The following is a 56,204-nucleotide window of genomic DNA, read 5'->3' as shown; positions in this document are numbered from 1 at the left end:
GCCTGCATCAGGATGTGCTCCAGCAGGTGCGTGCCGCCCGCCACCCGCTCCGGCTCGTACCGCGAGCCGGTGAGCAGCCACAACGTCACCGTCGTCGCGGTGGCTCCCGGCCGCCGGAGCACCCACACGGGCACCCCGTTCCCCAGCGCGACCCGCTCCGGCTCCCTCATCACTCCTCGCCCTCCCGGCCGGCACCTCCGGCCGTCCTGGCCCCCTCGGCGTCCTCGGCGTCCTCGGCGTCCTCGGTGTCCTCGCGGTCACCCGCGGCCCTGGCCGCTCTGGCCCCCTCGGTGTCGCCGACGTCGCCCGTGGCCCTGGCGCCCTCCAGCGCCTCCTCGTCGATCTCCTCGCCGTGCACCAGCACGAAGCTCCCGATCGGCGTGTCGGCCCACAGCGTGCCGTCGCGCTCGTACAACGTGGCGCGCGGGGCGCGGCGGCCGGTGTCGACCGGCAGCGCGAACAGCAGCAGGCCCGCCTTGAGCGCGGCGCGGGCGTCCAGCCTGCGCTCGGCGAGTCCCCAGGCCCGCCGCGACAGCATGCCGGAGGCGCCGGTCATCATGCGGTTCTGCAGGCTCATCAGCGCGAAGCTGAACGGCTGCCGCAGCGCGCCCGCCGCCGTGGCCCGCCGCCGCGCCTGCGCGGCCAGGCTGAGCGTGCGCAGGTCGCCCGGCAGCCGCGGCACCTCCAGCGGCGTGCGCTCCAGCAGCGCCACCAGCTCGGCGTACTCGGGCCACAACCCGAGCTCGTGCACCGCGAGCGCGCAGGACTTCACCGCCGCCGAGGGCGCGTCACCGAGCAGCACCGCCGCGTCCACCAGGTCGCGGGCCCGGAACGGCTGCTCGAACCGCTCCATCAGCATCGCCACGAAGTTCTTCGCGATCGGCTCCGCGCACGCCGCGGGCAGCCGCACCCGCGTCGGCACCCCCACCCGGTCGCCGAGCAACGCCGGCGTGCCGATCTCCACGCCGTACGACAGCGCGTAGGGATCCTCGGGGAAACGCCGCATGCTGACGATGACGTGCAGCTCGCCCTCGTGCCGCAGGAACGTCGCGCTGTGCACCGCCCAGCCGTCGTCGATCAGCCACCCGGCGATACCCCAGAGCCGCTCCTGCTCCGGCACCCAGTAGTCGAGGTCGTTCATGTACCGCAGCAGTGGCTCCGGGTACCGGTCCGCGACCTCCAGCCCCTTCATCGAGACAGGGTCGCGCCACTCCCGCGCCAGCCGCCCCCGCAGCTCCTGGTAGAACGCCGAGCGCCGCCGTAGCTGCTCCAGTTCGTACGACAACCCCGGCCCGATGTCCCGCCCGTCGCGGTCCCAGGCACTCAGCAGCGTCGCGAGGAACGAGGGCTGCTGGTGCCGCGTGACGTACAGGATCTCCCCCGGCGTCTCCATCTCCTGCGGGGTGACCGCCGCGAGGACGTCCTCCAGCTCACCTGACGTCAGCCCTGCCACACGAGACCCCCGTCGTCGCCATCAAGGAATCCCTGCCGACTCTGACAGATCCGTAACTTCCCGACAAGCCACTCCATCGCCCGCGGGCGTGGCTCGGCTCGGTCCGGTCCTGGCGCCGGCGCGGGATAGGGTCGGCCCTCTGGGAAACGGGACCGGGGAGGTTCGGGCGTGGCCGTTCGCGAGTTCGACGACCTGCCGTACGCGCGGTACCTGGAGGACTTCTCCGGGTCGCTCACGCGGGAGGGGGACTACGACACCGTTCACCTGCGTGACGCGGAGTTCGGCGACATCGACGCCGGCAACGCGCGGTTCCTGGAGAGCGCGCTGAGCTCCGTGACGTTCAACGAGGGCCGGTATCGCCGCACACGGTTCAACGACGTCTGGATGCGGTCGGTGCGCTGGGTGGGCACGGATCTCGGCGAGACGAACTGGCTGCACACCGACGTGGACGGGGGAGCGCTGGCGGGCGTCCGGCTGGACGGCGCGGTGTTGCGGCAGGTCGTGTTCCAGGGGTGCAAGTTCGACTCGGTCAACTTCCGCGCCGCTCAGCTTCGCGAGGTCACGTTCACCGGCTGTGTGCTCCGCGCCGCCGACTTCGGCGAGGCCGCGCTCACGGACGTGACGTTCGACGACTGCGTGCTCCAGGAGACGCGGTTCGGCCGGGCCGAGATGAAGAACGTGGACCTGCGCGGTGCCCGCGAGCTCGGGCTCGCCGACGGCGTCGCCGCGCTGCGCGGCGCCACGATCACGAGACTCCAGCTCCTCGATCTGGCGCCCCTGATGGCCGATCTGCTCGGCGTCACCGTCGCCGACGACTGAGACGCACGGCCGCCAGAAGCTCACCGGTTGTTCATCTGCGGGGCTGACTCCGGTCGTCGGGAAATCTTACGGTCCGCAGGACGACCATGGATCGGCCGACCTGGAGGCAAAAGATGGACCGTCGGACCGTGTTGAGAGCCGCCGTCGTTGGCGTGGGCGGCGCGGCGTTCTCCGGAGCCCTGTGGGGACAGGCGTTCGGCGCCGTCGCCCAGCCGGGCCCCAGCCCGTACGGCGAGCTCGGGGCCGCCGACGCCAACGGCATCCGGCTCCCCGCCGGCTTCACCAGCCGGGTGATCGCCCGCTCCGGGCGGCAGGTCGCCGGGCACACCTGGCACCTGGCCCCCGACGGCGGGGCCTGCTTCCCGGACGGCGCGGGCTGGATCTACGTGTCCAACTCGGAGATCCCGCTGATCGGCGGCGCTTCTGCCGTGCGTTTCGCCGCGGACGGGTCCATCGTGTCGGCGTACCGCATCCTGTCGGGCACCAACCTCAACTGCGCGGGCGGCGCCACGCCGTGGGGCACCTGGCTGTCCTGCGAGGAGATCGAGCTCGGCCGCGTCTTCGAGACCTGGCCCGGCGGCGGACGCTCGGGCGAGGAGCGCACCCGGATGGGCCGCTTCAAGCACGAGGCCGCCGCCTGCGACCCGGTGCGCCAGGTGGTGTACCTCACCGAGGACGAGGGGGACGGCTGCTTCTACCGGTTCGTCCCCGACACCTGGGGTGACCTGCGCACCGGCCGCCTCCAGGTGCTCTGCGCCCCCTCCGGCCAGGTGACGGGCCCGGTGACCTGGCAGAACATCCCCGACCGTGACGGTTTCCCCGTGCCGACCCGCCTCCAGGTGGGGGCCGCGAAGCACTTCGACGGCGGCGAGGGCTGCTGGTACGACCGCGGGGTCTGCTACTTCACCACCAAGGGCGACAACCGGGTGTGGGCGTACGACGCCGCGGCCTCCACGCTCGACCTGGCGTACGACGACTCGCTGGTGACCGGCGGCACGGCCCCGCTGACCGGCGTGGACAACATCACCGGCGCGCCCACCAGCCGTGACCTGTACGTCGCCGAGGACGGCGGCGACATGCAGATCAACGTCATCACGGCCTCCGGGGTCGTGGCGCCGTTCCTGCAGATCACCGGGCAGAGCTCCTCGGAGATCACCGGCCCGGCGTTCTCCCCCGACGGCCGCCGGCTGTACTTCTCCTCCCAGCGCGGCACCTCCGGCTCCTCCACCGGCAGCGGCGGCATCACGTACGAGGTGACGGGCCCGTTCCGCACCCAATGACAACCGCCACAACATTACGAGATTTATGGTGATTTGTCCGTTTTGGCGGTGGGTATCCCTATCTAGTACGGACCCGCAGTCGGAAGGGTGGTGGAAGCCATGGTCAGGCCCACGGGCATGGAACGGCATCCCGACATACAGGAGATGCGGGCGACACGCGAGCGCGCGGGCTCGATGCCCATCGCGCAGGTGACCGAGGGGCTCAGCATCGTGGCCGGCCTCTACCTGGCCATCTCGCCGTGGATCGTCGGTTTCAGCGGGCTGCCCCGCCTGGCGGTCAACAATCTCATCACCGGCCTGGCGCTGGCGGTCCTGGCCATGGGATTCGCCTCAGCCTACGGGCGCACGTACGGCCTGAGCTGGATCGCTCCGGTCATCGGCGTCTGGACGATCATCGCGCCCTTCATCATGAGGTCCGTCACCGCTTCGACGGTGTGGAACAACGTGGTCATCGGCGCGATCATCGTGCTGCTCGGCCTCGCTGCCATGGCCTTCGGCATGTCACGCCGCAGGCCGCACAGGTTCGGCGGCAACGGCCAACGGCACTGAGGGGCCGGCACCCACGCCCGCGACGACCTCAGGGACGCCGCGGGCGTCGCCGTGCGCGCGGCCCCGGCGGCCCCGGCGCGGGCCGCCGGGGATGCCGTCAGCCGGACGGCTCGGCGTCGTCGCGCTGGGTGAACAGAGCGAGCAGGCCCTCGATGCGGTGGTCGGCCTCGGCCGGATGGCGCAGGCGCCTGCTGGGATCCACCGTGTAGTGGTTGCGGCGGCCGACCCGGGTGCGCCGCAGGTAGCCCGCCGCCTCCAGGTCGTTCACGATGAGCTGTGCGGCCCGCTCGGTGATGCCGGCCCGGGCGGCCATGTCACGCAGCCGGGCCTGCGGGTCGCGGGCGACCTCCAGCAGGATGCGGGCGTGATTGGTGAGGAACGTCCAGCTGCCGCCGGTCCGTTCCTCACCCGCCTCCGCGGGGTCCTGGGGATCCTGCATCACTATCTCTCTACGTGAAGGTGCCTGCCGACTACGACAAGCTTTCCTGTCCGCCGGATAGGCGAATCGTAATTCACGTATAATAATACCTTGGTAGGGACGTCGGCAGGAATCTCCAGTGCCACCTGTCACGCGACCGAGTAGATCGTCTATCTTACGGCGGGAGTCACCGCGGTGAACGTACTCTATGAGGATGGTCACCTGCGCATCGCCTGGGCCGAAGGCGGATGGGTGCGGGTGACCGGTGAGGTCGACCTGTCCAACAGCGCCGCCCTGGCCGCCATGCTCTCCCGGCTCTCCGCCGAGCACGGCCGGCTGGACGTCGACGTCGCCGGACTGCGTTTCGTCGACCTGTCGGGGCTTCGTTCCCTCATCCACACCCCGGCTCTCGCGGACGGTTCCCCGGCACGGCTGCACAACGTCCCGTCCCATCTGCGCCGTCTGATGACCCTTCTCGGCTGGGAGCCGGCCGACGCCGGCGGCCCGGGGCGCTCCGTGGTCCCCTAGCGCTCCCGCGTGCGGGCGGCGCGCGAGGCGGCAGAATGCCTGGGTGAGGTACATCCGAGAAGGAGGACACCCATGCTTCCCTGGCGTGCCGACCTCGAAGGGCGTCTCGACGAGCACGTGATCGACAGCGCCCTGCTGCGCGGCAACCCGTTGGACGACCCGCACGAGCGGCCGCTGTGGGTCTACGTGCCGCCGGGGTACGACGACGAGCCGGCCCGGCGCTATCCGGTGATCTACGTGATCCAGGGCTACACGGGTCACATCGCCATGTGGCGCAACCGCACCCCGTACCGGCGTCCCTTCATCGAGACCGCCGACCAGGTGTTCGCCGACAAGGCGGCGCCCCCCGCGATCGTGGTCTACGTGGACGCCTGGACCACCTACGGCGGCAGCCAGTTCGTGGACTCGGCGGGCACCGGGCCGTACCACTCCTACCTGTGCGACGAGGTCGTGCCCTGGGTGGACGAGCGGTACCGCACGCTGGCCGGCCGCGACCACCGCGCCGTCACCGGCAAGTCCAGCGGCGGCTTCGGCGCCATGATCACCCCGATGCTCCGCCCCGACCTCTTCGGCGCCTTCGCCACCCACGCCGGCGACACCCTGTACGAGTACTGCTACCTCCCCGAGTTCGCCAAGGCCACCCGCCTCCTGCGCGAGTACGACGGCGACATCCAGCGCTGGTGGGCCGACTTCCGCTCCCGCGTGGCCTTCACCCAGCCCGCCGACGAGACCCTCCTGATCACCCTGGGCTGCTCCGCCGCCTTCTCACCCGCCCCCGACGGCACCCCCGAGCTGCCCTTCGACCCCCGGACCGGCGCGCTGCGCCCCGAGACCTGGCAACGCTGGCTCGACTGGGACCCGGTCCGCATGGTCCCCGGCCACGCCGAGGCCCTACGCTCCATGCGCGCCATCTGGATCGACGCCGGCAAACGCGACGAGTTCTACCTGGACCTCGGGGCCCAAGCCTTCCACGAGGCCCTTCTCACCCACGGCGTCCCCGAGCACATCGTCCACTTCGAACTCTTCGACGCCGGCCACGGCGCCATCGACTACCGCTACCCACTCTCCCTGGCGTGGCTGGCCGAACGCCTGTCCGGCTGACGCCGCGGACCCGCCGCCCCGGGGCGGCGGGTCACAGAGGCGGTCAGGCAGGGAGTTTGGCGGCCAGCAGGTCGACCTTCTCGATGGTCGGGGGACGGGTGAACAGCTCGTCGGCGCGGAGGAGGAGGGCGGTCTGGACCTTGCCCAGCAGGTAGGAGCGACGGCCGTCGTCGCTGTCGAAGGTGTCGAAGATGCCGTAGGTCGCGGTGTCGATGCGCAGGGTGAACCAGGCGGCGCACTCCGACTCGTCCTCGATCAGGCCGATCTCGTCGCGGAGCATTTCCTCGATCTCGTGTTCCTTGCCGGGCCGGGCGTGGATCCGGACCAGCAGGCCGACGGTCACCATAGGCGATCACCCCTCGGGCCCCTCACGTGCCGCCAGACATACCCGCCGGTCGAAGCGGACGAACCCCAACAAAGGCGAAATTGCTCACCTTTGACTGCAAGGCGATGGGGGGTCAGGCCTCGGGGGCGGACGGGACGACGATCGCGGTGACCACCAGGCCGTGCTCGGCCAGCCAGCGGCCCGAGAAGCCGGTGAGCTTGGTGCCGTCCACCACGGGGCCGGGCACCAGGAGGCGCGCCTCGAACGTGCCGGCGGCGGGGGCGATCTCCACCACGGCCTCCTCGAACCCGAGCCAGCGGCCGGTCAGGGGGAACCACGCCTTGTACACCGACTCCTTGGCGCTGAACAGCAGCTTGTCCCAGCACATCCGGGCGTCCTCGGCGGCCAGCGCACGCAGGAGCTCCTGCTCCTCGGGGAGCGCGACCTCGCCGAGCACGCCGGGGGGCAGGGGGCCGTCCGGCTCGGCGTCGATGCCGATGGACGTCACCTGCCCGGCGCGGCCGAGCACCGCGGCGCGGTAGCCCGTGCAGTGGGTCATGCTGCCCACCACGCCGTCCGGCCACCGCGGCTCGCCGCGTGGGCCGGGCAGCACCGGGGCCGCGGCCACCCCCAGGGCGGCCATGGCGCGCCGCGCGCACAGGCGCGCCGTGGCGAACTCCCTGCGCCGCTTGTCCACGGCCCGGCTGATGACGGCCTCCTCCTCAGGGAACAGCACGGCCGGCGGGTCGTCGAAGGACTCGGCCGCGACGACGCTCTGGGGCAGGATGGCGTCGATCACGCTCCGGTCCCTCCGTCCGCGGCGGGCAGCACACAGCGCAGGGCCTTGGCGCCGTCGAAACCGTACATGCGCCGCTCCCTCGGGTAGCCCAGTGAGACCTCCTCGAAGCGCACCCCGTCGTACCACGTGGTGCGGGGGATGTGCAGGTGGCCGTACACCACGGCGGCGGCGTTGTAGCGCAGGTGCCAGTCGGCGGTCTCGACCGTGCCGCACCACTGGGCGAACTGCGGGTACCGCAGCACCTCGGTGGGGTGGCGGGTGAGCGGCCAGTGGTTGATGAGGACGGTGGGGAGGTCGGGGTCGCGCGCGTCCAGCCTGATCTCGGTCTCCCGCAGCCGGGCCCGGCACCAGGCGTCCCGCGTGGGGTGCGGGTCGGGGTGCAGCACGAACTCGTCGGTGCAGACGATGCCGGTCTCCTGCGCCCACGCCATCGCCTCCTCCTTGGAGAGGTCCGGCGGGCGGAACGTGTAGTCGTACAGGGTGAACAGCGGCGCGATCGTCACCGGCCCGCCCGGGCCGTCGTACACGAGGTAGGGATCCTCGGGGGTGACCACGCCGAGGCTCCGGCACATCTCGACCAGAAGGCGGTAGCGCTCCACGCCGCGCGCCCGCACCGGGTCGTCGCGCACCGTCCACAACTCGTGGTTGCCCGGCGCCCAGACGACCTTCGCGAAACGCTCGGTCAGCAGGCGCAGCGCCCATTCGATGTCGGCGAAGAACTCGCCGACGTCCCCGGCGACCAGCAGCCAGTCGTCCTCGGACTCGGGGCGTAACTGCTGCACGATCTCGCGGTTCTCCGGATAGGCGACATGAAGGTCGCTGATCGCCATCAGCCGTCCGCTGGGCCCGCCGCCGATCGTCACACGGCGATCGTAACCGTGCCCGGACGGCCGTGGGCGGCGCGGCCGGATACCGTTTCCCCATGAGCGCCACCCTTGTCGCCAAGGAACTCGCCGCAGGGCACGGCGACCGGTCCCTGTTCTCCGGCCTCGATCTCGTCGTCGCGCCCGGGGACGTGATCGGGCTGGTCGGTGTGAACGGCGCCGGGAAGTCGACGCTGCTGCGCATGCTGGCCGGGCTGGCCGCGCCCGAGCACGGCACCGTGCGGCTCACGCCCGCCACGGCCGCCGTCGGCTATCTGCCGCAGGAGCCCGACCGCCGCCCCGGGGAGACCGTCGACGCCTTCCTCGCCCGCCGCACCGGTGTCGCCGACGCCCAGCGCGACCTGGACGCCGCCACCGAGGGCTTGGTGGCGGGCACGCCCGGCGCCGACGACGCGTACTCGGCCGCGCTGGAGCGCTGGCTCGCGCTCGGCGGCGCCGACCTCGCCGAGCGTGCCGTGCAGGTGGCCGACGAGCTCGGGCTGGACGTCGGTCTCGACCGCCCGATGACCGCGCTGTCCGGCGGGCAGGCCGCCCGGGCCGGGCTCGCGTCGCTGCTGCTCAGCCGGTACGACGTGTTCCTGCTCGACGAGCCGACCAACGACCTCGACCTCGACGGCCTGGAACGGCTGGAGCGCTTCGTCACCGGCCTGCGTCCCGGCACGGTGGTGGTCAGCCACGACCGCGAGTTCCTCGCGCGGACCGTGAACTCCGTGGTGGAGATCGACCTGCCCCAGCAGCAGATCAACGTGTACGGCGGCGGCTACGAGGCGTACCTCACCGAACGCGAGGTCGCCCGCAGGCACGCCCGCGCCGAGTACGAGGAGTACGCCGACACCCGCGCGGCCCTGGAGTCGCGTGCCCGCACGCAGCGCGCGTGGATGGAGAAGGGCGTCAAGAACGCCCGCCGCAAGGCGCCCGACAACGACAAGATCGGCAAGCGCTTCCGCACCGAGTCCACCGAGAAGCAGGCGGCCAAGGCCCGCCAGACCGAGCGCATGATCGAACGCCTGGACACGGTCGAGGAGCCCCGCAAGGAGTGGGAGCTCCGCATGCAGATCGCCGCCGCCCCCCGCTCCGGTGCCGTCGTCGCCACCCTGCGCGACGCCGTGGTCCAGCGGGGGTCCTTCACGCTCGGCCCCGTCAACCTCCAGATCTCCTGGGCCGACCGCGTGGCCGTCACCGGCGCCAACGGCTCGGGCAAGACCACGTTGATCTCCGCTCTCCTGTCCCGCACGCCCCTGACCAGCGGCCAGGCCACCCTGGGGCCCGGCGTGACGGTCGGCGAGATCGACCAGACCCGGGCACTCTTCATGGGCGACACCCCTCTGATGGACGCCTTCGCCCCCCACGTCCCCGGCCTCGTCCCCGGCGACATCCGCACCCTGCTGGCCAAGTTCGCCCTGAGAGCCGACCACGTCAGGCGCCCCGCCGCCACCCTCTCGCCCGGCGAACGCACCCGCGCCGCCCTGGCCCTCCTCCAGGCCAAGGGCGTGAATCTCCTGGTCCTGGACGAACCCACCAACCACCTGGACCTCGCCGCCATCGAGCAACTCGAATCGGCCCTGAGCACCTACCAGGGCACCCTCCTGCTGGTGACCCACGACCGCAGGATGCTGAAGGCCGTCCACACGACACGCCACCTCCACGTCTCCGAGGGCACCGTCACCGAGTCCACCCCCGCCTGACCCCGTCCCGGCCGCCGCTTTCCGACAAAGGGGTGCTGTTCGTGTGTCATCGCGGGCCGCTGCTTCGTTCGTAGATTCCGAGAGAGCGGATACCACTGGTGGTGGTGGTAAAGAAGCGGAAAGGGGCGGTATGTCAGGCGTCTCGGGAGTTATCGAGATTTCTGAGGTCTTGCATCGCACGTTCTTCCGGGCGTTGTCCCTGCTCACACCCGGACGGCAGGGGGCCCTGTTACGGCGGTACTTCGATTGGTGGCATCGGAGGCCCGATCCGTGGAACCTCGGGACCGACGGGTACGAGCGGCACAAGTACGCGACGACGCTCGGGCGGCTGCCCGCCCGGCCGTACCGGCGGATCCTGGAGGTGGGCTGCGCCGAGGGGGTGTTCACCGAACTGCTGATGGCGGCGCACCCGGGCGCGGAGATCACCGGGATCGACATCTCGGAGCGGGCGCTCGACCGGGCGCGCAGCCGGATCGGGGACGTGCCGCGGGTACGGTTCGAACAGGCCGACATCCTTGAGCACCGTGCCCCGCACGGTTTCGACCTCGTGGTGTGCGCCGAGACGCTGTACTACATCGGACGGGACGACCGCCTGCGCCAGGCCAGCGCGCGGCTGTGCGGGATGCTCGCGCCCGGCGGGCTGCTGGTGCTGGTGCACCCCTGGCCGGAGTCGCGGCGGCTGCACCGGCACGTCGGCGCCGACCTCACGGTGACGCCGCTCACCGAGCACGTCGACACCGGCACCCACCGGCCGTTCAGCGTCGCCCTGTACCAGGCCGGCCCCCTGGACTCGGCGGCCGGCCTGTCAGCGTGACCCGACGGGGTCAGTCCTCCTCGTCGCCCTCGAAGAAGTCGCCGATCTCGTCGACGGCCTCGGCGGCGAGGAAACCCCCGGCCACCCCGGCCGCACCGGCGGCGGCCACGCCCCCGAGACCCACGCCGCCGTGGTGGCCGTGGTGCGGGTCGTGGTGCCCGCCGTGCCCGCCGGGGGCGTACCGCTGCAGGCCGCCCAGCCAGGCGTTGATCTCGGCCGCCCAGTCGCGGCCCGCGGCGTCCTGGTGGGTGGTCTGCCAGCGGGCGACGGCGTCACCGCCGCCCTCGCCGAAGCGGCCGCCGCGCTTGTCGGCCTCCAGGATGACGTCCATGCCGCCGGGGTTCGTGACGAAGGTCAGCTCCACCTCGTTGATCTGGCCCTGGTACGCGGGCGGCGGGAAGAACTCGATCTCCTGGTAGAACGGGAGCTGCTGGCTCACCCCGAAGATGTGCCCGATCTCCAGGTCCGCGCTCCTGAAGGCGAAGCCGAGCCGCGCGAGCGCCTCCAGCACGGCCTCCTGTGCGGGCGTCGGCGCCACCTGGAACGCGTCGAGGTCACCCTTGTCCACGGCCTTCGCGATGGCCAGCTCGGTGCGCACGCCCATGGACATGCCGCGCAGGGGCTGCCCCATCACCTCGGTGACCGGCGTCTCCCACGGCACGGGAAGCTGGAACGGCAGCACACGGTCCTCGCCCTTGCGCAGGGTGAACGGCCCCATGACCTGGCCGTGGAAGAACTCCACCACGCCGACGTGCTCGTCGTCCCCCTGCTCGGCCTCCACACCGGTGACCAGGCCGAGCGCGACGTGCTCGATCTCGGCGTCGACGTCACCGCCCTTGATCCGCACCTCGCCGGTCAGCGTCCCGCCCGGTCGCACGCGCGTGGTGGCCAGCACGGTGTCCACCGAAGGGGCGCCGACGCCGAGGGCGCTCAGCATGCGTTTGAAGACCACGGGTTCCTCTTTCTGTGTCGAGGCGATGAGAACGATCCCAGGAACGAGCGGCACCAGGCGGCGGTTCCCGTTCCGCGGCCGCGCGGCGCGCCTTTCCCTGACACGGAAAATTCTCGTGCAGGCGGTGAACCGGTGGGCGCCGTCCCGCGTACCTCCTTCCGTGTTCGACGTCCGGAAGAGGCGGATCCCGGCCGCGGCCGGGCTGGCCGCCGCCGTGTTGCTGGCCTTTCAGGCGGGTGCCGCCGCCGACCCGCGTCCCACCGTCGCGCAGGCAAGGGCGAGGCTCGCCCAGCTGAACGACAAGGCGGACGCGATGGTCGAGCGGTTCAACACCGTCAACGAGAAGTACAAAGCAGCCCGGAAGAAGTACGAGCGGCTGAACCGGGAGTACACCGCCGAACAGGCCAAGGTGGACGACCTGCGGGAGAGCGTCGTGTCCGCCGCGTCCGGCATGTACCAGTACGGCGGTCTGTCGTCGGTGGCGGGCATCGTGTCCCGCGACGACCCCGCCGGCCTGCTGGCGGGACTCGCCGTGGCCGGGCAGGTGTCCGCGGGCCAGGCACAGACGCTGACCGAGTTCGACGAGGCCACCAAGGGCCTGCGTGTCCGCCGGGCGAGCGCCAGGACCGCCTACGACGACCTCGGGGACCTGCTGGATGATGTCGCCAAGGAGAGGAAGAAGGTCGAGAAGCTGGTGGGGGAGCAGGAGGACCTGCTGCGCCGCCTCAACCAGTTCAACGCCGGCGACCCTGACAGCAAGGGCATCACCTACGACGGCCCCGCGAGCGGCAGCGCACGCAAGGCGCTCCAGTTCGCGTACGCCCAGGTGGGCAAGCCGTACCGCTACGGCGCCACCGGCCCCGGCTCGTACGACTGCTCCGGCCTCGCCCAGGCGGCCTGGTCCGCGGCGGGCGTGAAACTGCCCCGCACCACCTACCAGCAATGGGCCTGGGGCGCCTCCCGACGCGTGTCGATGAACTCCCTGGAACCCGGCGACCTGGTCTTCAGCAGCGGCCTCGGCCACATGGGCATCTACGCCGGCGACGGCAAGATGGTCCACGCCCCCCGCACCGGCGACGTGGTGAAGGTCGTCACCCTGTCCTCCTACGGCACCTCCCGCTTCGTCGGCGCCGTCCGCCCCTGACCGGCGCTCACCCGCCCCTTTCCGGACTTAGACTCCAGACCGGTTGACTTGCCGGAAATCTGGCCGGGAGGGGGAGAATCGTGACGCCGACCACCGCCGGGTACCGTGCCGCTCCGGCTCCGAGGTCAGCCCCTTCGAGCTGGAAAGCGTGCTTGTCAGGCACCTCGCCCGCCGCCGAGGGCGCCGTCGTGCCCGCCCCCGGCCCGGTACGCCCCGCGGTCCCCACGGTGTACCGCGCCCTCGGCCCGGGCCATGCCCCCACAGAGGAGAGCGCCATGTCGATCCTGCGTCACCCCCGCGAGGCCGCCCACGGCGGCTCGGCCACCGGGTACCGCGACGACCTGCTGACGTCCGCGGGCCCCATCACCCCGCCGCCGATCAAGCCGCCGTCCCCCCTCACCCCCGGCCCGATCACCCCGCCGCCGATCAAGCCGCCGTCGCCGCTGACCCCCGGCCCCATCACCCCTCCCAAGCGGGCATGACGGTCACCCCGCAGGAGATCGGGCTGCTCCGCCTGGTGGCCCAGCGCATCGCGGGCCCCGGGGAGGCCACCCCCGCCGACGTGGTGCGCCTGCTCGGCGCCATGCAGGCGCAGGACCCGGCCGGGGCCGTCACGTCGGTGGCGCTGCGCACCGAGGGCGGCACCCGGCGGGCCGTCCAGGACGCCTGCGACGCCGGCGAGATCGTCAAGAGCTGGCCCATGCGCGGCACCCTCCACCTGGTCGCCGCCGAGGACCTCCCGTGGCTGCTCCCTTTGACCACCCCTCGCGTGGTGAGCGGATCCGCCGCCCGCCGCGCCCAGCTCGGCATCGACGACGCCACGGTGGCGAAGGCCCGCGAACTGGCCGAGGAGGCGCTGAGCGGCGGTGCCGTGACGCGGGCCGGCCTGCTGGACGCCTGGGAGAAGGGCGGCGTCGGGACCACCGGCCAGCGCGGCTACCACCTGATCGGCCACTTCGCCCAGACCGGCCTGGTGTGCTTCGGCCCCACCCTGGACGGCGACCAGGCGCTCGTGCTCGTCGACGAGTGGATCAGGAACCCCCGCCGGCTGGACCGCGACGAGGCCCTCGCCGAGCTGGCCACCCGCTACTTCCAGAGCCACGGCCCCGCCACCCTCAAGGACTTCGCACGCTGGGCGTACCTGCTCATGAAGGACGCCAGAACCGGCCTCACCCTGGCCCGCCCCCACCTCACCCACGTCGAGATGGACGGCACCGAGTACTTCATGTCCCCCGCCACCCCCGCCCGCCTGGCCGCGCACCGCGAGCAGGCCGAGTCCGTACACCTCCTGCCAGGTTTCGACGAGTACGTCCTCGGCTACCAGGACCGCTCCGCCGTCCTCGCCCCCGAGTTCGCCGACCACATCGTCCCCGGCGGCAACGGCGTCTTCCGCCCCACGATCGTGGCCTCCGGCCGCATCATCGGCACCTGGCGGCAAACCATCCGCACCAGGTCCCGCACCATCACCCCCACCCCCTTCACGATCTTCCCAACCGGCGTCCCTGAGGCCATCGAGACCGCCTACGCGGCTCTCCCGTGAGGCCCCGGCCCCCTCTCTCAGAGTGAGCCGGGCCGCCGGGAAACCAGCGGACACCTGACGCCCCCTCCTTGCCACAGCCGTCGAGCGGCGCCTGCCATGCCTATGGCAGGGGCCCGTCTTCGAGCGTGGCGAGACGTCCGGCGAGGTCGGTGGCACGCTCGTCGTTCACGGATCGGTAGAGAGTGAGCGCACGGGTCCAGGCTTCCCGGGCTCCGGTTATGTCGCCGGATCGTTCGAGTAGTTCGCCCAGTGGTGCGAGGGCCATGGCCTCGCTGCGTTCGTCGCCGAACTCGCGAAACACCCGGGCCGCCTCACGTAGTTGTGGCAGCGAGTCCCGTTGGTCACCGGATTCCCGAAGGCCGTCGGCCAGCGCCAGCCGTCCCCAGGCGACAGTCCATCGGTCGCCGATCTCCTCGAAGATCGCAATCGCCTGCCGCCCGAAGCCCACCGCGTCGCCGGGCTCGCCGAGTGCCCGGGCCGACCTGCCGAGGCTCAGGAGCGCCATTCCCTCACCGCGCCGGACCCCCGCCTCCCGGAAGACCCGCAACGCGGCCAGGAACAACTCATGGGCTCCCGGATGCTGCCCGCGCGATTCCATGACGAGCCCGAGCCCGCGTAGGGCGAAGCCCTCCAGCCACCCGACGGCCAGCTCCCGTCCGAGGTCCGCGGCCTTCCGATAGCTCTCCGCGGCATCGCCGAGCCGCCCGAGGCGGCGTTCGGCGTCGCCCAGCATCACCCGGTTGCAGGCCTCGCCGAACGCATCGCCGAGAGCGAGCGCGGCGGCAAGGCCGATGCGGTGGCTTTCCTTCCCTTCGGACCAGTTCGAGTTCAGCTCGAAGAAGCCGGTGGTGACCACGGCCAGCTTCCACGCGATGTCGTACTGGCCGTGGTCCATGGCCGTGTTCAGCGCGGCCATGATGTTGCCACGTTCGGCGACGAACCACCGCATGGCCACGGGACCACCGCTCAGGCCCTCAGGCAGCTCGATCTCGGCGGCCGGAACCATGGGGATGGTTGGAGAATACGGTAGGAGAACCTTTCTCCCGGCTTCTGCGGCATGCAGGTACCAGCTCAACATCCGCCGCAGTGCCAATGTCCGTTCATGGAGGGTTTCCTCCGCGGCGGTGCGTTCGGTCGCGTACGCGCGCAGCAAGTCGTGGAGATAAAAGCGGTAGGCCGACACCTCCTGCAGCAGATGCACGTCGACGAGCGCCCGCAACCGCCGCCTGGTCGTCCGGACATCGCTCCCGGTCAAAGCCGCGACAGCCTCTGTTCCCATCTCGGACCCCGCGTGAAGACTCAGCAGCCGGTACGTCCGGCGCAATTCCGGAGACAGTGCGCTGTAGGACCAGGAGAAGACCGCGCGTACGTCGCTCAACTCGTCCTCGTCCGTGGCGAGCGCGTCGAGCCGATTCTGTTCCGCGGCCACTTCCTCGGCGATTTCATGCAGGGAGAGGCGTGGTCGGCTCGCGGCACGTTCGGCGGTGATTCTCAGGGCGAGTGGCAGATATCCGCACAGCCCGGCGATGTCGCGCGCGGCATCGGGCTCGGCTTCGATGCGTTCGCGCCCTATGAGCTCGGACAGCAGCCGCACCGACTCCTCTGGCGACAGTACGTCCAAGATCACACGCACGGCCCCCTCCCGTACCACTACGCCGGGGAGAGTACTCCGGCTGGTGACCACGGCAAAGCATTGGCGAGTCGCGGGCAGTAGACGCCGTACCTGCTGAGACGAGGCGACATTATCGATGATAACGAGGATCCGTCTCGCGTCGAGGATCGAACGGAATAGCGAAGCCCGCCCCTCCAGGTCGGCCGGGATGTTGTCAGGGGATATGTCCAAAGCGCGCAGGAAGTGGTCGAGCGCATATTCCGGAGTTATGGCGATGCCTGGCCCGTAGCCCTGCATGTCCACGTATAACTCCCCGTCGGGGAACTGTGCGCGTACGCGATGCGCCCAGTGGACGGCCAGTGCCGTCTTGCCCACACCGGGAGGGCCCGCGATCGCGCAGACCGCGACGGCGCTCGTCCCGGCATCGGCGGCGTTCCGGACCGCTCGCAGTGTGCCGTCCAGTTCACTCAATTCCCGTAACCGATTGGTGAAGCCGGGCGGGACCAGTGGAAGTTGGTGGGGAGGAGGCAACGATCTCCGCGTCCCGTGCATGTGGACGTCCCCGTGCACGACCCCGGCTTGCACGACGGCGTCGGCCTCGCCGGAGAACTCGTTGGTCCCGCCTGACATCCGGGCTTACCGGTGAGTTTTGATCTTGAAGTGCGCGTCGAAACTTTGTGCGAAGTTCTCGTAGGAGACGGCCGTGTTCACCGCCAGGTCCCGCAAGTAGTTGGCTTGGATGATCCGCTTGGGATCTTCGATCAACTCCGCCCCGACGTACGAACCGTCGTTCTCGTAGTGCATCGCGACGAGACAGGAGGAATCGAACAGCCAGTAGTCGTAGCCGACCGGCAGATCAACCGGCCATTCGCCTTCCTCGACGGCGAGAATCTTGATGTTCTCACCGGCGTCCACGGTGTGCCGGTACCCCCAGGCGAACTCGAAACGCAGGTAGTCCGACAGTGGTGTCTTGACGACATGCACGCGGTGCATGAATTTGCCCGCGCGCTTCGCGGGGGTCACCACTCTGTCGATCCAAGGGTCGACGATCGAACGACCCTCGCCGTCGTTCTCGTCGTCCAGGAAGCGTGCGAACTCCTCCATCTCGGTGGGTACTCTGTATTCCTGGAGGGTTTCCAGCCGATATGCCGTGTACCTGAAGCTCTGGAACAACCTCCCGAGTTCCTCGCCGGGCAGGGGCTTGAAGTCGCGCCTCAAGCTACTGCTCCGCCCTGGGGTGGCTGAGGTACTGCTCGACGGCGCTGATGAGCAACTCGGGCCTGATGCGGATCGCGTTCTCGTCCGCCGGCATGGCGTGGAGTTCGGAGCGGGTGGCGTCGTCGATGATGTGGCCCTGGATGACCAACTCACCGGTGTCGCCGAGGTAAACGGTCGGGCAGTTGTCGCCTGCGCAGCCGTCTCCTGCCAGTCTGATCAGCTTCATGCTCCGCTCCTTAATCGGGATCGCATGATTTGAATCATTGTAATGACGCGCTACGTGCTTTTACAGCTTGCCGGTAAATCGCGGGAGCCGTATTTTTCTTCGGGTGGGACATAATTGAGTTTTCTGTCGAGGCACCATGTGTATATCTGAGGAAAATCACCTTGATGCCTCTCGTGGCCGTTGTGGAGCCCTGTGTGGAGTTGTGGGGTAAGTGGGAGTTGCGCGTAGTTACTCAGGCGAGGTACTTTTTACCCATGCAAGTAACAAGGGCTGGAGGGGCGAGTGGGCGGAAGAGTACGGTCGCCGGGGTCGCGCGGAGGGCGCAGATCGTGGAGGCGGCCATCGGGGTGATCGCGGAGCTCGGGTACAGCCAGGCGTCGTTCGCGCGGATCGCGGAGAGGGCCGGGTTGTCGAGCACGCGGCTGATCTCTTATCACTTCGAGGGGAAGGATGAGCTGATCACCCAGATCCTCGCCGAGGTGTACCGGGTCATGGGGGGGTTCATGGCCGAGCGGGTGCGGGGGAGGCGGTCGGCGGGGGAGGCGCTGGAGGCGTACATCAGGGGGCTGGTCGAGTTCATCGCCACGCATCGGGCGGAGATGCGGGCGTTGATGGAGATCTTTCTGAACTTCCGCGGGAAGGGGTCGTACGACGCGGCCACCGATCTCAGCGTGCTGGGGCATGTCGAGGAGATTCTGCGGCGGGGACAGCGGGACGGGGAGTTCCGGGAGTTCGACACGCGGGTGATGGCGGTGGTGGTACAGCGGTCGCTCGACGGGTTGCCGTTCCTGCTCGCGGCCGAGCCGGATCGTGACCTTCAGGGGTACGCGGACGAGTTGGTGACGACGTTCCGGCTCGCTACGAGGGGTCCGGGGTGACGAGGTACGGGGGGCGGCGGGACGGGGTCTTGTTCCTGTTCGATGTGGCGATGTCGGTGGCGTTCTACTACGTGTTGCGGGCGTCCGGGGTGGGGTACGAGGTCGCGCTGCTGGTCAGTTCGCTGGTGCCGGGGGTGAGCACGGTCGTCGAGGTGCGCAGGGGCGGGCGGCCGAACGCCATGACGGTGTTCGTGTTCACCGTGGTGCTGGTCGCGGCGGCCATCTCGTTCGCCAGTGACAACGTCCGCGTGCTGCTGGCCAGGGACGGCGTCTGCACGGCGGTGTTCGGGGTCTGGATGCTGCTCAGTGCGCGCGGGCCGCGGCCGATGGTCTCGGTGTTCACCCGCATGATCCTGGACGGGCGGCTCGGGCCGGGGCGGCCGCCGTGGGACGAGCTGTGGGAGCGGCTGCCGCGGTTCCGGCGCGCGTGGCGGGTCGCCACCGTCATCTGGGGCGTCGGGCTGTTGCTCGACTCCGTCGTGCGGATCGTCATGGCCGTCGCGTTGCCGGTGGACGTCGTGCCGGGGCTCAACGCCCTGCAGTACGCCGTCTTCATGGTCCTCATGCAGGTCGCGGCCAACGTGTACCTCGTCCCCACCGGCGTCTACAACCAGTGGTCCCCGATGTACGAGCCGCTGCGCGAGGTCCGGGCGGAGGCCGCCTGACGGGCCCTGGCCACGGCAGATGACGGACATCGCCGGTCGGCGGCACGTTTGAGATTCGTACCAGGGAAAGAGAGGGGGACGAGGAGCGAAGGAGGCAAATCCAATGACCATAGCCGGAAGCATCATCCTGATCATGCTGGGCGCCATCCTCACCTGGGCCGTCGAGTTCGACCTCGCCGGTGTCGACATCAACGTCGTCGGCGTGATCCTCATGCTCGGCGGTATCGTCGGCCTGCTGTTCGGTATCTGGCGCCTGACCAACGCGCGCCGTACCATCACCCGCACCACCGCCCCGGAGACCTACGCCACCCCGGTCACCCCCGTGGACCGCACGACGACCCGGGTCTACGAGGAGCGCCGATACGACGACCCGATGGTGTGACGCGGGCGGTTCGCTGCGACAAGTCATGACACAGTCGGCCAGAGGAACAGCCTTCGTCAACGTTCTGGCAGGTCGCGACCGGTAACTGCCACGCTGAGGACATGGGCCGGCGGTTTGAAGGAGGTAAGGATGCCTGGCAAGCAGGAACTCCCCTCGACGCTGGAGCGCTCGCCCAAGAAGGCCCAGGAGACCTGGATCAAGGCGCACGACTCGGCGGTCGAGACATACGGGGAGGGACAGCGCGCGCACCGTACGGCGTTCGCCGCGCTGAAGCACTCGTTCGAGAAGGTGGGCGACCACTGGGAGCCGAAGGGCCGCAAGGGCCCGTCCGACAAGCAGGCGGCCCGCAGCACTCCCAAGCCCGGCAAGACCGCTGAAGGCGTGGACGCCAACGCCTCCAAGAAGCACCTCTACGAGGTCGCGGCCAAGCTCGGCGTCCGGGGACGCTCCACCATGGACAAGAACGAGCTCGTGGAGGCCATCAAGAAGGCCAACCGCAGGGCCACCGCCAAGGCCCGCTGAGGTCCCCGCTTCCATCCCGCCCGCGGGTGCGCGTCCGGCGCGCCGCCCGCGGGCGGATGTGTGTCCGGGTGTTCCCCACCAGTGGCTTCAGGGGTCGTTAGAAGCCTCCCACCTGGGGTAGCGGGTGTCCAAGGCGAAGGAGGACAACGATGGCGGATATCAAGGACAACACCCATGACGCCGTGGCCGGCGTCAAGAAACACGCCGCAGACCTCGGTTCCGTGGCCGGCGAGAAGGCCGGCGAGCTGGCCTCCAAGGCACAGGCCAAGGCCGGCGACCTCGCCGCGGTGGCGGGGGAGAAGGCCGGTGACCTCGCGGCGAAGGCCGGTGACAAGGCCGGTGACCTCGCGCACAAGGCGGGGGACAAGGCCGGTGTGATCGTCTCGATCGCCGGGGACAAGGCCGGCGAGCTGGCAGGCAAGGCCGGGGAGCTGGCGGGCCGGGCCAAGGAGAACATGCCGCCCGAGGTGAAGGACACCGCGGACCGGGTGGTCACCCAGGCGAAGAACCGCCCCTGGGTGACGGCCGGTGTCGTGGCGGGCGCACTGCTGCTGTGGCGGATCGTGCGGAGGAAGAAGTCGTCGTGAGGAAGCTCGCCTACAAGTCCGTGTCCGCGCTCACCGGTATGGCCGGCGGCTATCTTTCCGGTGTGATCTTCAAGCAGGTCTGGAAGGTCGTGTCGGGCAAGAACGACGCGCCCGAGGCCAGGTCCCGCGAGTACGGCTGGGGCGAGGTCCTGGCCGCCGCGGCGGTCCAGGGTGCGATCTTCGGCGTGGTGAAGGCGGCACTCGACCGGGCCACCGCCCAGTCGATCGAGAGCAGCACAGGGACGTACCCCGGCGCATAGACCATCACCGCTGGGAGTCGCCGACGCGGGCGACGAAAGGGCGGGCGGCGGAGGAGGGACCGTCGCCCGCCCTTCGCGTGTCCCGGAGAGCACGGCCGGCCGAGTGTTCTGGGGAAGGCGGTCGGCCGCGCCTCCTGGAGAGGACGACCGGCCGGGTGTCCTGGCAAGGCGGTCGGCCGCGTCTCCTGGAGAGGACGACCGGCCGGGTGTCCTGGGACGACGGCCGGCCGCGTGTCCTGGAGACGACGGCCGGCCGGGTGTCTGGAGAAGACGACCGGCGCCGTGCCGCGCGGGAACCGCGCCGCGGGGAGGGCCGGCCGGAGCCGGCGCGTGCGAAAGGCGCTGACCCGTCCCCGATCACCGGGAGAGGGTCAGCGCCTGGGTGAACGTGTCAGCGGCGGCGTCCCAGCGCGGCCAGGGCCGCCGCCGCGATGCCGCCCGCGCCGGCCGCCAGCAGATGGTTGCGGTGCTGGGACAACCACACCTGAGGGCTGCGCGGCGTGGCCCGCTCGTCGAAGCTGCCGTGCGCCCCGTAGTCGCGGTCCTCGTCCGCGGGCTCCCACAGGTTGGACACCCCGCTCGGCCGCTCGTCGGTGAGCTGGGACTTCACCCCGTACGACCCGAGGTACCGGTCCAGCAGGCCCGGCACGAGCCGTTCGCCGAGGATGGTGCCCACGGTGCTGCCCCCCACCCAGTACTCCCGCCGGGACGGGTGCTCGGCCGCGTACACGATGGCCCGCGCCGCGACCTCCGGCTGGTAGATCGGCGGCACCGGCTGCGGGTGCCGCCGCAGCCGCGAGAGCACCCAGTCGAACTGCGGCGTGTTCACCGCCGGCAGGTGCACCATGGTGATGGTGATGCCGCTGCCCTCGTTGAGCAGCTCGGTGCGCACCGACTCGGTGAAGCCCTTGATGGCGTGTTTGGCCCCGCAGTAGGCCGACTGCAGGGGTATGCCGCGGTAGGCGAGCGCCGACCCGGTCTGCACGATGGCGCCCCGGTCGCGGGTCCGCATGCGCCGCAGCGCCGCCCGCGTGCCCCAGACGTAGCCGAGGTACGTCACGGCGGTGGTCCGCTCGAACTCCTCGGGCTCGATCTCGGTGAACCGGGCGAACACCGACGAGAACGCCACGTTGATCCAGACGTCGATCGGCCCGAGCTCTTTCTCGATGCTGTCTGCCGCCGCCTCCACCTGTACGTGGTCGGCGACGTCGGCCGGGAAGACCTTGGCGGTGCCGCCGAGGGTGCCCACCTCCGTCGCGGCGGTCGCGAGACCGGTCTCGCCGCGCGCGATGAGCGCGACCTTGGCTCCTTTGTCGCCGAGCAGGCGTACCACCGCGCGGCCGACACCGCCGCTGGCGCCGGTCACCACGACGACCTTTCCTTCCAGCACGTCGCCTCCTCTCAGGTCATGGACCTGGGACCGGCGCCGAGGCGCCGTTGCCGCCGGATCGCCAGCACGACGTCCACCACCGCCGCCACGGCGAGGACGGCGAGCACGACGCCCACTGCGGTGAAGCCCGCGACGAACGCCAGCACGCACAGCGCCAGCGCCAGGAAGATCGCGAAGGAACCGAGACGGATGTGCACCACGTCACGCGGTGTCGCCCGCACCATGGGCTTGCCCGTCTCCGACCGCTGTTCTGGAGTCTCACTCACTTTGTCGGCCCCCTTTCCCTTACAAGGGCAGCTACCGTTCTCACCGGCTTCCAAACCCGCAGGTCATCTGATTGACACCCGTTTGACCGCGTCCAGCACCTCGGGCACGCTCACGTCGCCCCCGAGTGCCCGGTGCCGGGTCAGGTACGGCGGTGGCCCCCAGACGCCGGGCGGCTCGGCGCCGGCCACGGTCACCGACGGCACGCCGTACGCCGGCGCCAGGTGCGCCGCCCCCGTGTGGGCGCTCACCAGCAGCGACGCGCCCGCCACCGCCGCGCACAGGCCCATCAGGGACGTCCGCCCGGCGAGCACGCTCTCCGGGGGCAGCCCGGCCAGGGTGGCGACCAGCAGGCCGAGGGGGCGTTCACGACGGCTCCCGGTCACCGCGACCCGCATGCCGTCGGCGGCCAGCGCCCGCGCCACCTCGGCGAAACGCTCGGGAGGCCAGCGGTACGCCGGGCCGGCGCCGCCGGGGTGGATCAGCGCCGCGCCGGGGGCGGGCGACGGGGCGCGCGGCACCGGCAGGGTCAGGTCCGCGGGGTCGGCCCGGGCGCCGTACCACTCGATGAGGCGGCACCACCGCTCCACGTCGTGCTCGCCGTCCCGCCAGCGCGGACCCTTCAGCCGGGGGAACGCGGGGTGGGCGAACGCCCATAATCGTTGCGGGCGCAGGTCCATCAGGTGCCGGTGGCTGTCCGGGCCGGGGCCGTACATGTCGACCGCGACGGTCGGGCGCCGCCCGCCCCAGGTGAGGCCCTCCAGCCCGCGGGTGGGCAGCACCGCCCGGACCGCGCCGGTCAGGTCGGCGAGCTCCGCCGTTTCCTCGGGAACGGCCAGCACGACCCGCAGTCCGCCGTTGCGCAGCGCACGCAGGGCCGGCACGGTGGTGAGCAGTTCGCCTACCCCCGGTGCTCGAAGAACAAGCGCGACGGTCATCGCCTCACGGCACGTGGACGGCGTCCGGCGTTCACCCGGCGCATCGCCCCCCGCCGCCGGTCGTCCAGGGTCTCGGTCGCCCTGCGCAGCGTCATGCCACGCCGTTCCCGCAGCACTTCCTCGTAGACGGCGCAGGTCTCGGCGGTGATCCGCGACCAGTTGTACCGCACCCTGGCCCGTTCGGCGGCGGCCATGCCGTACGCGGCGAGGCGCCCCTGGTCGTCCAGCAGATCGTTGACCGCCGCGGCCACCGCCCGCGGGTCGCGCGGCGGGACCAGCGTGCCGGTCACCCCGTCGATCACGGTCTCGCACTGGCCGCCCACCGCGGTGGCGACCACCGGCAGGCCGCAGGCCATGGCCTCCAGCGCGACCATGCCGAACGGCTCGTACCAGGGCAGGCACAACGCCAGGTCGGCCGAGCGCATGAGCACCGGCACGTCGTCGTGGTGTATCTGCCCGGTGAAGCGCACCCGGTCGGCCACCCCGGCCTCGCGGGCGAGCAGCCGTAGCCGCCGCACCTCGGGGTCGCGGTCCAGCGCGTACGAGGGCGGGCCGCCGGCGACGATCAGCTCGGCGTCCGGGATGAGCGGCAACGCGTCGATCGCGGTGGCGACGCCCTTGCGGGCCACCAGGCGGCCGATGGACAGCAGCCGCGGCCTCCCCTGGCGTGGCGTGGCCGGCCCGACCGGGGTGAACCGCGCGCTGTCCACGCCGCACGGCACCACACGCACGGAATGACGCGGCACGTCCATCTGGATCAGCTCGGTGACCTCGTCCCCGCAGGTGGCGATGACCCGGGCCGCGCCGCGGGCGACGGCGCACTCAGCGCCCACGCGCCAGGCCGGGCTCGTGTCCTCCGTGCCCTGGTGGCGGCGCTTCACCACGCCGAGCGCGTGGAACGTGTGCGTGACGGGGACGCCGGTGTCCTCGGCGGCGGCGAGGGCGGCGAGGCCGCTCATCCAGAAGTGACTGTGCGCGATGTCCGGCGGGCGAAGCCTCCAGTGGTCACGCATCCACCGGCCGAACTCGGGGATCAGCGGCAGGATCTCGTCCTTGGGGATCCGCACCGGCGGCCCGGCGGGAACGTGCACCACTGTCACACCCGGCGCGAACGCCACTTCCTCCGGCACTCCGGCACGCTCGCGCCGGGTGTAGACGGTGACGTGGTGGCCGAGGGCGCCAAGGCCCCTGGCCAGCTCAGCCACGTGCACGTTCTGCCCGCCCGCGTCAACTCCGCCGAGTGTGGCGAGGGGACTCGCGTGCTCCGAAATCATCGCTACCTTCACCGGCTCCTCCTGGTGCCATGCCGAGACCTCCCGGTTCGGGGTGCATGGAACCGGATGGGGGAACGAACCGCTGCCGACGGGCGCACGGGGAGCACGGTGTGCCCTGAGCGATTGGTACGGTCGTGCACAGGGTCCGGGTGCACGAGGTCCGGCCGGAGCCGGGAAAAGGGGCCGTGCCGGGTGGGTCCCGGTGCCCGCGAGGCATGAGTGCGCCTGACGCGGGCCTGTAGGGCCGACGGATCTGGTCAGACGTGCGTTCTATCCTCAGAATGACGAGCCAAACCTCTCCGGTTTCGTCACCCGCGCGGGCGGGCAGGCGGGACCTTACCCGATCGGAGGGGAAGAAGATGTCCGACGCCGTACGTCATGACGAAACGCACCACGACGCCCCGCACTACGTGGCCGCACGCGTGCAGAGGGCCCTCGCGGAGGACGACCGCACCAACGAGCTCGGGATACGGGTCGACATCCGGGGCGACCAGTTGTACCTGCGCGGCGCCGTGGAGTGCGAGGAGCGCCGGCGGCTGGTGGCCACCGTGGCCGGCGAGACCGCCCCCGGCCTGAAGGTCCACAACGAGGTCACCGTGATGGACGTTCGCGAGCCCGGTGAGGAGGAATCCCTGTGAAGATCAGAGTCGCCGCCGTCGGGGACGTCCACCTGGGGGAGGATCTTCGTGGAAGGTACCGCCCGAGACTCGACCGCGTAGGCGAGCTCGCCGACATCCTGCTGCTCGCCGGTGACCTGACCCGCCACGGCACCCCCGAAGAGGGACGTGTCGTGGCGGAGGAGTTCCGGGACCTGCCGGTGCCGGTGGTGGCCGTGCTCGGCAACCACGACTACCAGTCGGACGCCGAGGACGAGATCGTCGAGATCCTGCGCGACGCCGGCATCCAGGTGCTCCAGGACGACGGCCTGACGATGCAGCTCGGCGAGGCCCGCCTCGGGCTGGTGGGCGGCAAGGGCTTCGGCGGCGGCTTCGCCGGCAAGTGCGCGAGCGAGTTCGGTGAGCCGGAGATGAAGGCGTTCGTGCGGCACACCCGCGAGATCGCGGACCTGTGGCGCAAGGCGCTCAAGGGCATGGACGCCGACCACCGCGTCGTGCTCAGCCACTACTCACCGGTCAAGGACACCCTGATCGGGGAGCCGCTGGAGATCTACCCGTTCCTCGGCAGCTACCTGCTCGCCGAGGCGGTGGACGCCGAGGGCGCCGACCTGGTCATCCACGGGCACGCGCACCACGGCGGGGAGAAGGGTGTCACCCCCGGCGGGGTCCGCGTGCGCAACGTGGCCCTGCCGGTCCTCGGCCGGGCGTACGCGGTGTACTGCCTCGGTGGCGAGGACCCGGACTAGGCCCCGGACAGCCCGGCGGCCGGCGGATCACCATTGATCCGCCGGTTCCGCGGGATTTGATGTTCGTTTATCGTGACGGTGCTGCCGTGGTTTTCGAGTTACGGGTTGAAAATACTCACACCACCCGGCCCGACGAGCAGCCCGACGACGATGAGGACGATCCCCCAGAGGAGATCGCGACGAGCCAGGATGACGTAGATCCCGGCGATGACCAGCACTACGGCGATGATCCAAAGAAGTGTACCCATGGAAAGCCATCTGCCCTGACAAATCAGCCTTTAACATCTCGGCGGATCAACTTTTCCTCCAGCTACGCCTACGGCAAAGCAATGGTGATCCTCAAATGCCTGGCATATACGGATAGGCCCCCTTCCGCAGGTGGGAAGGGGGCCCGTCGTCACGCCTGGGGCCGCGCTCAACCGTCCGCGACGGCCTCCTCCTCGGAGCGGTGCTTGTCCAGGATCGGCTGCAGGAACCAGAACCACGCGCTCAGCCCCGCCACGCCGCCCGCGAGCAACGCCGCCGGCCAGATGCCGAGGAACGACTCCACCACCAGGGCCGTGGAGCAGGTCATGGACACCGCCAGCGCGGCGCCGCCGAACAGGCTCAGCTCGTTGGCGCGCCGGAGCATCTTCTCCTTCAGAGCGCTGCGGAACAAGATCCTGTGCTGCGTCGCCGGAGTGATCAGGCAGATCGAGGCCACCGCCGCGCTCAGCATCGCGATGTAGAACAGCCAGTGCCCGAACTGGTCCACCTTGCTGAACCCCGCGGAGAACGGCAACGTGAGCAGGAACGCGAACAACACCTGCACACCGGTGGCCGCGACCCGCAGGCCCTGTAACAGCTCGCTCAGTTCGCGGTTGACCCGCTCCCTCTGCGTCTCCCCGGGAGCCGGTCCGGTCTCCCCGGGCGCCGGCCGGTTGTCCCGGTCCGACGTGTCGCTCAACGTCATCGGTACGTCCCGATCCTTTCCCTTCGTCGTGCGCGCACCATCCGGCGGGCCAGGGCGAGGCTTCCCGCGAGCGCCGCGTAAGCCAGCAGGCCCAGCAGTACCGTCAGCCACACGGACCCCGCCTCCGAGGCGGGAACGATCAGGAGGGTGCAGACGACCAGCCCCGCCACCGCGGCGGCGAGCCACTTGGCGTGCCGGCTCCGCTGCAGGGCCCTCAGTGCTCTCCTCAGCGTGGGTTGCGTCACGATTCCCCCTCGGCCGCCTTCATCAGCCGCGCGTACGCGAGCTGCAGCCAGTCGGACACCGCGACCGCCGTCATCGTGACCCCGGTGAGCCGCGTGACCCCCGGCGCCAGGACCATGCCGGCCGTGTACGCGGTCGCCACCCACTGCGCCACGCAGAACGGGCAGGTCACCAGCTCGCCGACCGCGTGCTTCAGCCCGTGCCCGCGCACCTCCTCATGCAGCTCCGCGGGCCCGCTCACCCCTTCGTACCGGGTGAACGGCGCACGCAGCGGGCTCATCACGGGGTCCTTGGTCAGCGTGCGCGAGATCCGGTGCGTCGCCAGCCCCATGAGGACGAGATCCATTAGGCTGATCTTCTGGGGGATCCGTTTCCCCGTCAGCCGTCCGAGGACGACCAGTCCCGCCACCGCCCCGCCGTACGCCCCGAGAACCCGGAGGTACGACCCGAGCGGCCGTTCGGCCCCGTTCTCGTAGGCGCGCTCCTCCCTGCGTAATGCGTCCGTGAGATTGTTGGTCATGACGCCCCGTCTACCCGGGGTAAGCCCAGGCATGCCCAGGTTTGGCAGAGATCCCGCCGGGTACTCACTGGTCCCAACATGGGGGGTGAGGGAGTGGCCAGCCATACACACGAGGTCACCGAGGGCATCATCGAGACGCTCAAACGAGCCGGCTCGGCCCTGAAAGGCGCCGGCATCCGCTTCGCCCTGGCCGGCGGCTGCGCCGCCTACGCCAGAGGCGCCGCCCCGTCCCTGCACGACGTCGATTTCGCCCTCGTCGAGGAAGACGTCCCCCGCGCCCTGGAGACCCTCCGCAACGTGGGCTTCCGCACCGCCACCCCACCAGAGGACTGGCTGGTCAAGGCCTTCGACGAGCAGGAACGCCTCGTCGACCTGATCTTCCGCATCGACGAGCGCCCGATCACCGCCGAGATGATCGCCCGCTCCGACATGATCAACACCGCCGCCCTGACCGTCCCCGTCCTCAACGCCACCGACCTGGTGATCTCCTGGATCCTCCCCATGAGCGAGCACAGCTGCGACTACGGCTCGATGCTCCCCCAGGTGAGAGCCCTGAGAGAACAAGTCGACTGGGACCACGTAGCGGTAGTAGTAAGCGTCTCCCCCTACGCCTCAACCTTCCTGACCCTCCTGGACCGCCTAGGCATAGCCTGCCCCAAACCCCCCGCAGAAGACGCCGACCCCCACTGGCCCTGACCCACCGCAACCGCCCCCACCGGCCAGCGGCACCCCCACCGGCTACGGGCACGCCCCCCACCGGTCACGGGACGGTGTTCTACCGGTCACGGGGCACGGTGTCCCACCGGGCACGGGGCACGCCCCCCAAACCGGCCACGGGCACGGTGTCCCACCGGGCACGGGGAGTCCGCCGTGCTTATCTGCCGTCCCCTTCATCGCTTCTCCACCGGCGCCGACACGGTGGGACGTGGTGTGGCGAATCCGGCGCCCTGTTACGGACGTCAACCGGCCATGGTGGAAGACCACCCAACGTCCAGTCCTGAGCGCTCGACCCAGGTGCCGGTAGGGGTGGAAGCCGTCGCCACGCTGCCGGCGGGCGACCGTGACCAAGGTGCGGGTGCGTCGTCGCGCATCCGGCAGGGGACCGGCACGCGGAAGGCCGCGCCCGAGGGCGCGGCCTTCCTTGGGTGCGGGCGTCCCGTTAGATCGTGCCGGGGCCGTAGGGGAAGCGACCGTAGTAGTCGCCGACCTTGTCCCGATACGTCGGCTCCTTGTAGCCGACCTCATCGAACTCAGGGGCGTCCTTGATCTCCTGTTTGGTGCGGCTTACGAAGATCTTCCGCTCCTGCGGATCGATCTGCGTGACCGTACTGGCCGGCAGCAGCACCTTCTTCCCGAAGATCCAGGGCCCCGTGTCCACGACCAGGTAGCTGTCGCCCACCTCGTAGGTGGCCTCGTCCACCGACCCGATCCTGCCGTCCGTGGCCTCGACGTGATAACCCGCCACGTCCAGGGTCTGCTGCCCCCCGGAAACGGTCGGACTGTAGGTCCAGAGATCTCGGTCAACCATGTGTAATCTCTCCCTTCGATCGTCGTCGTCGGGCACCACCCCACCTACCCGCGCCCCTCCCCCCAAACGTCCCGCCGGTCGCCGCCCCCGTCCCACACCAGCTCCAGCCCCGAAAAAAAGCCTCAAAACCCCCCAACTCCCCGCCACACCCCCCACATGGCGCACGCACCCCCGACCTACCGCTATTCTTGATACCGCCAAGCGCCGCTAGCTCAGTTGGTCAGAGCAGCTGACTCTTAATCAGCGGGTCCGGGGTTCGAGTCCCTGGCGGCGCACCCAGCAGTACACCGTTGACCTGGGCATTCTCCACCACATGGAGGATGCCCAGTGGTGTTTTGGTGTCTGTGTGGGCTCGTCGTGTGCTCATGTGTCGGTGACGTGTCGATGCATGATCGACGATCTTCCCTGATTGGTCACGGTCGGTTAACGGGTCTTGTTGGTGGTCCTGGAGCAGGAGCTTGCTGTGGGAGGGGTCGGTGGGGCCGCTGGCGCCGTGGCAGGCGAAGTGCGCGATGGCGCAGTCGGGCAGGTAGGCCAGGACCCGGGCCCTGGTCGGTACGGTCTGTGCCGGGCCTGGGCCGGCGGCGGTCCGCGACGATGAGCACCGTCCCGCCGGCTCCGAGTCGCACGTGTATTGGGCAATGACCGACGTGATGGCCCGGCGGCTGACCGGCACCTCCACCCCATCCTGGCGTCCGGCATGACCGGACGGGGCCCGACCAGGCCTCCTGGACAGAATCGATGCGCGTGAGGCGGCCCTGACCTGCGAAGCTCAACAGACACGAGCCCAGATCGACAACCTCACCGCCAGGCTCGGCGAACTCGATGAGGCAATCGATCATCTGCGGATCGCCCGCAAGACCTCCTCTCGCTCGCCGACGAGCCCGGCCCGGCGCCCGCCGCGCTGCCGAGCACCTCGCCTACCAGCAGATTCTCGCCGTCTTCGCCGAAAGTGACCGGCCTCTGCTGGCCGTAGCCCGGCGGCGAGCCTCCGACCAGTCCGCCTCACCCAATCCAAGCATCGAAAGGCACATCAACTCGCATGTCGTCCTCTATGGCAAGGGCGGGCATGATGGGCAACAGGCCTGTTGTGCCGGGATTCTGGGACATGATCTACTTGGGTTTGCGGCGCGCCTGGATAGGGGCGGCCTGCCTGCGCCGATGACGCGAGGTGGGAGGTCAACCTATGGTTGACGATGGTGGGAGCGAGGCGGAGCGGCAGCCAGTGGCGATCAACACCAGCGTGCCGCATTCGGCGCGGGTGTGGAATTATCTGCTGGGCGGGAAGGACAATTATCCGGTCGACCGCATGGCTGGGGACAAGGTCCTTGAGGTGTTCCCCGGCATGGTCGACATCGCCCGCCAGTCGCGGTACATGCTGACGCGCGTGGTCCGCTATCTCGCCGCCGAGGTCGGCATCCGGCAGTTCCTTGACATCGGCACGGGATTGCCGACGGTCGACAACACCCATGAGGTGGCGCAGCGGCTCGCGCCGGAGTCCCGGATCGTGTACGTGGACAATGATCCGCTGGTGCTGGTGCACGCCGCGGCGCTGCTGACCAGCTCGCCCGAGGGGGCGACGGACTACCTAGAGGCGGACGTGCGCGACCCGGAGCACATCCTCCAGGAGGCCGCGAAGACGCTGGACTTCGAGCGGCCGACGGCGCTCATGCTGATGGGCATCATGGGGCTGGTCTCCGACTACGATGAGGCGCGCTCGATCGTCGACCGCCTGCTCGCCGCGCTGCCCTCGGGAAGCCACCTGGCACTGTATGACGGCACGGACACCGATCCGGCGTACGTCCGGGCGCTGGGAGGCTACAACCGCGGCGGGGCGGTTCCCTACATGCCGCGCAGCCCCGAGCTCATCAAGGGCTTCTTCGACGGCATGGAACTGCTCGAGCCGGGAGTCGTGCCCGTGTCGTCGTGGCGTCCTGAGTCGAACCCGTGGGGCGAGCCGCCCGAGGTGGCGTGCTGGGGCGGGCTGGCGCGCAAGCCCTGACCCGACGTAATTCAACGTTGCCCGAGCTGTGGGGCAGGGCCAGGCCGGCTGGGCCATCCTCGCGTGCGCGGGATGGCCCTTATCGACACAGGATGGGAAACAAGGAGTTTTCTGTCGGCCATGTGTACGCGGGGATGGTCCCGGACCGCCCTTGGAATAGATCTGCTGAGGCGATCGTCGAAGATGGGCTACCCGGTGTGACGGCACCCATAGTGGGGTGTGGGCTCGTGTTGTGCTCGAATGTTCCGGAACAATCCGGTACGGTCCGGCATCACTAGGTAGAAAAATCGGCCGTTATATGGACATGCTAGTCCGAATTGACATGTTGAGACATGTTTTGGCATCCGGGTGGAAGGTTGCCCGCTGACTCTTAATCAGCGGGTCCGGGGTTCGAGTCCCTGGCGGCGCACCAGCAGTACACCGTTGCCTGGCGTCCCCCACCGTGTGGGGACGCCCAGTGGTGTTTTGGCCCTTAATCGGCGCGTCCAGACGGTTGACTTCAAGATGAGCACGGTTTTGCCTGCCGGCCACAAATCATCTCGGGTCCAGGCGAAGTCGCCTGGACCCGAGGTCTGCCGTCGGCTAGCGGGTGGTCATGCCCTGGTCCATCTTTGGGTGGCCTGGCCGTTGCATGAGGCTACGGTCACGGTGGCGGAGTTGCCGGTGCCGGTGGCGTTGAGGCAGAGGTTGTTGGCGCCGCTGGTGACGGTGCCGTTGGAGTTGAAGGTCCACTGCTGGTTGCTGTTGGTGTGGCAGTCCCACAGTTGTACGCGGGTGCCGGAGCCGGCGTTCGTGGGGGAGTCCAGGCACTTGCCGAGGAGCTGGAGTCTGCCGGAGCTGTAGGTGAAGAGCTGGTTGGCGTTGGTGTGGCAGTCGTAGATCTGCAACAGGGTGCCGTTGGCGCTGGCGCTGTTGGGGGAGTCGACGCAGCGTCCGGCGCCTTCGTTGCGCAGGCGGAAGCTGGTCGTGGAGGTCGGGGTGACCGTCGGCGTGACGGTCGGGGTGACGGTCGGGGTGACTGTGGGCGTCGGGTCGGGTGTGGAGGTGCTCTGGAACTGGGAGATGAACTTCCACACCTCCCCCTTGGTCCAGGTCTGCGCGCCGTTCTCGGTGTAGGTGCCGTCCACCGGGGCGGGTGTGTGACCGTTGTCGTACGCGGCCCAGACGACGGGGTATCCGGCCCGGCACCCGGAGTAGGCGGTGACGATGTGGGACCGGCTGCCCGAGCTCGGCTCAGGCGGGTTCTGGGCGGTGCAGCCGTTGTTGCGGACGAACCTGTCCCGCAGCGTCCGTCCCTGCGAGATGTTCAGGACGCTGTCGGTGATGCCGTGCAGTCCCATGTAGGCGATGGGCTGGGTGCCGCCGCTGCATCCGCTGAGCTGCGCGCCGGCGAACACCGCGACCGCGCGGAAGACCGTCGCGCGGCTGCACGCCAGGGAGAAGCTCATGCCGCCGCCGTAGCTGAAGCCCATGGCGAAACGCAGCGAGGGGTCGACGCAGAGGTCCGCCTCGATCCGCCGCATGATGTCGTCGAAGAGGGTGACGTCCTCGCCGTTGGAGTTGGCCCAGCCGTTGTTGAGGCCCTGCGGCGAGACGAAGATCGCGGTGTTGTTCGACAGCTGCCGCTGTCCGTAGTAGGACCAGGAGGCCCCGCTGCTCCCACCGGAGTCGACGTCGTTCATGGTGCCGTTCAGCCAGTGGATGCCGAAGATCAGGCGATAGGGGTTGTTGTTGTTGTAGTTCGAGGGAATCCGCAGGATGAATTGGCGATTCCTGCCGCTGGACTGAATGGTGTGCGTTCCGCTGGTCAGCGTCGGGTTCTTCCCGCACCCCGCGGTTCCCGCGAGCGCGGCGGCGGTGGACGCCGAGGCTCCTGTGCTGCTGCCGTTGCTCATCGCCGCGTGCCCCGTCACGAGGACGACAGCTGCCGCGAGCGCCACTGCCCCGAAAATGGTCCTATGCTTTAACATTCGCGATTCCTGGCTGTAGGGAACGGGCCGACGACAAAGACATGTTCTGCGTTCCTCTCCATCAGCGGCATCGAATGCCCGGAGCTGCTGAACCGGAATCGAGATGTGAGCGCTAACGTTCACCAGGACTTATCGGTATGCCGCTTGCACGCTGTATGGGGTGTAGTGCAAGGGAGCAAATACGACCCGATTGCGGATGTCAAGTAACTTGCTTCGCAGCCCCGGACGGCGGGCCCACGGGGCGTGCCCCTGTGCGTGCTGGCCAGGGAAGGTTCGCGCCCGCTCCCGTCGCACAGGGATGAAACTTTCGTGGTGAAAAGGTCGGTCGCGCGCCGGGTGGGAGGACGGTGACCGCTCACTATGATCATGGGAGGCCGCCGTCACGTGCTGTCGCACCCTGCCCGGAAGTTTTGGCAGAATTCCGATACTTTCGGTGGGGATCAGCCGGTCTCGGGCTGTGTGGGTCGGGGGACCGCCGGGCTCACCCCCTGGGCCGCGGGCAGTTCCCGTGCCTCACCATCGACCACGATCTGAACGATGTGGTATTTACCTGAGCCACGGATACAGCATTATCGACTGATGCTTCGCCCCGATATCCAGCCGGCTGTTGAACGCCGCGCTTCCAGCATCTGATCACGGCTCCGCCACCGGTGCAGGCGTGTGCGCCGCGACCCGGTTGAATTCGGTCGGCTATTGTCCCAGGCCATGCGCTGCTCCTACGAGCAGGCCGTGCTAGGGCGCCTGGAGCACCTCGGTCAGGGATGCGGTCGTGACGAGTGTGCTCGCCGCTTCGGCGAGCACGTCGTCGAACGTCACCAGCGCGTCCGCATGGAGCCGGGTCAGCGCGATGTACTCCGCCTTGTACGTGTCCGGCCAGTCCAGCGTGCGGGCCACCTCCCAGGCGACGGACTGGAGCACGCGGTCCCCCAGCAGCCGGATGCGCAACGAACGGATGCCGTCAAGGATCTTCTTGGCCGTCCGCTCGTCGGTGTCGCCCCGGCGGACGGAGCCGTACAGGAGCGCGAGCGCCTGGGATCGCAGCACTGCCGGCGCGAGCAGCGCGTGGGCCGCCGGAACCGCGAGACCGTCGGTCGCGAGCCGGATGGCCACCGGAGCGTCGATGACGAATCGTGTCATGCGAGCACCCTTCCACAGCACCGCCGATTCGCGGTGCGGCCGGCCCGCGGGAGCCGGAGACAGTCCTCGATTCACGTGACACCACCTCTGACATCGAGGCCCGTAGCTTGGTGCCATGTCGATGAACTCGGCCGGTCGTCGGTGAACTGAGGAGTGTTGCCATGAACCCGTTCGATGACCCCGACGGCACCTTCATGGTGCTTCTCAACGACGAGGAACAACACTCGTTGTGGCCGGCGAGGCTCGCCGTCCCGGCCGGCTGGCGGGTGGTCCACGGCGAGGCCGGCAGGCAGGAGTGCCTGGACTACGTCGAGGCCAACTGGACCGACATCCGCCCACTCAGTGCTCGAACACCGATCCGGAACTGATCGCGCCACACGTCCGCGTGGACACTTCGGTGCACGGACGGGCACGCCTCGCCCCCGCCCATGCGCGGGGATCCGACACGCGACCTGGAGGCAGAGCGGCATGGAGCCGACGTGCTGACCGACACGCTTCTCACCCGGGCTGACCGGACGCCGGACGTCGTGGCCTACGAGAGCGTCGACCCCCTCGGCCCTGTCAGCACCTTGACGTACGCACAGGTGGCGGGCAGGGCCTCGGCGCTGGCCGACCGGCTCGCGTCGGCCGGCGAGGGCCCGGTGCTGCTGGCCTATCCGGCCGGACTGGACTACGTGGTCGCCGTGTTCGGCGCGTTCCTCGCCGGCCGGCCGGTGATTCCGGCCTTCCCGCCAGGCACGTCGTCGAGGCACGACGGTGACCGGCTCGCCGGTATCGTCGCCGACGCCCGCCCGCCGGTCGTCGTGGCGCCTCAGCGGTACGCCGAGATCACGACGCCGGCCGTGCTGAGTGTGCCCGGCGCGGAGGCGGACGGTGCCGCGCGGCCGCAGCCGCGCGGGGCGGCCGGGAGCGACGTCGCGATCATTCAGTACACCTCGGGCAGCACGGGCCGGCCGAGGGGTGTGCTGGTCCGGCACGACAGTCTCGCTGCGAACACCGCGGCCATCGTGGAACGGTTCGAGCTGAGCCCGGACTCCCGCGCGCTGACCTGGCTGCCGCCGTTCCACGACATGGGGCTGGTCGGTGGCCTGCTGACACCGATGGCCGCGGGCATCCCGATGCGCATCATGGAGCCCGGAGACTTTCTCAAGGCACCGCTGTGGTGGCTGACGCAGATCAGCGAGACCGGTACCACCCACACCGGCGGCCCCAACTTCGGCTACGACCTGTGTGTACGCCGGGCGCGTGGCGACCATGCGCTGAACGGGATCGATCTGTCCCGGTGGCGGGTCGCCTTCAGCGGCGGCGAGACCGTCCGGCACCGGACCATGGCGAGCTTCGCACGGCGGTTCGCCCCGGCCGGTTTCCGCGCCGAGGCGTTCCTCCCCTGTTACGGCCTCGCGGAGGCGACGCTGATCGTCAGCGCCGGTCACTGGTCGGAGCCCGCCGTCGAGACCGACTCCGCCGTGAGCTGCGGAACGCCGGTGCGGGATCAACGGGTGGTCGTCGTCGATCCGGAACGCCGCCTGCCGGTGGACGACGGCGTGGAGGGCGAGATCTGGGTCGCCGGGCCGAACGTCACGTCCGGCTATCTCTCCGGCGACTCCGGTGACCTCTTCGGCGAGCTGGACGGGATCCGCTTCCTGCGCACGGGGGACCTCGGGTACGTGCGCGACGGCGACCTCTTCGTGAGCGGGCGGATCAAGGACGTGATCGTCTTTCGTGGTGTGAACCACCACGCGGTGGACGTGGAGGCGGCGGCGCTCGACGCGGCAGGCAATGTGGGCCGCATGGCCGCGGCGTTCCTGGTGGACACCGGGCCGGAACCGTTGCCTGTGCTCCTGCTGGAGACCCACGGGAGGCGGGACGAGACGCTGGCGTCGGAGGTGCGGGCGGCCGTGTTGTCGCGCACCGGGTTGCGCCTCGGCGTCGTCGCGGTGGTCCCGCCGCGCTCGCTGCCGCGCACGTCCAGCGGGAAGATACGCCGTTCCGCCGCGCGTGACGCGTTTCTGGCCGGCGTCTTCGACGACGCGCTCCCCGGCGGCCGGGCCGCGCTCGGGGTGCCGGCCGCCGGCGGCGCTCAGGCCGACGCGGCCGTCGAGCTCGCCACCATGATCTGCGGCGTCGTCGCCGCGGTCTGTGAGGCCGGTGACTGCCGGCCGGCGGACAACCTGGTCGATCTCGGTGTCGACTCTGTGCGCGCGGCGGAGGCCGCGGCCGTGCTGGAACACGCACTGGGTCTCACGGTGCCGCTGGAGACCATCCTCGCCGTGTCCACCCCGGGCGACGCGGCGAAGGCCCTCGTCGCGGACTGGCTCGCCGAAGGCAGGGAACCGGGCTTCATCCGCGATCGGGTGATCACGGCCGGCGACGGCGTGGGAGCCGTGTGATGGATCTCGTCGCGGGACGCAGGCTCGTCCAGCGATGGCGGGCCGGAGGCGACGGCGGGGCGCCGCCCGCGCCGGGTCCCGCCCCGATGTCGACGGTGCAGCGCGGAATCATGGTCTTCGAGCGGCTGTGCCCCGGCACCGCCGTCTTCAACCTGCGCTTCGCCGCACGGCACACCGGGGACCTGGACGAGGACCGGCTGGACGTGGCGCTCTCCGCCCTGGTCCGCCGGCATCCCTCCCTGCGTGCCACGTTCGCCGACCGTGACGACGGGCCGGTCCGGGTCGTCAGGGACGACATCGTGCTCACGGCACAACGAACGGACCTCCGGCACCTGCCACCGCTGCGGCGCGCGGCGACCGCACTCGAAAGCGCGGCGCGCGTCGCGGCGGAGCCGTTCGACCTCGCGCGTGGGCCCCTGATGCGGGTGCACAGCTACCGCCTGGCGGACGACGAGCGCCTGCTCGTCTTCGTGGCGCACCACCTGGTCTGCGACGGCGGGTCCATGCGGGTGCTCCTGGCCGAGCTGGACGCCGCGTATCACGGCGAACTCCGTGGTGTGGCACCCGATCCGGTGCCGTCGCCCGCCGGCCCGCCGGCACTGGACCACTGGCGCACCCGACTCGCCGGTCTGCCCGAGCTGGACCTGCCGGCCGATCACGTACGCCCCACGTTCCCGACGTTCCAGGCGGGCTCGGTGCCGCTGCGGATCCCCGCCGAGCTGGTCGCGGACGCCGAGCGGCTGGCGCGGAGCGAGCGCACCACGCTGTTCACGGTGGTGCTGGCCGCGTTCCAGTTGCTGCTCGGGCAGCACAGCGGTCAGACCGACTTCGCGGTCGGGACACCCGAGGCGGGCCGGTCGCGGCCGGGTGTGCACGGCACGGTGGGCCTCCTCTCGGACCTGCTGGTGCTGCGGGCCGATCTCAGCGGACGGCCGACGTTCCGTGAACTCGTCCGCCGCGCGCGGGCCACGTGTCTGGACGCCTTGGCCCACCGGGGCGTGCCGTTCGAGGACGTGGTCGCCGCGCTCGCGCCGGGTCGCCATGTCGGCGGTTCGCTGGTGCGGGCGAGCATCGCCTTCCAGGGAGACTGGGGTGAACCGACGCTGGCCGGTTCGCCGATCGAGCAGGTCCCCGTCGCCCGGCCCGGCATCCGTTACGACCTGGACGTGCATCTGTGGCGCGACCGGGGCGGCCTCTGGGGCATGTGGGACTACAGCACGGAGACGTTCGAGCAGGTGACGGCTGCCCGGATGGCGCGGCGGCTGCCTGTGCTGCTCGCCCGCGGGCTGGCCGAGCCCGACACACCGGTCCACCGGCTCGACCTGCTCACCGATGAGGAGCGGGAACTCGTCGCCGGGTGGTGGCAGGGCCCCGACACCGGGGATCCCGACGTCAGCCTGGTCGACCTGTTCGCGGCGCAGGTGGCCCGGACACCGGACGCGATCGCCGTGGAGGACCCGCGCCGCACGTTGACCTACCGCAGGCTGGACGAGCGCTCCGACCAGCTCGCCCACCTGTTGCGGAGGCGGCTGGTCGAGGCGGGGGACGTCGTCGGCATCCGGCTCGGCAGGTCCGTGGATCTGGCCGTGGCCATGCTGGGCATCATGAAGGCCGGCGCGGCGTATCTGCCGCTCGACCCCGCGTACCCGGCCGATCGGACGGCCTACATGCTGCGCGACAGCTCGGCGCGGTTGGTCGTCACGGACGCGGAGCTCGCGGAACTCGACGGGGAACCGGTATCGGCCGTGGAACTCGGGCCGGTGCCGCCGGACCGGCCGGCATACGTGCTGTACACCTCGGGTTCGACGGGACGTCCCAAGGGAGTGGTCATCACCCACCGCAACGCGGTGCCGATGGTCGTCTGGGGCGGGCGTGCCTTCTCGCCGGACCAGTTGTCCCGGGTGCTGGCCTCGACGTCGATCTCGTTTGACGTGTCGGTCTTCGAGTTCTTCGCCCCGCTCTGCGCGGGCGGCACCGTGGTCGTGGTCGAGAACGCACTGTCCCTGCTCGCCGATCCGCCGGACGTGACGATGGTCAGCTCGGTACCCTCGGCGGCGCGCGCGCTGGTCACGGCCGGTGCCCTGCCGCGCGGCACGCGGGTGGTCTGCCTGGCGGGCGAGGCGGTCACGGGGAACCTGGTCGACGACCTCTACGCCACCGGGCACATCGAGGCGGTCTACAACCTCTACGGCCCCACCGAGGACACGACCTACTCGACGTGGGCTCTGCTGCGTCCGGCGGAACAGCCCCCTCCGATCGGTGCGATGCTGCCCTGCGGTCGCGGGTACGTGCTCGACGGCGACCTGCGGCCGGTGCCGGTCGGCGCGGTCGGCGAGCTCTACCTGGCCGGTCGCGGCCTGAGCCGTGGCTACGTCAACCAGCCCGCGCTCACCGCGTCGCGGTATGTCGCCGACCCGTACGCGGCCACTCCCGGCGAGCGCATGTACCGCACCGGCGACATGGTGCGCCACCGGCCGGACGGAGCCCTGCTCTACCTGGGCCGGCGTGACTTCCAGGTCAAGGTGCGGGGACAGCGGATCGAGCTCGGCGAGATCGAGAACACCCTGCAGCGGCACGCGCACGTCGGCGACGCGGTGGTCTCCCTGCAGAACGGCAGGCTCGTCGGGCACCTGACCGCGAGCCGGCCCGGCACCCTCGACCTGGACGACATCCGGGCGTACCTGCGGGGCACGCTGCCCATCGTCATGGTGCCGAGCACCCTGGTCGTGCTGGACGCGCTGCCGCGCACCCCCAACGGCAAGGTGGACCGCCTGGCGCTGCCGGTCGCGGACGCCCCTGTCGCGGCCGGCGGCGAGCCTCCGCGCGGAACCGGTGAGGAACTGGTGGCCGAGGTCTGGCGGCAGGTCCTCGGCCTGGACACGGTGGGACGCGACGACGACTTCTTCGACCTGGGGGGCGACTCGCTGAAGGCCGGAGAGGTCATCGTCGGGCTGCGCGAACGGTCGGGCCACGGACTTCCGCTGCGGCTGGTCTTCGAGCACTCACGGCTGGCCGATCTCGCCGCGGCGCTCGCGGTGCCCGGACCGTCGCACATGGGGCAGACGGTGCCACCGCGGTCGCCCGGCGCGAGACCCGTCCTCTCGTTCGAGCAGCAGCGTGTCTGGCTGGAGTGCCACATCAGGTCCCAGGTGGCCTACAACCTGCACGGCCGCCAGTGGCTGCGCGGCCCGCTCGACGTGCCGGTGCTGGAACGCGGCATCCGAGCGATCATCGAGCGGCACGAGAGCCTGCGGACGACCTTCCCCGTCGTGCGCGGGCTGCCCGAGCAGCGGGTGACCGCGCCGGACCCGTCCTGGCGGATCACCGTCGAGGACCTGTCCGGGCTCGGCGACGCGCGGGCCGACGCGGCGGCGCGCCTCGCCGACGACGAGGCGGCACGACCGTTCGACCTGGTTCGCGGGCCGCTGCTCCGCTGCCTGCTGGTCCGGCTGAGCGACACCGAGCACCTGCTCAGCATGACCGTCCATCACATCGTCTCCGACGGCCGGTCGATCGGGCTGATCCTGCGTGAGCTCTCCGCGCTCTACCGGGCCGGGGGCGACGCCGAGCGGGCCGCACTCCCGCCGCTGCCGGTCCAGTACCTGGACTACGCGGTATGGCAGCGGACCACACTGACCGACGAGCGGCTGGCGGCCCCCATCGAATACTGGCGTGGCCGGCTCGCGGGGGCGCCGCCCGCGCTGGCTCTGCCGACCGTGCGCCGCCGGCTGCCGTCGCAGGGCACGGTGGGCGGCAAGGCGCGGCTCGTCCTCGGCGCCGACGAGGTGGCCGCGCTGCACAAGCTGTGCCGGGTTCACCGGGTGACGCCGTTCATGGCGATGCTCGCCGCTCTGGCGACGGTGCTGCGCCGCTGGTCCGGCCAGGACGACGTGGTCGTCGGCGTCCCGGTGGACACGCGGGGGGCCGCGGGCACCGGCACGCTGGTCGGGCTCTTCGTCAACACCGTTCCGTTGCGCGTCGAGCTCAGCGGGGACCCGGCGTTCGCCGAGGTGCTGGACCGGGTGCGGCGCACGGCCGTCGAAGGGTACGTGAACCACGGCACGACCCCCCTCGAGATCCTGGTCGGCAAGTTGCGTACGGTGCGGGACCCGTCGCGGACACCGCTGTTCCAGGTGCTCCTCAACATGATCGAGGACGCCGGTGACGAGTGGCGGCTGCCCGGCGTCGTGACGGAGGCGCCGGACCTTCCGGCGCAGCCGAGCAAGTTCGACCTCAACCTGGACGTCCACCACAGCGGGGACGACTACCGGCTCGAACTGCTCTATCACGCCGAGCGTTTCGAGGCCCCGGCGATGCGGGCCCTGCTGGACCAGGTCGCGGCGGTGCTCGCGGCGACGGCCGACGACCCGTCCCGCGGCGTTCTGGATTACGAGCTGGAGCGTCCGGCCGAGGACGGCGACGCGGTGTCGCCGGCGGTCCCGGCGCCGTACCCCGATCTCGCGGGCCTGGCCGCTGAGCGGCCGGACCGCGGCGCGGTGATCGACCGGGACGGCGAGTGGACGTACCGGCAACTGGCGCGTGCGTCCCTTGCCGTCGCCGATCTGGTGTCCGGGCACGCGGGGCCGGTGGTCGTGGTCCGGCGCCGGTCGGCCGGGTTCGCGGCCGCGCTCCTCGGCTGCGCGCGGGCCGGCGTGCCGTACACGGTCGCCGGGCCTGACGATGTGCCAGAAGGGGCACTGGTCCTCGACCCGGCCGCGGGTGGTGACGGCGTCGTCGATGTGGGTGGGCTGCTGCGCGGGGCCGGCCCGAGCGGCGACGGGCCCGCGCGGACGTCGGAGGCGTCCGGCCCGGCCGGTGGCCTGATCGCCGGCCTCAGCGGTGACGATGTGCTGGCCGTCCCCAGCGGCGACGCCGGCCTGATGATGTGCGCGATGTCGCTGGCGCTGCCCGCCGGGGCCGTCGTGGCGGTGGCCGATGAGACGACGGCCGGTGACCCCGACGGGCTCCTCGCGTGGCTGCGGGACGCCGGCGCGACCGCGATCTACCTCACCGGGCCGCTGCTGCGGGCACTGGCGCCGTGCCGGGCGGCCCTGCCCCTGCCGGGCCGCGTGTTCCTCGACAACCGGGGCGACCTGACGGCGCACGACGTGGCGTTGGCGCGGCGGCTCGCGCCGGGCTGCCGGGTGGTCGCTCTCTACCGGACGGCGGGGGGAAGCGCGCCGCTGGCCGCCTACGACGTGCCCGGCACCTGGTCGCCGTCCACGGCGCCGCTGCGCGTGCCGATCGGCGGGGAGCTCGCCGGCCGTCCGGCGGTCGTGCGCAACCCGGCCGGAGGGCGGGCCGCGACCGGCGAGGTGGGGGAGCTCCATGTCGGCGGCGCCGGCAGCGGGGATCTCGTCCGGCGGCGGCCTGACGGCCTGGTCGAGTTCGCCGGCCCGGCGGCCGATCCGCTGGAGGCGGTCGCGGTCCTGCGCGACCTGCCCGACGTGCTGGACGCGGTGGTGACCGGACACCGCGAACGTGACGGCGGGCCGGCGGCGTACGTCGCCTGCCGGGAGGCCACGGTCGACCTCGGCCGGTTGCGGCAGCGCTTGGTGACGCATCTGCCGGAGTATCTGATCCCGCGGCACGTGGTGACGCTCGAGCGGCTTCCCCTGACGGCCGGCGGCGACTACGACCTGGCCGCGCTCCCCGATCCCGTCGGCGGCGACGCGTGACGAGAGCGCTCGGCCGTTCTGACGATGATCCGCGAGGAGGAGCCGGCGTGGGTACCCCGTCCCTTGACGGCACGGCGAACGGCTCCGACGAGGAGCGGCTCGACCGGATCCTGGCCGTCACACGTGAGGTGTTGCGCGATCCCGGCGTGGCCGCCGACGACGACCTTGCCGACCACGGAGGCACGTCGTTGTCGATCCTCCGGATCGTCGCGATGGCGAACCGCGCGTTGCACCTGGACATCGACCCGCGCGAACTCGACGGAGCCGTCACGGCCCGCAACCTGGCCAGGGCCGCGCGGCCATTGGGGTGACACAGAATGAGCCGAGCAGCCACGACACGAACCTTCCCGGCCGCACTGGCGGACCTGGCCGACGCGGTGCGGCAACTGGAGGGCCTGACGGCCCAGGTCGGCCCGTTCGCCCTCTACCCCGACGCCTGCGACCGCGAGCCGGAACTGGTCGCCGCGCTGTGCCGGGCACTGGAGGTCCCGCTCACCTTCGACGCGCCGGCCCGCGACCGGGACTTCGCCCTCGTCGGCCTGGCCGCGGAGATCCGGCGCGCGCAGCGCGCACCAGAGCTCGCCGGCCTGTGCGCCGAGGACGCGGCAGAACAGGCCCGGCGTCTGCGGCAGGAGGAGAACACCCGGTACCGGACGCACGCGGTACACCGGCCGGACGGCAGCGTGATCACCGTCGTGGACGCGGGTCCGCCGGACGCCCCCTGTGTGCTGGTCTCGCCACCCTGCGCCTTGAGCTACCGGCTCTCGCTGCCGTGGCTCACGGCGCTGGGCTCCGCGTACCGCTGCCTGGTCATCCAGACGCGGGGCACGAGCGAGCGGATAGCGGAACCGGAAGTCTTCGACCAGCGTGGCCACGACGTCGTCCACCAGGTGGACGATCTGCTCGCGGTGGCGGAGGAGGTCGCCACAGGACCGGTTCACCTCATGGGCATCTGCGGCGGCGCGGCCGTGGCGCTGGCGGCGGCCGCGTGGCGACCCGACCGGGTGAGCTCCCTGAGCCTCTGGCACGCCGATCTGGAGCTCGGGGAGGAGGCCCAGAAGACCGATCACCAGATCAACCTGCGGGCCATGCTGGACCTCGCCGGTGAGTCGCGCGACACCGCGGCCTGGCTTCGCGGCAAGCTCACCAGCGGCCCGATGACCGGTGTCCCGGAGCGGATCGGCCCCTTGGTGGTCCGGCCGTACGCCACGGCCGAGCTGTTCTACCGGTACGCCAGGCTCACCGCGGCGACCATGCACTGGGATTCCCGGCAGACCGCGGTCAAGGTGGACCGGCCCTGTCTCGTCGTCACCAGCGACGACGACGACACCGCGCACCCCGCCGGCTCCCGGCGGCTGGCCGAGATCATCCCTGGCGCACGACTGGTGTCCGCCGACCACGGAAACCACCTGGACGCCTTCCGCGCGACCCCCGGCCAGGTCGCGTGCCTCACCTCGTTCCTCGCCCGCTGAGCGGGGCGCTAAGCCTGTTCGACCTCCGCGAGCAGGGCCTCGAGGTCGTCGATGTCGGCCTGCTCCACCTGCGCGCGGACGATCAGGCGCGCCAGTTCGTCGACGGTCGGCGACTCGAACACGTCGCGGACGGCGAGCTGGACCCGGAAGGCGTCCCGTACGCGGACGATGAGGCGTGTCGCGAGCATCGAGAAGCCGCCGAGCTCGAAGAAACTGTCGTAGATGCCGACCCGTTCGATGTCGAGCAGATCTTGGAGGATCTCGGCGAGCTGCCGCTCCATCGGCGTGCGCGGCGCGGCGTAGTCGTCGCCGTCCGCCACGTCCCCCGTGGGGCGGGGCAGGGCCCGCAGGTCGTAGGCGCCCCACGGCGTCCGCGGCAGCGCGTCGAGCACGAGCAGATGACCCGGCACCAGGTGCTCGGGGAGGCGGGCCTTGACGAAATTGTGGATGGGCATCGTGTCGAGGTCGGGGCCGGGGCCGGCCACGTAGCCGATCAGCGTCGTGCCCCCGTCGGCGGCGGCCTGCTCGACGACGATCGCGTCCCGGACGCCGGGAACGTCCCGGAGGACGGAGACGGTCTCGACAGGGTCGGCGGCCTGGCTCGTCCCCGCCTTGCCGGCGTATTCGAGCGACCCGTCGGGCCACCTGCGTCCGAGGTCGCCGGTGCGCTCCGCGCCGTGCCAGATCTCGGCCAGCTCGCCGGTCGCCGCGGCATGTCCGGACAGGCGCCGCAACTCGACCCCCATGCCGGGAAGGGGCAGGCCGAGCGGCACACGCAGCGGAGCGTCGCGGACCTCCAGTTCGCCAGGGGCGTCGTAGCAGGCGAGCGGACGGCCGTCCGCCGTGACTCGATAGACGCCGACGAACCGGCAGCCCGGCGCCATCCGCCGTACCGCCTCGACGTCGTGCGGCAGCAGATCTCCGTCGTTGTCCACGAACACGCACCGCAACGACGGCAGGCTCGGCAGGGGCTTCTGGGCGAAGATCGCCCGCAGGATCGGCGGATCCAGGTACGCGACCGTGACGCCGTTGTCCCGCAGCCAGGCGGTGAGCGCGCCGATGTCGGCGCCGAACCCGCGGTCGGGGATCACCAAGGTCGCTCCGGCGCCGAACGCGCTGCACAGCGCCGACATCAGGTGACCCGGACGGCTGGACAGCACCACGAACCGGTCGTCGCCGCCGATGTCAAGCCGCTCGACCGCCCAGTCGCCCGGCACCGCCTCCGCCGTGCCCGGACCCGCGGGTACCGGCTCCGCGTCGCCGGCCGGGAGGATCGTGCTCAGGTCGATCGTGCCGGCCGCCGGCTCGCCTGCCGGGCCGGCGTCCAGCACCGTCGTGATGCCGAGCGCCCCGGTCAGCGCCGGGTCGTCGGTCTCGATCACGGTGCAGCTCACCCCTGCCTTCGCCGCACCGGTGAGCACCGCCACGAAGGCGGCGCTCGGGCGCCGGACCACGCCGACCCGGTCCGCGGCCGTGACACCGCGCCGCGCCAGCACGTCGGCGACCCGGCTGGCGGCCGACGACAGCCACCGGTAGCTCCAGCGGCCCGCGCCGTCCTCCACGGCGGCCCGGTCGTCGCCGGCGGCGTGCCGCGCGACGGCGAGGTGCGGTGCCGGACGGACGGACGGCTCGTCCGGTGCGGCACCGCGCGGCTCCTCGGCCGGCACGTCGAGCAGCCGCGCATCGGGGTCCGCGGCGGCGGCGCGCAGGAGCGTACGCAGTTGCCGCAGCAGCGTGCGGCCGGTGGGCGGGTCGCAGCGGTCGGCGGGGAAGTCGAGCTTGAAGCGCAGCACGCCCTCGGACTCCTGGGCGGTGAACGTGAGGTCGTAGCGGCTGAACAGCGACGGCGTCTCCATCGGCTCGATGTTCAGGCTGGTGACGTCCTCCGCCTCGGGACTCGCGACGACGTTGAGCACCACCTCGAACAGCGGCGTCCTGCGCGGGTCCCGGGTGATGTTCAGGTCCCGTACGAGCTGGTCCATGGGGGCTTCGGCGTGCGCGTAGCCGTCGAGCGCCACCCGGCGTACGCGTTCCAGCAGCCGCGCGAACGGCGGGTTGTCGGAGAGATCCACCCTCAGGGGCAGCATGTTGACGAAGAAGCCGATCAGCCTGTCGGTCGCGCGGTTCGTCCGGCCGGCCACGGCGACCCCGATGACGAGGTCGTTCTGGCCCGACCACCGGCTGAAGACGGTCGCGAGCACCGCGTAGAGCACCATGAACGAGGTGACCCCGTGCGATCGGCACAGTTCGTGCAGCGCCGCCGTCTCCTGCCGTGAGAGCTCGGCCACGACCTGGCCGGCCTCGGCCCGCATCGCGTTGGTGCGCCGCTGCACCGTGGGCATCGCGAGGAACCGCGGCGCGCCCCGCAGATGCCGGCGCCAGTGGCCGACCTGGCTCTCCAGCGCCTCACCGGTGAGCCAGCCCCGCTGCCACACCGCGTAGTCGCGGTACTGCACGGGAAGGGGGGCCAGGCCGGCGCGGACCGGATCGCCACCCGCCTCGTACAGCGCGGTCAGCTCGCGGACGAACAGTCCGATCGACCACGCGTCGGAGACGATGTGATGCATCGTGACACCGAGCGCGTGCTCCTCATCGCCGAGTTTGATCAGCAGGCAGCGGATGAGCGGGCCGGTCGCCAGGTCGAACGGCGTCGTGAGTTCCTCGTCGAGCAGACGCCGGGCCGCGCGCTCGGCGGCGGCGTCGTCATTGCCCGGTCCGCGCAGGCCGGTGAGGTCGGTGACCTTGATCCGCCAGTCGTCGTCGTGGTCGTCCACCACCTGCACCGGCTCGCCCTCGCCGGCCGGGAAGTGCGTGCGCAGCGTCTCGTGGCGCGCGATGATCGCGCGGATGCTCGCCTCGAAGACCGCCACGTCGAGTTTCCCGACGATCCGGCGCCGGCCGTGGACGTTGTAGACCACGCCGGGCAGGAGCTGGTTCTCCATCCACAGCCGTTGCTGGTCGAACGAGAGCACGGGGCGGGCGTCGTGCGGCCGCGGTCCCATCGCGTGCGGCCGGGCGGCGGAGCGGGTCGCGCGCGATCTGGCGGCCACGACCGACGCGAGACCGGCGACGGTGGCGGACTCGACGTAGTCCGCCACCGGGACGTCGACGCCGATCGTCTTGCGGATCTGCGCGACCACGCGCGGCACCTGGGACACGTCGCCCAGCGCCAGCAGGCGGTCGGTGACGTCGATGCCGGTGCACCCGAGGACGTCACCGAGGATGCCGACGATCGCGTCCTCGTACGGCGTGCGCGGGGGCAGCGGCCGCTCGGCGTGCACGTCGGGCGAGGCGTACACGCCGTCGTCGGAGCCGTCGGCGGAGGTCACAAGCGAAGGTCGCGCCATACCCGAACAGTACGATCGCGCCGTTCCCTGCGGTTGTCACGTAAAAGGATGCCTTGCCATGGGGTGCGGCGCGTCGTGGCCGGGCCGGGCAGCGGCTCTCAGGAGGCCGGGGTGAACCGGACCGGCAGGTGGGCGTACCCGTGCAGGAAGTTCGACCGCAGCAACTCCGCCTGGCCCGCCGGCTCGGCGCCGGTGAAGATCTCCAGCATGTGACCGAGTACCGCCCTGAGCTGGACCCGTGCGAGGCCCGTGCCCGGGCAGCTGTGCGGGCCGGCCGCGAAGCCGATGTGCGGATTCGGCCGCCGGTGGATGTCGAAGCGATGAGGCAGCGCGAAGACGGTCTCATCCCGGTTGGCGGAGCGTGGCCAGACCAGGACCGGATCGCCGGCCCGGATGTTCCGGCCGGCGAGCTCGACGTCGCGGGTGGCGACCCTGGCGAGGTGCCGTACCGGGTTCGCCCACCGTACGGCCTCCTCGACGGCCGACGGCACCGCCGACGGCTCGTCGCGGAGTGCCTGGAAGACGTCAGGGAACTGCAGCAGCCCGTGCATGAGGTTGGTCAGCACGCTGCGCGTCGTCGTGGTCCCGCCGATGGCCAGATTGAGCGCGTTGAGTACGGCCTCCCCGGTGGTCAGGCCGTCCCGGTTGGCGGTCCCCGCCGCCAACCGGTGCACCAGGCTGTCGCCGCCGGCGCCACGCCGCTTGCTGCGGAGCAGCTTGGCGAAGTACCCCAGCAGTTCGCCGTTCGCCTGTTCCGCCGCCTCACGCAGGTCGCCGCGCGTGCCGGTGCCGGGCCCCGACAGGAACACCTGCGCTGTCCGGCTCGTGACCCACTCAAGATCTTCCAGGGGCAGTCCGAGCAGCAGCCCGGCGGCGTGGGTCGGCACCCTGGCGGCGACGGCTTCGACGAAGTCGACCGTGCCGCCGCGGTCGCGGACCTCGATGAGCGACTTGCGTACGTATTCGTCGATCGCGGGTGTCAGGCCGGTGACCACGCCGTCGGCGAAGAAGGCGCCGACGCTCCGGCGCAGACGGCGATGCTCCGGGGGATCGGTGACCTCGACCATCATCCCGCTCGCCGGGTCCTGGTCCGCGCGAAGGCTGTCTATCGTCATGCCGTGCGTGGCGGAGAAGGTGGCGGCGTCCCGGTAGACCTGCATGGTCTCGGCGTACCCGATGACCGCCCAGAAGCCCGGCCGGCTCTTGCGGCCGTGCCAGAAGACCGGGTGCTCGGGCCGCAGATCGGTGAGGATCTGGTCGAACGCGGCGCTGCGGGCCGGATCTGGGTCGGCCAGGTCGACGGCCGGGATCGGATCGGTGAGATGGAGAGCCTCGCTGGGCGAGCCGTTCGTCGTCGGGACGCTCATGCCGGCAAGCATCCCGCCGTACGCACCGGCAGGCATCTCCCCGCTTCCGGGGACATCGCCGGCGGCGGGTGGGGGAGCGGCCCGGGTTCAGCGGAGCGTGGCCGGCGCGGGCGCGATCCGCACGCGAGGGTCCTTTCCTGCTTGTGCCAGCATGTCGACGTAGCTACTCGCGAGACGGGCGATCGTGGGCTCGTCGAAGAGCTGCGTGGCGTACTCGAACCGGCCGTCGACGCCGCCGTCCGGCCGCTCGGTGAGGTGGCAGCTCAGGTCGTACCGTGTTCCCGGCGTGTCGGGCAGCGGGAAGCCGGCCGGTTCCGCGGGGATCCCGTGGCAGGTGAGAAGGACGTCGAACAGCGGGTTGCGCCCCGGCGCGGGTGCGGCCCGCGCGGTCTCGGCGACGGCCGCGACGATGTCCTCGAACGGCAGCACGGCGTGGTCGACGGCGGCGAGCACGGCCTCGCGAACGCGGGTCAGCAGTTCGCCGAAGCTCGGGCGGCTGCCGAGGTCCACCCGGATCACCGTGATCTCCTCGATCATCCCTACGACGTTCTCCAGCTCCGGCCGGTCCCGCCCGGAGACCGGGACGCCGACGGCCAGATCGGTCCCGCCCGTGAACCGGGCCAGGACGGCGTGGAGCCCGGCCTGCAGTCCCACGGAGAGTGTGGTGTCGTGGTCGGCGGCCACCTCGTGGAGCGGGCGCACGACACCGGGCGGCACGTCGAACCGGACCGTGCCACTGCGCCAGTCGCGTGCGGGCGGTCGCGGCCGGTCGGCGGGCAACGGGGCCGGGGCGAGCCCGGCCAGCGTGTCGCGCCAGAAGTCCAGGTGCCGCCGCGCGGCGGGACTCGCCGAGAACACGCGCTGCCATTCGGAGAAGTCGGCGTAGCCGAGCGGTGGGGCGGGCACGGCCCGGCCCCGGTACGCGGCTCGCACCTGACTCGCGACCAGCTCCAGGGACCGGTCGTCGGCCGCGATGCGGTGCACGACCATGAGCAGCAGCCCGCAGCCGTCGGCGGCCCGGCGCACCAGGCGGACGCGGACCGGCGGTCCGGCCGCCAGATCGAAGGGCCGGGCCAGTTCTTCCGCGAGGACGGCCCCGGGGTCGCCGTCCTCCACGCGCAGCCGTACCGGCGCCGCGGGCATGACGACCGGGGCCGGCAGTCCGGAGTCGTCCTGCGCGAAGTACGTGCGCAGGGTCGGGTGGCGTTCGAGCAGGCCGGTCAGCGCCGACTCCAGGGCCGCGACATCGAGAGGGCCGGGCAGCCGTACGACCAGCGGCGCGTTGTCGACGGTGCTGTGCGGCGCCGACAACTGGTGCAGCCACAGTCGCCATTGGGCGGCCGAGAGCCGCGGGCCGCGTCCGTCGAGGAGCGGCATGGATCCCGGTTCGGGTACGCCGCCGGCCTCGAGCTGCGCGGCGAGCCCGTAGACGGTGCGGGTCTCGAACAGCGCGTTGATCGGGACCTCCGTCTCCAGCTCCTCGTTCAGCCGCAGCACGATCTGGACGGCGCGCAGTGAGTCGCCGCCCAGCGTGAAGAAGTCCTCGTGCACGCCGATCGACGGCTGATCGAGCACCTCGGCCACGATCTTGGCGATGCGCTGTTCGACGGTGCCGGCGGGCCCGTCCGGGGAAAGGTGACCCGCGTCCTCCGCGGCCCGGTGCGGCGCTCCGGCCGGGTCCGGCAGCGCGGAGCGGTTCAGCTTGCCGTTCGGCGTCCGGGGGAAATCGTCCAGGACGACGAACTGCGCCGGGATCATGTAGGCCGGGGCGGAACGCGCCAGGTGGAGCCGCAGGCGCCTGGCGTCGGGCGGGTTCCCCTTCTCGGCCGGCCGGATGTAGGCGACCAGGCAGGTGGCCTCGTCGGTGTCCCCGAACGCCCGGACCGCGGCTTCGGCCACCCCCGGGTGCCTGGCCAGCAGGTGCTCGATCTCACCGGGCTCGATCCGGAAGCCCCGGATCTTGATCTGGTCGTCGCCGCGGCCGAGGATCTCGATCCGCCCCTCCGGGTGCCGGCGTGCCAGATCGCCCGTCCGGTAGAGCCGGGCACCCGCGGCGAACGGGTCCGCGACGAATCTCGCGGCGGTCAGCGGCGAGCGGCCGTGGTAACCGACGGCGACTCCCGCGCCGCCGATGTAGAGCTCGCCGGTCGCGCCGGGCGGCACCGGCCGGAGACACTCGTCGAGCAGGTGCAACGTGGTCTCGCGGACCGGGTCGAATGCGGTCGGGCGGCCGCGTTCGTAGCGCGTGACGGACGACCAGACCGTGGTCTCGGTGGGTCCGTACAGATCCCAGAGCACGACCCCCTCGTCCAGCAGCCGGTCGGCCAGCTCACCCGGCAGCCGTTCGCCGCCGCACAGGACCGTGAAGCCGGGCGGCGGCGACCATCCGGCCTCCAGCAGCAGCCGCCAGGTGATCGGTGTCGCCTGCATGACGCGCGCGCCGGTGGCGGCCAGCAGGGCCGACAGCCGGCGCGGGTCGGTGGCCTCGGACTGCCGCGCGATGACGACCCGGCCGCCGGTGGTCAGAGGAAGGAACAGCTCCAGGCCGGCGATGTCGAAGGAGACCGTCGTCACGGCGGGTAACACGACGTCGTCCGGCAACCCGGGGCGTTCGCGCATGGATTCGGCGAAGTTGGCGAACGCGCGATGCGTCACCATGACGCCCTTCGGCCGTCCGGTCGAGCCGGACGTGTAGACGACATAGGCGGCTGATCCGTCGTCCAGCCCGGCGGGGTGCACCGGACCCGGACGAACCGCGATGTCGTTCAGGTGGACCCGCGTGCCGGCGCGCAAGCCGCGGGAGCCGGCGGCGTCGGCGATCAGCAGGACCCCGGCACCGGAGTCCTCGATGATGTAGTTGAGCCGGTCGGCCGGGTGCTCGGGGTCCAGGGGCACGTACGCCGCGCCGGAGAGCTGGACGCCGAGCAGTGCCGGGACCAGATCGACGCCGCGCGGCACGGCGACCGCCACCGGATCGCCGGGCCCGACACCGATGCGGCGCAGGTGGTCGGCCACGCCGGCGGCCTCGGCGACCACCTGCGCGTAGGAGAGGCGGTTGCCCGCCGACTCGACCGCCACCCGCTGCGGCGATCGCTTCGCCTGAGCCAGGATCTGGTCCGGCACCGTGATCATGGCGCCGGCTCCGCGACCGGCCCGGCGCACCAGGGCGACGCCGCGTCCGTGGTGAGGGTCCCATACGTGAACCCGTCCCCATCGGCTTGAGGGGGAACGGGTTCCTTTGCGGCACGTGGACTTTCGGCGGACTGGTGACTGCCGATCACGGACGCTCCTACGGTGCGAACCAGCCGGAGTCCTCAGTCAACGAGATCGCTCTCCGGCCGGTCAATGGGAGGGTCTGTCCCGCATTCAGCGGACACTCACCCCCCGTGCGGCCGGCGTCGCCTGTCCCGGTTAACGGGGACCAGGCCCGGACGCGGGCGATATCTAGACTGGCGCACGCTATCGTCCGCCCGGCATAAGGAGAACTGGGATGCACCGACTGGTGCTGACGGCGGAGGACAACGCGGCGATCTTCCCGATGCTCACCGAGCTGGCCGGCGCCTACGAGACCATCGAGGACCCCCGGTTGATCCGGCAGGCGCCGGTGCTCGCCAGGAACTTGCCGATCCACCTGCTGGAGTTCCTGGAGAACTTCCGCCTCACCGAGCCGTCCGCGCTGTGCATGATCTCCGGGTTGCGAGTGGTGGAGGACCGGCTCGGTCCCACCCCCACTCAGTGGCGGGACAGCCAGTACGGCTCACCGGCCTTCGAGCAGGAGACGTTCTTCCTGCTCTGCGCCTCCGTGCTCGGCGACGTGTTCGGCTGGGCGACGCAGCAGGACGGCCGGATCATGCATGACGTGCTGCCCATCAAGGGGCACGAGCACTACGAGATCGGGTCCAACAGTCTGCAGCACCTGTCCTGGCACACCGAGGACGCCTTTCACCCCTGCCGCGGCGACTACGTGTCGCTCATGTGCCTGAAGAACCCCGACCTCGTGGAGACCACGGTCTCCTGCGCACCCGACCTTGACTGGTCCGCGCTGGACGTCGAGGCGCTCTTCCAGGCCGAGTTCACCCAGATGCCGGACAACTCGCACCTGCCGCAGAACGCCGCCGAGTCCACCGGCGACCCGACCCTCGACCGGTTACGTGCCCGCAGTTTCCAGCTCATCCAGTCGTGGAACGAGCATCCCGAGAAGCGGCCGGTGTTGTTCGGCGACCGGCAGGACCCGTACATGGCGCTCGACCCGTACCACATGAGCACCGACGGCTGGCCGCGCCGGCACCTGGACGCCTTCCGCGGGCTCTGCGCCGAGATCGAGGACAAGATGACCGGGGTCAGCCTGCGCCCCGGCGACATCGTCTTCATCGACAACTTCCGCGCGGTGCACGGCCGCAAGTCGTTCCAGGCTCGCTATGACGGCACCGACCGCTGGCTCAAACGCCTCAACATCACCCGCAACCTGCGCGGTTCCCGCGCGTGGCGGCCCGCCGCCGACAACCGCATCATCTACTGAGAACGATCCCCGTCCGGCCGGCGCGTCGCGCTTCCACGTCTCGCGAACATCACCGGCGGCGACGTATGACCTGGTATTGATATCCGGGTGAACGCGGCGCCGCGTGAACGAGCGGACGGAGGATCCGGGTGGTGGCGAGCCAAGGTGTGCGGTTGTCGTGGCAGCGGGCGCTCGCCTGGCGAATGGCGCGGCACCACCTCGTCGGACGGGCCGCACCGGAAGACGTCGTCCGCGTGGCCGGCGATGTCTGCGGGCTGCACGCGCAGGTGATGTCCTCGGCCGAGCTGAGCCTGTGGGCCCGGGTCGAGAACCTGCCGCGCGACGCCGTGGGGGAGGCGCTGTGGACGCACCGTTCTCTGGTGAAGCTGTGGGCCACCCGCAGGACCCTGCACCTGCTGCCCGCCACCGAGCTCGGCGCATGGCTGGCCGCCCTCGGCACGCTGTCGGGCGGCTTCAGCGGCGCGAGCCCCGACGACGTGAAAGCCATCACCGCGGCGGTCGGCGAGGCGCTCGACGGCCGGACACTGACCCGTGAGGAGCTGGCCCTGGAGGTCGGACGGCTGACGGGCTCGGCGGAGTACGCCGGCTGGCTGCGCTCGAGCTGGGGCTCGGCACTCAAGGCGGCCTCGTTGCACGGGCTCCTCTGCTTCGCTCAGAGCGACGGTGCCCGGGTGCGGTTCACCTCGCCGGCGACCTGGCTGCCCGGCTCGCCCCGCCGGTTGTCGCCGGACGACGGGTTGCGTGAGGTCACCCGCCGGTTCCTGCACGCGTACGGCCCCGCCACGGCCGCGGATCTCGGTCGCTGGTGGATGGAGGCGCGATCCGGCCGGCGGGTGCTTCCGATGCTGCGGACGCTGGGGGACGAGGCGGTGGAGGTCGACGTCGACGGCCAGCCCTGCTGGGTGCTGGCCGCGGACCTGCCGGACCTCGCCGCGGCCCCCGTGCGCGACGTGGCGCGGCTGTTGCCGGCGTTCGACCCCTGGGTGATGGGCATGGCCCGCCGCGAGCCGATGATCGACCCCCGGTACGTCGGGCGGGTCTATCGCCGGCAGGGCTGGGTCTCACCGGTCATCCTGGTGAACGGCCGGGTCGCCGGCGTGTGGCGGCACAGGCGCGCCGGCCGCCGGCTGACCGTCGAACTGGAACCATTCGAGCCGCTGCCGGCGTGGACGGGACGGGAGCTCGCGGCCGAGACCCGCCGGCTGGCGACGTTCCTGGACTGCGAGCCCTAGGGCCTCCCCATCACATCGGGTACTCAAATCCCAGCCGTCACAGAGGGCACACTTCGCGGAATTTATCACGACACAAAATGCCGTGCCGCAATGGAAAATTCCCTTCCGCGGTGCGCCGGTCGAAAGTCCTGGTCGGTAGCCGAAAAGCACTCCACAATCGACCGGGTGGGGCCAGTGGCTGCGGTGATGCTGCTGGTCAGACGACATGCTGACTGAAAAGCGAAATTACATTGACAACACTTGACATCTATCGGTGGCAGTATTTGTCAATTGATGTGGGCAGTTTGCGCAGAAGATCCTGATAAGTCCCTGAAAGTGGGGACCGGTCGCCGCCGCAGACGTGTAGTTATTGTCGTTTGCGGTCAGCGATCAAGCAGTCATGTGAATAAAGAGCTCATTGGGAGTAGAGATGCGACCTGGATGGGGTATTCCATGATCCGGATCGATATCCTTGTCAACTCTCCGATCTTCCTTGTTGGTCTCACCCAGGTACTCAACGACGCCGGTATCAAGGTCATAGCGTCCAGGACGTCACCGGGAGAGGCGCCGTCCTGGCTGGCCGACGCCACCCTCATCGACGTCGACGTGTTCACCCCGCCCGAGCTCCTCGACCACATCGCCGAAATCGCCAAATGCGCCGCGGTCCTGGTGCTCGCCGACGACACCGACACCGATCAGGCCACCTACTACGGCGCCGGGGCCAGCGGCGTCATCAGCAGGTGCGCGTCCGGTGAGGCCGTCGTCGACGCCATCCGCGCCGTCACCTCCGCCGCGCCGCCGCGACTCGCCAACGTCAACGGTCACCGGTTCGCGCACCCGGTCTACGGCGACGGCGACGACGGCGCCGCCGCCACCCCCTGCAACCTGTCCCAGCGTGAGGCGCAGGTGCTGCGGCAGATCTCGCGCGGGCTGACCCATGGCCAGATCGCCACTCGTCTCGGCATCAGCCCGCACACCGTGGACACGTACGTCAAGCGCATCCGGGCCAAGCTCGGCGTCGGCAACAAGGCGGAGCTCACCCGGGCCGCCCTGCTCGGCAGGCTCGCCGCCGATCGGCCGCCCGCGGCCACGGCGCTGGCCGGGCCGCCGTCCCACCAGCGGCAGGCCGTCGGCCACAAGGCTGAGGGCGGCGTCGCCAGGTGAGCATAATCGTCCCGGGTCAGGTATCTGCGACGGAACGGCTGGCGCCGGTCACCGCGGCGCTGCGTGCCCTGCACGACCGGTCCGGCCTGGCCCCGGGCCTGGTGGTCCGCGACGACACCGGCTGGGTGCCGGCGTCCTGGCTCACCGACGGTTCCCGGACCGCCGATCTGCTCGACGCGGCGCGCCTGCGATGGCGGGCCTCCCCTCATGCCGCCGCGGCGCTGGCCTGGAAGTCCTACGGTTACTGGCTGGCGCTGCCCAGCGTGATCGGCTGGGTCTCCGCCTACCGGGTGCCTCTGATGTATCCCGCGGACGTCCTGGTCCGCATCGACGGACCGGGCCGGTCGCTCGCCATCGGCCTGCGACCGTCGGTCACGGTCGCGGTGCTGCCGTCCGACGCGCTCGCGCCGCTCGCGCAGCCGGCCGGCGTGCACGTGGCCGGCGACGAGGCCGCGCTGCTGGAGACCCTGCGCCTGTCTCTGCTCGACGCGCATTTCGCCCCACTCATGGAGGCGATCCAGTCCCGGGTGCGTATCAGCAGGCGCGCCCTGCTCGGTTCGGTCAGTTCGGGCATCGCTCACGGTATTCTCCGGGCCGCCGGGACACTCCCCGGCGCGCTGGTGGAGCGGCACATCCGCACCGTTCTCGAAGCGCTGGGCATCGCGGACCTGATCGAGGTGACACCCGGACCGGGCGGTGAGCCGACGGTGCGGCGCAAGACCTGCTGCCTCCGGTTCACCGTGCCCCAGGGCAAGGCTTGCGCCAGTTGCTGCATCAGGCACTAGGAGCACCACATGAGACTGAACCCGTGGACCGTCCGGACGGCCGACTCGC

At 70.8% G+C, this 56,204-nt stretch carries 54 protein-coding genes and 1 tRNA gene (2 of these 55 running past the window's edge); 31 read left to right on the top strand and 24 right to left on the bottom strand.

All coding sequences use genetic code 11. The annotated features are described in order from the left end of the window. Positions 1 to 170, bottom strand: partial view of a pitrilysin family protein gene (locus ABGB17_RS05550; RefSeq protein WP_347626689.1) — the beginning only. It extends 1,057 nt beyond the left edge of the window; the window shows 170 of its 1,227 coding nt (coding positions 1–170); it begins with the start codon at positions 168 to 170; the stop codon falls past the left edge of the window. After that, entirely contained in the window at positions 170 to 1,453 is a 1,284-nt protein-coding gene (locus ABGB17_RS05545) for a hypothetical protein (protein ID WP_347626688.1), read from the bottom strand. Before ABGB17_RS05545 ends, ABGB17_RS05550 begins: the two co-directional genes overlap by 1 nt. A gap of 168 nt (positions 1,454 to 1,621) precedes the next feature. On the opposite strand from ABGB17_RS05545, the gene ABGB17_RS05540 reads away from it, so the two are divergent. The 3 genes from ABGB17_RS05540 (at position 1,622) to ABGB17_RS05530 (ending at position 4,101) form a co-directional block, all read left to right on the top strand. Further along, positions 1,622 to 2,272 (top strand): pentapeptide repeat-containing protein, encoded by a 651-nt coding sequence (locus ABGB17_RS05540; protein WP_347626687.1) that lies wholly within the window; start codon positions 1,622 to 1,624, stop codon positions 2,270 to 2,272. Positions 2,273 to 2,385: 113 nt separating this feature from the next. After that, positions 2,386 to 3,552: an alkaline phosphatase PhoX gene (locus tag ABGB17_RS05535; RefSeq protein ID WP_347626686.1), complete on the top strand. Its 1,167-nt coding sequence runs from the start codon at positions 2,386 to 2,388 to the stop codon at positions 3,550 to 3,552. 99 nt (positions 3,553 to 3,651) lie between these two features. Further along, a complete protein-coding gene (locus tag ABGB17_RS05530; RefSeq protein WP_347626685.1) occupies positions 3,652 to 4,101 on the top strand; it encodes an SPW repeat protein in 450 nt (149 codons plus the stop codon). A gap of 97 nt (positions 4,102 to 4,198) precedes the next feature. Here the strand turns inward: ABGB17_RS05530 and ABGB17_RS05525 are convergent, their stop codons facing one another. Next, positions 4,199 to 4,540, bottom strand: coding sequence for a helix-turn-helix domain-containing protein (locus ABGB17_RS05525; protein WP_347626684.1), 342 nt, complete (start codon positions 4,538 to 4,540; stop codon positions 4,199 to 4,201). 174 nt (positions 4,541 to 4,714) lie between these two features. Between ABGB17_RS05525 and ABGB17_RS05520 the strand changes: the two genes are divergently transcribed. Continuing rightward, positions 4,715 to 5,047, top strand: coding sequence for an STAS domain-containing protein (locus tag ABGB17_RS05520; protein WP_347626683.1), 333 nt, complete (start codon positions 4,715 to 4,717; stop codon positions 5,045 to 5,047). 72 nt (positions 5,048 to 5,119) lie between these two features. After that, positions 5,120 to 6,148 (top strand): alpha/beta hydrolase-fold protein, encoded by a 1,029-nt coding sequence (locus ABGB17_RS05515; RefSeq protein ID WP_347626682.1) that lies wholly within the window; start codon positions 5,120 to 5,122, stop codon positions 6,146 to 6,148. A gap of 43 nt (positions 6,149 to 6,191) precedes the next feature. On the opposite strand, the gene ABGB17_RS05510 is transcribed toward ABGB17_RS05515, so the two are convergent. From ABGB17_RS05510 to ABGB17_RS05500, 3 genes are all read right to left on the bottom strand, one after another. After that, complete coding sequence (locus ABGB17_RS05510; RefSeq protein ID WP_347626681.1) at positions 6,192 to 6,494, bottom strand: antibiotic biosynthesis monooxygenase; 303 nt, start codon at positions 6,492 to 6,494, stop codon at positions 6,192 to 6,194. A 112-nt stretch (positions 6,495 to 6,606) separates the two neighbouring features. After that, the gene (locus tag ABGB17_RS05505; RefSeq protein ID WP_347626680.1) at positions 6,607 to 7,272 is read right to left on the bottom strand and encodes a 4'-phosphopantetheinyl transferase superfamily protein; all 666 of its coding nucleotides are present in this window, start codon (positions 7,270 to 7,272) and stop codon (positions 6,607 to 6,609) included. Continuing rightward, positions 7,269 to 8,102 carry a metallophosphoesterase gene (locus ABGB17_RS05500; protein ID WP_347626702.1) on the bottom strand — a complete coding sequence of 278 codons (834 nt, stop codon included), beginning with the start codon at positions 8,100 to 8,102 and terminating at the stop codon, positions 7,269 to 7,271. The genes ABGB17_RS05505 and ABGB17_RS05500 overlap by 4 nt, the downstream gene beginning before the upstream one ends. Before the next feature lie 92 nt (positions 8,103 to 8,194). Here ABGB17_RS05500 and ABGB17_RS05495 point away from each other — a divergent pair, with 92 nt between their 5' ends. Both ABGB17_RS05495 and ABGB17_RS05490 read left to right on the top strand, forming a co-directional pair. Further along, complete coding sequence (locus tag ABGB17_RS05495) at positions 8,195 to 9,841, top strand: ABC-F family ATP-binding cassette domain-containing protein (protein ID WP_347626679.1); 1,647 nt, start codon at positions 8,195 to 8,197, stop codon at positions 9,839 to 9,841. 169 nt (positions 9,842 to 10,010) lie between these two features. After that, positions 10,011 to 10,655 (top strand): class I SAM-dependent methyltransferase, encoded by a 645-nt coding sequence (locus ABGB17_RS05490; RefSeq protein ID WP_347626678.1) that lies wholly within the window; start codon positions 10,011 to 10,013, stop codon positions 10,653 to 10,655. 10 nt (positions 10,656 to 10,665) lie between these two features. Here the strand turns inward: ABGB17_RS05490 and ABGB17_RS05485 are convergent, their stop codons facing one another. After that, on the bottom strand, positions 10,666 to 11,607 hold the full coding sequence (locus tag ABGB17_RS05485; protein ID WP_347626677.1) for a sporulation protein: 942 nt from the start codon (positions 11,605 to 11,607) through the stop codon (positions 10,666 to 10,668). A gap of 160 nt (positions 11,608 to 11,767) precedes the next feature. Here ABGB17_RS05485 and ABGB17_RS05480 point away from each other — a divergent pair, with 160 nt between their 5' ends. The 3 genes from ABGB17_RS05480 to ABGB17_RS05470 all read left to right on the top strand — a co-directional run bounded on the left by ABGB17_RS05480 (position 11,768) and on the right by ABGB17_RS05470 (position 14,291). After that, the gene (locus ABGB17_RS05480) at positions 11,768 to 12,751 is read left to right on the top strand and encodes a C40 family peptidase (RefSeq protein WP_347626676.1); all 984 of its coding nucleotides are present in this window, start codon (positions 11,768 to 11,770) and stop codon (positions 12,749 to 12,751) included. A gap of 152 nt (positions 12,752 to 12,903) precedes the next feature. Continuing rightward, complete coding sequence (locus ABGB17_RS05475) at positions 12,904 to 13,233, top strand: hypothetical protein (protein WP_347626675.1); 330 nt, start codon at positions 12,904 to 12,906, stop codon at positions 13,231 to 13,233. Next, positions 13,230 to 14,291 (top strand): winged helix DNA-binding domain-containing protein, encoded by a 1,062-nt coding sequence (locus ABGB17_RS05470; protein WP_347626674.1) that lies wholly within the window; start codon positions 13,230 to 13,232, stop codon positions 14,289 to 14,291. Before ABGB17_RS05475 ends, ABGB17_RS05470 begins: the two co-directional genes overlap by 4 nt. Before the next feature lie 100 nt (positions 14,292 to 14,391). On the opposite strand, the gene ABGB17_RS05465 is transcribed toward ABGB17_RS05470, so the two are convergent. From ABGB17_RS05465 to ABGB17_RS05455, 3 genes are all read right to left on the bottom strand, one after another. Beyond that, on the bottom strand, positions 14,392 to 16,374 hold the full coding sequence (locus tag ABGB17_RS05465) for a tetratricopeptide repeat protein (protein WP_347626673.1): 1,983 nt from the start codon (positions 16,372 to 16,374) through the stop codon (positions 14,392 to 14,394). 165 nt (positions 16,375 to 16,539) lie between these two features. Next, entirely contained in the window at positions 16,540 to 17,121 is a 582-nt protein-coding gene (locus ABGB17_RS05460; RefSeq protein WP_347626672.1) for a DUF6879 family protein, read from the bottom strand. Position 17,122: 1 nt separating this feature from the next. Beyond that, on the bottom strand, positions 17,123 to 17,347 hold the full coding sequence (locus ABGB17_RS05455; RefSeq protein WP_347626671.1) for a hypothetical protein: 225 nt from the start codon (positions 17,345 to 17,347) through the stop codon (positions 17,123 to 17,125). Between the two features lie 164 nt (positions 17,348 to 17,511). On the opposite strand from ABGB17_RS05455, the gene ABGB17_RS05450 reads away from it, so the two are divergent. The 6 genes from ABGB17_RS05450 to ABGB17_RS05425 all read left to right on the top strand — a co-directional run bounded on the left by ABGB17_RS05450 (position 17,512) and on the right by ABGB17_RS05425 (position 20,641). After that, positions 17,512 to 18,225 (top strand): TetR family transcriptional regulator, encoded by a 714-nt coding sequence (locus tag ABGB17_RS05450; RefSeq protein ID WP_347626670.1) that lies wholly within the window; start codon positions 17,512 to 17,514, stop codon positions 18,223 to 18,225. Then, positions 18,222 to 18,890 (top strand): VC0807 family protein, encoded by a 669-nt coding sequence (locus ABGB17_RS05445; RefSeq protein WP_347626669.1) that lies wholly within the window; start codon positions 18,222 to 18,224, stop codon positions 18,888 to 18,890. Before ABGB17_RS05450 ends, ABGB17_RS05445 begins: the two co-directional genes overlap by 4 nt. A gap of 103 nt (positions 18,891 to 18,993) precedes the next feature. Further along, positions 18,994 to 19,272: a DUF6458 family protein gene (locus ABGB17_RS05440; protein ID WP_347626668.1), complete on the top strand. Its 279-nt coding sequence runs from the start codon at positions 18,994 to 18,996 to the stop codon at positions 19,270 to 19,272. 129 nt (positions 19,273 to 19,401) lie between these two features. Further along, positions 19,402 to 19,794, top strand: coding sequence for a ChaB family protein (locus tag ABGB17_RS05435; RefSeq protein WP_347626667.1), 393 nt, complete (start codon positions 19,402 to 19,404; stop codon positions 19,792 to 19,794). 149 nt (positions 19,795 to 19,943) lie between these two features. Then, on the top strand, positions 19,944 to 20,381 hold the full coding sequence (locus tag ABGB17_RS05430; RefSeq protein WP_347626666.1) for a hypothetical protein: 438 nt from the start codon (positions 19,944 to 19,946) through the stop codon (positions 20,379 to 20,381). Continuing rightward, complete coding sequence (locus ABGB17_RS05425) at positions 20,378 to 20,641, top strand: DUF4235 domain-containing protein (RefSeq protein WP_347626665.1); 264 nt, start codon at positions 20,378 to 20,380, stop codon at positions 20,639 to 20,641. Before ABGB17_RS05430 ends, ABGB17_RS05425 begins: the two co-directional genes overlap by 4 nt. Positions 20,642 to 21,032: 391 nt before the next feature. On the opposite strand, the gene ABGB17_RS05420 is transcribed toward ABGB17_RS05425, so the two are convergent. From ABGB17_RS05420 to ABGB17_RS05405, 4 genes are all read right to left on the bottom strand, one after another. Then, a complete protein-coding gene (locus ABGB17_RS05420; protein WP_347626664.1) occupies positions 21,033 to 22,031 on the bottom strand; it encodes an SDR family oxidoreductase in 999 nt (332 codons plus the stop codon). An 11-nt stretch (positions 22,032 to 22,042) separates the two neighbouring features. Further along, on the bottom strand, positions 22,043 to 22,297 hold the full coding sequence (locus ABGB17_RS05415; RefSeq protein WP_347626663.1) for a hypothetical protein: 255 nt from the start codon (positions 22,295 to 22,297) through the stop codon (positions 22,043 to 22,045). Between the two features lie 63 nt (positions 22,298 to 22,360). Then, positions 22,361 to 23,233, bottom strand: a complete 873-nt coding sequence (locus ABGB17_RS05410; protein WP_347626662.1) for a glycosyltransferase family 9 protein — start codon at positions 23,231 to 23,233, stop codon at positions 22,361 to 22,363. Continuing rightward, positions 23,230 to 24,507: a glycosyltransferase gene (locus tag ABGB17_RS05405; RefSeq protein WP_347626661.1), complete on the bottom strand. Its 1,278-nt coding sequence runs from the start codon at positions 24,505 to 24,507 to the stop codon at positions 23,230 to 23,232. The genes ABGB17_RS05410 and ABGB17_RS05405 overlap by 4 nt, the downstream gene beginning before the upstream one ends. Positions 24,508 to 24,866: 359 nt before the next feature. Between ABGB17_RS05405 and ABGB17_RS05400 the strand changes: the two genes are divergently transcribed. Both ABGB17_RS05400 and ABGB17_RS05395 read left to right on the top strand, forming a co-directional pair. Beyond that, entirely contained in the window at positions 24,867 to 25,145 is a 279-nt protein-coding gene (locus ABGB17_RS05400; RefSeq protein ID WP_347626660.1) for a BON domain-containing protein, read from the top strand. After that, positions 25,142 to 25,870, top strand: coding sequence for a metallophosphoesterase (locus ABGB17_RS05395; protein ID WP_347626659.1), 729 nt, complete (start codon positions 25,142 to 25,144; stop codon positions 25,868 to 25,870). The genes ABGB17_RS05400 and ABGB17_RS05395 overlap by 4 nt, the downstream gene beginning before the upstream one ends. A gap of 98 nt (positions 25,871 to 25,968) precedes the next feature. Here the strand turns inward: ABGB17_RS05395 and ABGB17_RS05390 are convergent, their stop codons facing one another. From ABGB17_RS05390 to ABGB17_RS05375, 4 genes are all read right to left on the bottom strand, one after another. Further along, positions 25,969 to 26,118, bottom strand: a complete 150-nt coding sequence (locus tag ABGB17_RS05390) for a GPGG-motif small membrane protein (RefSeq protein WP_347626658.1) — start codon at positions 26,116 to 26,118, stop codon at positions 25,969 to 25,971. Positions 26,119 to 26,285: 167 nt separating this feature from the next. Continuing rightward, positions 26,286 to 26,822, bottom strand: coding sequence for a DUF6328 family protein (locus tag ABGB17_RS05385; RefSeq protein ID WP_347626657.1), 537 nt, complete (start codon positions 26,820 to 26,822; stop codon positions 26,286 to 26,288). After that, positions 26,819 to 27,067 carry a hypothetical protein gene (locus tag ABGB17_RS05380; RefSeq protein WP_347626656.1) on the bottom strand — a complete coding sequence of 83 codons (249 nt, stop codon included), beginning with the start codon at positions 27,065 to 27,067 and terminating at the stop codon, positions 26,819 to 26,821. The genes ABGB17_RS05385 and ABGB17_RS05380 overlap by 4 nt, the downstream gene beginning before the upstream one ends. Further along, a complete protein-coding gene (locus ABGB17_RS05375) occupies positions 27,064 to 27,585 on the bottom strand; it encodes a DUF1360 domain-containing protein (protein ID WP_347626655.1) in 522 nt (173 codons plus the stop codon). Before ABGB17_RS05375 ends, ABGB17_RS05380 begins: the two co-directional genes overlap by 4 nt. 93 nt (positions 27,586 to 27,678) lie before the next feature. Here ABGB17_RS05375 and ABGB17_RS05370 point away from each other — a divergent pair, with 93 nt between their 5' ends. Then, positions 27,679 to 28,281 carry a hypothetical protein gene (locus ABGB17_RS05370; protein WP_347626654.1) on the top strand — a complete coding sequence of 201 codons (603 nt, stop codon included), beginning with the start codon at positions 27,679 to 27,681 and terminating at the stop codon, positions 28,279 to 28,281. 463 nt (positions 28,282 to 28,744) lie between these two features. On the opposite strand, the gene ABGB17_RS05365 is transcribed toward ABGB17_RS05370, so the two are convergent. Further along, positions 28,745 to 29,113 (bottom strand): PRC-barrel domain containing protein, encoded by a 369-nt coding sequence (locus ABGB17_RS05365; protein ID WP_347626653.1) that lies wholly within the window; start codon positions 29,111 to 29,113, stop codon positions 28,745 to 28,747. A 201-nt stretch (positions 29,114 to 29,314) separates the two neighbouring features. On the opposite strand from ABGB17_RS05365, the gene ABGB17_RS05360 reads away from it, so the two are divergent. Together ABGB17_RS05360 and ABGB17_RS05355 are read left to right on the top strand one after the other, a co-directional pair. After that, positions 29,315 to 29,388: transfer RNA gene (locus ABGB17_RS05360), tRNA-Lys, on the top strand. Between the two features lie 911 nt (positions 29,389 to 30,299). Beyond that, positions 30,300 to 31,115 (top strand): SAM-dependent methyltransferase, encoded by an 816-nt coding sequence (locus ABGB17_RS05355; protein WP_347626652.1) that lies wholly within the window; start codon positions 30,300 to 30,302, stop codon positions 31,113 to 31,115. A 593-nt stretch (positions 31,116 to 31,708) separates the two neighbouring features. Here ABGB17_RS05355 and ABGB17_RS05350 read toward each other — a convergent pair. Then, entirely contained in the window at positions 31,709 to 33,055 is a 1,347-nt protein-coding gene (locus ABGB17_RS05350; RefSeq protein ID WP_347626651.1) for a ricin-type beta-trefoil lectin domain protein, read from the bottom strand. Between the two features lie 762 nt (positions 33,056 to 33,817). Then, complete coding sequence (locus ABGB17_RS05345) at positions 33,818 to 34,222, bottom strand: hypothetical protein (RefSeq protein WP_347626650.1); 405 nt, start codon at positions 34,220 to 34,222, stop codon at positions 33,818 to 33,820. Positions 34,223 to 34,383: 161 nt separating this feature from the next. Between ABGB17_RS05345 and ABGB17_RS05340 the strand changes: the two genes are divergently transcribed. The 5 genes from ABGB17_RS05340 to ABGB17_RS05320 all read left to right on the top strand — a co-directional run bounded on the left by ABGB17_RS05340 (position 34,384) and on the right by ABGB17_RS05320 (position 43,762). Then, on the top strand, positions 34,384 to 34,590 hold the full coding sequence (locus ABGB17_RS05340; protein WP_347626649.1) for an MbtH family protein: 207 nt from the start codon (positions 34,384 to 34,386) through the stop codon (positions 34,588 to 34,590). 111 nt (positions 34,591 to 34,701) lie between these two features. Continuing rightward, positions 34,702 to 36,612 (top strand): AMP-binding protein, encoded by a 1,911-nt coding sequence (locus tag ABGB17_RS05335; protein ID WP_347626648.1) that lies wholly within the window; start codon positions 34,702 to 34,704, stop codon positions 36,610 to 36,612. Beyond that, on the top strand, positions 36,612 to 42,290 hold the full coding sequence (locus ABGB17_RS05330; protein ID WP_347626647.1) for an amino acid adenylation domain-containing protein: 5,679 nt from the start codon (positions 36,612 to 36,614) through the stop codon (positions 42,288 to 42,290). The genes ABGB17_RS05335 and ABGB17_RS05330 overlap by 1 nt, the downstream gene beginning before the upstream one ends. A 47-nt stretch (positions 42,291 to 42,337) precedes the next feature. Continuing rightward, positions 42,338 to 42,601: an acyl carrier protein gene (locus ABGB17_RS05325; RefSeq protein ID WP_347626646.1), complete on the top strand. Its 264-nt coding sequence runs from the start codon at positions 42,338 to 42,340 to the stop codon at positions 42,599 to 42,601. Between the two features lie 6 nt (positions 42,602 to 42,607). Beyond that, positions 42,608 to 43,762 carry an alpha/beta hydrolase gene (locus ABGB17_RS05320; protein WP_347626645.1) on the top strand — a complete coding sequence of 385 codons (1,155 nt, stop codon included), beginning with the start codon at positions 42,608 to 42,610 and terminating at the stop codon, positions 43,760 to 43,762. Between the two features lie 8 nt (positions 43,763 to 43,770). On the opposite strand, the gene ABGB17_RS05315 is transcribed toward ABGB17_RS05320, so the two are convergent. The 3 genes from ABGB17_RS05315 to ABGB17_RS05305 form a co-directional block, all read right to left on the bottom strand. Further along, entirely contained in the window at positions 43,771 to 47,109 is a 3,339-nt protein-coding gene (locus ABGB17_RS05315; RefSeq protein WP_347626644.1) for a condensation domain-containing protein, read from the bottom strand. 98 nt (positions 47,110 to 47,207) lie between these two features. Then, positions 47,208 to 48,476 carry a cytochrome P450 gene (locus tag ABGB17_RS05310; RefSeq protein WP_347626643.1) on the bottom strand — a complete coding sequence of 423 codons (1,269 nt, stop codon included), beginning with the start codon at positions 48,474 to 48,476 and terminating at the stop codon, positions 47,208 to 47,210. A gap of 87 nt (positions 48,477 to 48,563) precedes the next feature. Beyond that, positions 48,564 to 51,608, bottom strand: coding sequence for an amino acid adenylation domain-containing protein (locus tag ABGB17_RS05305; protein ID WP_347626642.1), 3,045 nt, complete (start codon positions 51,606 to 51,608; stop codon positions 48,564 to 48,566). A gap of 358 nt (positions 51,609 to 51,966) precedes the next feature. On the opposite strand from ABGB17_RS05305, the gene vioC reads away from it, so the two are divergent. The 5 genes from vioC to ABGB17_RS05280 form a co-directional block, all read left to right on the top strand. Next, entirely contained in the window at positions 51,967 to 52,995 is a 1,029-nt protein-coding gene (vioC, locus tag ABGB17_RS05300) for an arginine beta-hydroxylase, Fe(II)/alpha-ketoglutarate-dependent (RefSeq protein WP_347626641.1), read from the top strand. A gap of 131 nt (positions 52,996 to 53,126) precedes the next feature. Next, the gene (locus ABGB17_RS05295) at positions 53,127 to 54,227 is read left to right on the top strand and encodes a winged helix DNA-binding domain-containing protein (RefSeq protein ID WP_347626640.1); all 1,101 of its coding nucleotides are present in this window, start codon (positions 53,127 to 53,129) and stop codon (positions 54,225 to 54,227) included. A 432-nt stretch (positions 54,228 to 54,659) separates the two neighbouring features. After that, positions 54,660 to 55,370: a response regulator transcription factor gene (locus ABGB17_RS05290; protein ID WP_347626639.1), complete on the top strand. Its 711-nt coding sequence runs from the start codon at positions 54,660 to 54,662 to the stop codon at positions 55,368 to 55,370. Further along, on the top strand, positions 55,367 to 56,155 hold the full coding sequence (locus ABGB17_RS05285; protein ID WP_347626638.1) for a (2Fe-2S)-binding protein: 789 nt from the start codon (positions 55,367 to 55,369) through the stop codon (positions 56,153 to 56,155). Before ABGB17_RS05290 ends, ABGB17_RS05285 begins: the two co-directional genes overlap by 4 nt. A 9-nt stretch (positions 56,156 to 56,164) precedes the next feature. After that, positions 56,165 to 56,204 carry the start of an aminotransferase gene (locus ABGB17_RS05280; RefSeq protein ID WP_347626637.1) on the top strand. The gene runs 1,220 nt beyond the window's last position, so only the first 40 of its 1,260 coding nucleotides appear in the window; its start codon is at positions 56,165 to 56,167; the stop codon falls past the right edge of the window.

This window comes from Sphaerisporangium sp. B11E5 (assembly GCF_039871875.1).
GTDB lineage: Bacteria > Actinomycetota > Actinomycetes > Streptosporangiales > Streptosporangiaceae > Sphaerisporangium.
This window is presented reverse-complemented; position numbering and strand designations above follow the sequence as displayed.

What these genes read in the sequence shown, in the direction of transcription:
- ABGB17_RS05535 (WP_347626686.1), top strand. Translation starts at nt 2,386, where the DNA reads ATGGACCGTCGGACCGTGTTGAGAGCCGCCGTCGTTGGCGTGGGCGGC.
- ABGB17_RS05530 (WP_347626685.1), top strand. Translation starts at nt 3,652, where the DNA reads ATGGTCAGGCCCACGGGCATGGAACGGCATCCCGACATACAGGAGATG.
- ABGB17_RS05525 (WP_347626684.1), bottom strand. Translation starts at nt 4,540, where the DNA reads ATGCAGGATCCCCAGGACCCCGCGGAGGCGGGTGAGGAACGGACCGGC.
- ABGB17_RS05515 (WP_347626682.1), top strand. Translation starts at nt 5,120, where the DNA reads ATGCTTCCCTGGCGTGCCGACCTCGAAGGGCGTCTCGACGAGCACGTG.
- ABGB17_RS05510 (WP_347626681.1), bottom strand. Translation starts at nt 6,494, where the DNA reads ATGGTGACCGTCGGCCTGCTGGTCCGGATCCACGCCCGGCCCGGCAAG.
- ABGB17_RS05500 (WP_347626702.1), bottom strand. Translation starts at nt 8,102, where the DNA reads ATGGCGATCAGCGACCTTCATGTCGCCTATCCGGAGAACCGCGAGATC.
- ABGB17_RS05495 (WP_347626679.1), top strand. Translation starts at nt 8,195, where the DNA reads ATGAGCGCCACCCTTGTCGCCAAGGAACTCGCCGCAGGGCACGGCGAC.
- ABGB17_RS05470 (WP_347626674.1), top strand. Translation starts at nt 13,230, where the DNA reads ATGACGGTCACCCCGCAGGAGATCGGGCTGCTCCGCCTGGTGGCCCAG.
- ABGB17_RS05455 (WP_347626671.1), bottom strand. Translation starts at nt 17,347, where the DNA reads ATGAAGCTGATCAGACTGGCAGGAGACGGCTGCGCAGGCGACAACTGC.
- ABGB17_RS05450 (WP_347626670.1), top strand. Translation starts at nt 17,512, where the DNA reads ATGCCTCTCGTGGCCGTTGTGGAGCCCTGTGTGGAGTTGTGGGGTAAG.
- ABGB17_RS05440 (WP_347626668.1), top strand. Translation starts at nt 18,994, where the DNA reads ATGACCATAGCCGGAAGCATCATCCTGATCATGCTGGGCGCCATCCTC.
- ABGB17_RS05435 (WP_347626667.1), top strand. Translation starts at nt 19,402, where the DNA reads ATGCCTGGCAAGCAGGAACTCCCCTCGACGCTGGAGCGCTCGCCCAAG.
- ABGB17_RS05430 (WP_347626666.1), top strand. Translation starts at nt 19,944, where the DNA reads ATGGCGGATATCAAGGACAACACCCATGACGCCGTGGCCGGCGTCAAG.
- ABGB17_RS05410 (WP_347626662.1), bottom strand. Translation starts at nt 23,233, where the DNA reads ATGACCGTCGCGCTTGTTCTTCGAGCACCGGGGGTAGGCGAACTGCTC.
- ABGB17_RS05405 (WP_347626661.1), bottom strand. Translation starts at nt 24,507, where the DNA reads ATGATTTCGGAGCACGCGAGTCCCCTCGCCACACTCGGCGGAGTTGAC.
- ABGB17_RS05400 (WP_347626660.1), top strand. Translation starts at nt 24,867, where the DNA reads ATGTCCGACGCCGTACGTCATGACGAAACGCACCACGACGCCCCGCAC.
- ABGB17_RS05390 (WP_347626658.1), bottom strand. Translation starts at nt 26,118, where the DNA reads ATGGGTACACTTCTTTGGATCATCGCCGTAGTGCTGGTCATCGCCGGG.
- ABGB17_RS05385 (WP_347626657.1), bottom strand. Translation starts at nt 26,822, where the DNA reads ATGACGTTGAGCGACACGTCGGACCGGGACAACCGGCCGGCGCCCGGG.
- ABGB17_RS05375 (WP_347626655.1), bottom strand. Translation starts at nt 27,585, where the DNA reads ATGACCAACAATCTCACGGACGCATTACGCAGGGAGGAGCGCGCCTAC.
- ABGB17_RS05365 (WP_347626653.1), bottom strand. Translation starts at nt 29,113, where the DNA reads ATGGTTGACCGAGATCTCTGGACCTACAGTCCGACCGTTTCCGGGGGG.
- ABGB17_RS05355 (WP_347626652.1), top strand. Translation starts at nt 30,300, where the DNA reads ATGGTTGACGATGGTGGGAGCGAGGCGGAGCGGCAGCCAGTGGCGATC.
- ABGB17_RS05345 (WP_347626650.1), bottom strand. Translation starts at nt 34,222, where the DNA reads ATGACACGATTCGTCATCGACGCTCCGGTGGCCATCCGGCTCGCGACC.
- ABGB17_RS05340 (WP_347626649.1), top strand. Translation starts at nt 34,384, where the DNA reads ATGAACCCGTTCGATGACCCCGACGGCACCTTCATGGTGCTTCTCAAC.
- ABGB17_RS05330 (WP_347626647.1), top strand. Translation starts at nt 36,612, where the DNA reads ATGGATCTCGTCGCGGGACGCAGGCTCGTCCAGCGATGGCGGGCCGGA.
- ABGB17_RS05320 (WP_347626645.1), top strand. Translation starts at nt 42,608, where the DNA reads ATGAGCCGAGCAGCCACGACACGAACCTTCCCGGCCGCACTGGCGGAC.
- ABGB17_RS05315 (WP_347626644.1), bottom strand. Translation starts at nt 47,109, where the DNA reads ATGGCGCGACCTTCGCTTGTGACCTCCGCCGACGGCTCCGACGACGGC.
- ABGB17_RS05310 (WP_347626643.1), bottom strand. Translation starts at nt 48,476, where the DNA reads ATGAGCGTCCCGACGACGAACGGCTCGCCCAGCGAGGCTCTCCATCTC.
- ABGB17_RS05305 (WP_347626642.1), bottom strand. Translation starts at nt 51,608, where the DNA reads ATGATCACGGTGCCGGACCAGATCCTGGCTCAGGCGAAGCGATCGCCG.
- vioC (WP_347626641.1), top strand. Translation starts at nt 51,967, where the DNA reads ATGCACCGACTGGTGCTGACGGCGGAGGACAACGCGGCGATCTTCCCG.
- ABGB17_RS05290 (WP_347626639.1), top strand. Translation starts at nt 54,660, where the DNA reads ATGATCCGGATCGATATCCTTGTCAACTCTCCGATCTTCCTTGTTGGT.